Below are 55281 nucleotides of genomic sequence, written 5' to 3'. Positions count from 1 at the left end.
GTCCAGACCCCAGGCCAGCGACCGGCCCACACTCGCGCCCACCAGCAGGGCCCCGATCAGGCCGGGACCGGCGGTATAGGCCACCCCATCGATGCCGGCGCGATCCACGCCTGCCTCTTCAAGCACTTGATTCATAAGTGGAAGAATCCGGCGCACATGGTCGCGCGAGGCCAGCTCCGGCACCACCCCGCCGTAGTCGGCGTGCATGGCCACCTGCGAATGCAGGGCGTGCGCCAGCAGCCCGGCCTCGCTGTCGTACAGCGCCAGGCCGGTCTCGTCGCAGGAACTTTCGATACCGAGGACTCGCATCCCGTCTATTTTCCCATCCCGGGACCGCCCAGTGCCAGCAGGATTTTGATTTCTCTCGCCCGACGGATTAGAATGCCCGCCCTTCGCCCAGAGAAAGGGGCGAGACCAGTATTCAACTGTTCAACCGCAAGACAAGAGGATATCGACTGCATGCCGAACGTTCGTGTCAAGGAAAACGAACCCTTCGAAGTCGCCCTGCGCCGCTTCAAGCGTTCCTGTGAAAAGGCCGGCATCCTGTCCGAGGTGCGCCGCCGCGAGTTCTATGAAAAGCCCACCCAGGAACGCAAGCGCAAGCGCGCCGCGGCCGTCAAGCGCCACATGAAGAAGGTGTCGCGCGAAGTCGCCCGCCGTACCCGCCAGTACTGATACCCTCCACGCGGACAAGGAGTAGCCGCTCATGTCGCTCAAGGCCAGGATCCAGGAGGACATGAAGGCCGCCATGCGCGGTGGCGACAAGCCACGCCTGGCCGCCATCCGGCTGATCATGGCCGCGATCAAGCAACGGGAAGTCGACGAACGCATCGAACTCGACGACGCCCAGGTCACCGCCGTGCTGGACAAGATGCTCAAGCAGCGGCGCGAGTCCATCGAGCAATACCAGTCCGCCGGCCGCGATGAACTGGCTGCCAAAGAGCAGCAGGAAATCGAGGTTATCCAGGACTACCTCCCCGAACCCCTCTCCGAGGCCGAGATCGGTCAGCTGATCGATGAGGCCATTGCCGCCAGCGGCGCCTCCAGCATCAAGGACATGGGCAAGGTGATGGGCCAGCTCAAGCCCAAGCTGCAGGGACGCGCCGACATGGGCGCGGTCAGCGGGCAGGTGAAGGCGAAGCTGGGCGGCTGAGCGGTCGATCCTGCCTTTGCGGCTTTAACGCAGAGAACGCAAAGTATTTTCAGGATAAACACCGGAACAAAAGGTAGATCGGGTTAGCGCAGCGTAACCCGATATTGCCCGGAACGTTGGGTTACGGTGCCATGCACCCAACCCAAATCTACACCCATTAAGCATTCTCCGCGCCTCTGCGCCCTCTGCGTTCCCCTCACCCATCCCGACAATCGCTGATACCATAAACCCCATGGCCGGGCGGATCCCTCAGCAGTTCATCGATGACCTGATGCAGCGCGTCGACATTGTCGAGGTGATCGATTCGCGCGTGCCGCTGAAAAAGGCCGGGCGCGAGTACACCGCCTGCTGCCCCTTCCACAACGAGAAGACGCCCTCCTTCACCGTCAGCCCGAACAAGCAGTTCTTCCACTGCTTCGGCTGCGGCGCCCACGGCACCGCGCTGGGCTTTCTCATGGACTACGAGCATCTGGACTTCGTCGAGGCGGTGGAGGAACTGGCCCGCAGCGTCGGGCTGGAGGTGCCGCGCGAGGCCGGGCGCGGCGACGACGCCCAGCGCAGCCAGAACGCCCTGCTCTACGAACTGCACATGGAGGCGGCGCGCTATTTCCAGAAGATGCTGCGCGAGCATCCACGGGCACAGGCCGCCGTCGATTATCTCAAGAACCGCGGCCTGTCCGGCGAGATCGCCCGCGACTTCGGCCTGGGCTATGCCCCGCCGGGCTGGGACAACCTGCTGAATACCCTGGGCCGCGACCCGGCCCGGCGCCGGGCGCTGGCGGCCGGGGGGCTGGCCATTCAGAAGGACAACGGTGATCTCTACGACCGCTTCCGCGACCGGATCATGTTTCCCATCCACGACCGGCGCGGGCGCATCATCGGCTTCGGCGGGCGCGTCCTCGGGGATGACACGCCGAAGTACCTGAACTCGCCCGAGACCCCGATCTTCCACAAGGGCCGCGAACTCTACGGCCTGTTCGAGGCGCGCAAGCAGGTGCGCCAGCTGGACCGGCTGCTGGTGGTCGAGGGCTACATGGACGTGGTCGCCCTGGCCCAGTTCGGGGTGCGCAACGCCGTGGCCACCCTGGGCACGGCCACCACCGCCGATCACCTGGAGCAGCTGTTCCGGGTGGTCCCCGAAGTGGTGTTCTGCTTCGACGGCGACCGTGCCGGGCTGCAGGCCGCCTGGCGGGCGCTGGAGAATGCCCTGCCGGTGCTGCGCGAGGGGCGTGAGGCGCGTTTCCTGTTCCTGCCCGAGGGCGAAGACCCGGACAGCTTCATCCGCAAGGAAGGCGCGGAAATCTTTCGTGAGCGCGCTGCCAACGCCATCCCATTTTCCGACTTCTTCTTTGAACATATGGCCGAGGCGGTCGATATGGACAGTATCGACGGCCGGGCACGGCTGGTGGAAAAAGCCAAACCGCTGCTCACGCAACTCCAGCCCGGGATATTCCGGCGGATGATGGTGCACCAGCTGGAGCGCCTGGCGGCCCTGCCTGCGGGCGAGCTGTCCGGACTGAGCGGCGAGGAAGGCGCCGCGGCGCGGACCCCGCGCGCCATGCCGCCCGACCGGGCCGGTCGCGACGGCCTCAGCCCGGTCCGCCACCTGGTGGCCCTGCTGTTGCAGCACCCGGGGTTGGCGGCGCGACTGGACAACCCCGGCGTACTGCGCCGGGTACGCCGGCCGGGGATCGATCTGCTGGTTGAACTGATTGAATACCTGCAGGTCAATCCCCATGTAAGTACAGGCGGGGTTCTGGAGCACTGGCGCGGCTCGGAGGCCGGCCGTCACCTGGCCCGTCTGGCGGTTCAGCGACTGGACCTGGACGAGGACCGGATTGAGCACGAATTCGACGCCTATGCCGAACTGCTGCTGCAGGAGGCGCGGCGCGAGCAGGCCGCCGCCCGGCTGCGCTACCTGGAGAGCCGCCGGCCGAGCGAATGGAGCGAGGCCGAACGGCGGGAGCATATGGAATTGATTCAGGGGTTTAAACGTCCCCCTGGAAGCCGGGGAGAAGGCTGACCGCAGGGGCCGCCTATATTAGCGGCTGGTAAAGAAGGAACATGTTTACTATACTGATCGTTTGATTTTTTACCGTCGCCAAGCCCTCATCGGCTTGGCGACGGCATATTGTAACCCGGAGATATGCAATTGGCGACCATGGATCAAGAGCAGCAGTCCCAACTCAAGCTACTGATTGCTAAGGGCAAGGAGCAGGGTTTCCTGACCTATGCCGAAGTCAATGATCATCTGCCCAATGAAATCGTCGATCCCGAACAGATCGAGGATATCATCAATATGATCAATGACATGGGTATCACTGTCCATGAAGAGACCCCGGACGCCGACACCCTGCTCCTGAACACTGCGGCAGTGACTGACGAAGACGCCGCCGAGGAGGCCGCCGCGGCGCTGGCGACGGTCGACAGCGAGTTCGGTCGCACCACCGACCCGGTGCGCATGTACATGCGCGAGATGGGCACGGTCGAACTGCTGACCCGCGAGGGCGAGATCGAGATCGCCAAGCGCATCGAGGACGGCCTGCGCCAGGTGCTGACCTCGCTGTCCGAGTACCCGGGCTCGCTCACCACCCTGCTGGACGAGTACGCCAAGGTCGAACGCGAAGAGACCCGCCTGTCCGACATCATCAGCGGCTTCATCGATCCCGCCGATCTCGAGAACGACAACATTCCCGCGCCGGTCGCCCCCAGCGCCGTCGGCTCCGAACTGGCCGCCTCCGACCTGGAGGATGATGACGAGGACAATGACGACGGCGACGAAACCGTCATGGACACCGGCCCGGACCCGGAAGAGGCCCGCGCCCGCTTTGAGGAGATCGGTCAACTCTACACCAAGCTGCAGGCGGCCAAGTCCGAGAAGTCCATCACCAAGCTGCGCAGCCAGCTCTCCGACCGCTTCATGGAATTGAAGCTGGTGCCGCGGCTGGTCGATGAGCTGACCAATCAGCTGCGCGACATCGTCGACCGCATCCGCACCCACGAACGCGTGATCATGGACATCTGCGTCGACAAGGCGGAGATGCCGCGCAAGAGCTTCATCTCCAGCTTCCCGGACAACGAGACCAACCCGGCCTGGGTCGACGAACAGATGAAGACCAGCAAGGCGCTGGCCGGTCGGCTCGAACCCTATCGCGACGAGATCCGCCGCACCCAGAACAAGCTGGTGGCGATCCAGGACGAGGCCGGCATGGCCATCTCCGACATCAAGGACATCAACCGCCGCATGTCCATCGGCGAGGCCAAGGCCCGCCGCGCCAAGAAGGAGATGGTCGAGGCCAACCTGCGCCTGGTGATCTCCATCGCCAAGAAGTACACCAACCGCGGCCTGCAGTTCCTGGACCTGATCCAGGAGGGCAACATCGGCCTGATGAAGGCCGTGGACAAGTTCGAGTACCGCCGCGGCTACAAGTTCTCGACCTATGCCACCTGGTGGATCCGTCAGGCCATCACCCGCTCCATCGCGGACCAGGCCCGCACCATCCGCATCCCGGTGCACATGATCGAGACCATCAACAAGCTCAACCGCATCAGCCGCCAGATGCTGCAGGAGATGGGCCGCGAACCGACCCCCGAGGAACTGGCCGAACGCATGGTCATGCCCGAGGACAAGGTGCGCAAGGTGCTCAAGATCGCCAAGGAGCCGATCTCCATGGAGACCCCGATCGGCGACGACGAGGATTCGCATCTGGGCGATTTCATCGAGGACGCCAGCATCCCCTCCCCGGTGGATTCCGCCGCCAGCGAGGGCCTGCGCGAGGCCACCCAGTCGGTGCTGGCCGGCCTGACCCCGCGCGAGGCCAAGGTGCTGCGCATGCGCTTCGGCATCGACATGAACACCGATCACACCCTGGAAGAGGTCGGCAAGCAGTTCGACGTCACCCGCGAGCGCATCCGCCAGATCGAGGCCAAGGCCCTGCGCAAGCTGCGCCACCCGAGCCGCTCGGAGCAGCTGCGCTCCTTCCTCGAAATCGAAAACAACAGCTGAGGTCGGCGGCCCTCGGCCCGCACCTCAAGAGGCGCCACCGCAAGGTGGCGCCTTTTTTATTGCCCACCCGAAAACCTTCCCCGTCATTGCGATGCCCAGACCCGAAGGGTGAGGTAGCCATGATGAACCCCGAAGGGGTTCTATAGCCCGCAGGGCCGTGGCAATCCCCCAATGTATCCACCAGACCGATCAAAGCTGATAGAATCCATCGGGAACACGGGCCTGTAGCTCAGTTGGTCAGAGCAGGGGACTCATCACAAAGGTGCGTCTTCGCCGAAAGGCGGGGAATGAACGGGATGAATTCAGGGAACCCGCAGCGGCGCGGCCGGCGGCAACCCTGAGCCAAGCCGGGGGTACACCCCCGGAAGGTGCAGAGACTACCTGGGGGCTTGAGCGCCCTTAATCACAGGCAAGAGCGTCCCGCACCCTAACGACCCGGTCGAGGGTGGTGAGATAGTCCGCTCCTGGGGGAAACCTCAGGGTACAGTGAATCCCTTGGTCGTAGGTTCAAGTCCTACCGGGCCCACCAACCACTCAAAATACAATAAAGCAATAAAGGGGTCAGCACCCTTTGCTGCGACTCACCTGTTGCAGGAACCTCCCCCGTTTCTTCGGGTACCCTCTCAGGCATGGAAGTGAGCATTTCAGCCAGCGATCTTGCCGCCCTGTTCGCGGCCATGGCCATTCTTGCAGCGGTGCCGAGCGTAAGCGTGGCGGCGGTTTCCGCCCGGGCGGCGTCCGCCGGATTCACCCAGGGTGCCATAACCGCCATGGGCGTGGTGGCCGGGGATCTGGTGTTTATTCTGCTCGCCCTGTTCGGGTTGGCGCTGCTGGTCGAGGCGCTGGGGGAGATGTTCTTTCTGATCCGGTATCTCGCTGCCGGCTATCTGCTGTGGCTGGGGCTGTCCCTGTGGCGGTCGACCACGCGTGCCCGTGTGACCGACGCTGCGGGTGACGGCTCATCCTGGTCGAGCTTCATGACCGGTCTGATGATCACGCTCGGCGATCAGAAGGCGGTGTTGTTCTATCTGGGGTTCCTGCCCGCGTTCATTCAGATGGATTCGCTCACCTCTGTCGATGTGGCGGCGGTTGCGCTGACCGCGGTGCTGGCGGTGGGCGGGGTGAAGCTTGGTTATGCCTTCGTGGCCGGGCGTGTCGGCAGGCGATTGGATCAGCGGGCGGGTCGTCTGCTCAATCGGGTTGCGGCGGGGGTTATGGTGGTGGTTGCCATTGTTATGTTCATCTCCGCATCTTGATTCAGGGCCTGTTGGGCTTCGCTTTGCTCAGCCCAACCTACATGTTACAGCCTGAACAGCGTTTCCATTTCGTCCACATGCGTCACTCGTGCACCGTCCCAGTGGTAGGCGAGCAGTGGGCCGGTTTTGGGCAACGACACGCAGGGCGGGCGCAGGGCGGCCAGACAGTCGCCGCCGGGATGGCGCACGCTGCGGTAGACAATGCCCCAGGCATCCGGATCCTCGGCAAGCAACTGGCGGGTGAAGGCCTGGGCGGTCCCGTAACTGTTCACGTCCGGATCGTGCAGATGGTCATACTCTTTCCCGCGCACGTCGTAGCAGGACTTCTGCACCTGGCCGATCCAGGCGCGCATCTGGAACACGTCCGGGCCCAGCCCGGCATCCTTCGCATCCAGTTCGCGGTGGAACACGGTTTCGCGCACGGCGGTCTCCAACTCCCGGGCCGCGTAGTAGATACCGATACCGCCGTCGGTGAAACGGCTGGGGAAGCCGATATGGGTGAAGGCGGCCATGACGATGCCGGCGTTGGGACCGGTGACCACATCGCCCGCCCGCACGCGCTCGAGCCTGCCGGCCTGCTGCTGCAGGCGGGGATTGGTGAGTTCGGCCAGGGCCCAGACGCCGCGCAGCTCGTCCTCGGTCAAATCCAGCGACTCGAACAGGTCGATGGGCGGATGGCGGGTGGCGATGATGCGGGTCTGCTGCTGCCAACGCGGGCGGTAGCGCCGCGGCAGTCTGAAGCCGTTCATGCCGCGCCGCGCAGGCCGTCCAGGTAGCGGGCGACGTCGGCGATGTGCTCGTAGTGGCCGGTGAGCATGTAGTCCAGCGGCGCGCTGCCGCGCCAGGGGGTGTGCGAGTCCTGCGCCCGGATATGGGTGAGCCAGGCGACGGCGTTCCCGGACGAGTACAGGATGCGCAGGGCGGCGTGGATGTTGATCAGGTGGCTGAGCCGTCCCAGTTCGTCGTCGGACAGCTTCGGGCTCTCCTGCAGGGCCTTGAGCTTGTAGTAGCGGGTGCGACCGGGATTGCCCAGCAGGATGCGGCGGGCCTCGTCGTCCAGCCCCCATTCCGCGGTCATGGCGAAGAAGGCCTTGAGGCCGCCGCGGGCCATTTCGTCACGGCTGGCGCCGTGGGCGTGGTAGTGGGCCAGTGGATCCGGGGTTGCGGCTCTGGTGGTCATGACTGTTAGTCCGTAAACGGATTTATTGACTAATCTAGTTCAATTTCGTTCTTTTGGCAAATCGATGCCTCCTTCCCATCTTTTACTCTGCGGTCAGTATTTTCGCTACAATCGGCCCTGCGTCATTCCCACCTTCGCGGGAATGACGGTGTAGTTGAGCAAATCGTGCCACCCTGACCCGGGAAACTTACTCATGCTGGAAAGGCTCAACCGAATCGGCACCAGCGCCTTCTACTGGCTGGCACTGCTCGTTCTGGTGCTCCTGCTCGAGGGCGTGGCGCTGTTCTATCAGTACCGGCTCGATTACTGGCCCTGCGTGCTGTGCATCCATGTCCGCATCTGGCTGGCGGCGCTGGGACTGCTGGCGCTGCTCATGCTCGCACTGCGACGGCTGCGCGGGGGGGCGCTGCTCGGCCACCTGGCCACGGCGGGGATCGGCCTGGGACTGCTGGAACGTGCCTGGCTGCTGCTGGGTACGGAGCGGGGCTTCATCGAGGATGCCGGCTGCGGCATGGACCTGGGCCTGCCGGCCTGGCTGGCGCTGGACGACTGGCTGCCCTGGCTGTTCGAGGCGCAGACCTCCTGCGGCTACACACCGGAGTTGCCGCTCGGGATCACCATGGCCGAGGCGCTGCTGGCGTTCTCCGCCGCCCTGACCCTGCTCGGCCTGGGCCTCGCCCTCGCCACCCTGGCAGCGGGACGGCGTTGAGCCTGCTCCAGACCCAACTGTCGCCCGGCTTTACATTCGACCTGCGCTTACACTGCTGCACGACCCCGTTCTTCGCCGACGTTCCATTCTGGAACCCTGATCAAATAAGGGGTTAGCAATGTTTGCCAGCTGTCTGCCATGCATGTTATGCACAGGAATCTGTCGAGATTCCTGCTATACGCTCGGGCTGACATTTTTCCGACACAACACGAATCGAATTCAGCTAAGTTATTGATTAAATATTAACAAAACAGCTGGCTAAAAAACCACCAATTTAACAAAAGCGTCACAATCCCGGGCTCCGACCCTCTTCATTCCCAAACCATTCACAACTTTATCCACAGGAAATGTGGATAACAATACACTTCATTAGAGACAATTGCTTACAGTTACTTTGTATAAAAACTGACAGGAAGTCAGGCTAATTCACCTGTTTCCCCACCCGGCGGTTTCAGTGGTGATGATGCCTGGGTTCGAGTTCGTTCAGTGCCTCCAGTACCGGGAGGTTGATCTCCTCATACGCCATTACCTGACCACCGTGCGTGTCGGTATAGACTTCAGCGGCTTCGCGCCAGGCGAAGCTGGCCAGGGTCGGTCCCATGGCGCCGCTCTGGTCGCCGCCCACCACATACCAGGCGGTCTCGGCCGGAATCAGATGCTTCCGGGCGGGCGAGTCCCACGGTGCGCTGGTCATGTCGTGGACGAACACGGCCTCGACAATGGCGGCGGACTCGGGCTGGCGCAGCCACACGAACAGGTCACGGGTGGAACAGAACTTGAGCGGTGTCTCCCGGTGGCGGACAAAGGCCTCGCCCTTGGGGCCGGGGAAGCGGGTGATCAGCATGCCGCAGACATGGCACTCGTCACCGGCCTCGATGGCGACCGGCTCCAGGCTGCGCTCGGCCTCGGGCGCCTGCCCGCATCCGGCGAGCAGGAACTGCCCTGCGAGGAACAGAACCAAAAGATGCCTGAGCCTGCTGCCGGACCTGACATCCCGATCGCTGCCGGCAGCGATCGGGGCGCCGCGCCTGGATGCCGGCCTGCGTCGGCATGACGGATTGAACCGGAAACCTGTTAAGTGCGGAAACGGCATGACGACTCTCCAGAGGGATGCGGGATTCACAGCGCGCGGCGGGCAAAGCGCCACTGCGCCAGCAGCAGGGGAACGACGATCCAGACGAGCAGCAGACCGAGCAGCGCAGCCGGCTGGAACCAGGGACCGACCGCGATATGGGTCAGGCCGGTATAACTGCGGGCTGCCTCGAAGCCGACGAAGTTGACCAGGCGGAAGATATCGGTCGGGTTGAGCAGCAACAGTCCGGCCAGCCAGCCCCCCTCCTGCCCCCCGGCCATGACCAGCGCCCCCAGCAGCAGCAGGTCGAAAATCAGCACGAACCAGAACCAGACCAGCAGGGCCACGCCGGCGGCGACCGACTTCTCGCCGGCCCAGGCGCTGATCAGCTGCGCCAGCGCCAGGAACACGCAGCCCAGCAGCCAGGACGACAGAATGAACAGGCCGAAGGCCCGCCATACCCCGGCATCGCCGAGCTCCCCGGCGGCGCCGGCCACCAGCAGACCGGCGGCGCCGAAGCCGATGACTGTGGCGGTGGCGAGGATTGCGGCATGGCCGGCGAACTTGCCCAGCAGCAGCTGGCCACGGGTCAGGGGATAGGTCAGCAGCAGCAGCAGGGTCCCCTGCTCTTCCTCGCCCACCAGGGTGTCATAGGCCAGCATCAGCGCCACCAGCGGAATGATGAAGATGGCCAGGCTGGCCAGGCTGACGATGGTGGTGGACAGGCTGGTCACGCCCACCGCCCCCGAAGCGGCACCGCCGAAATACGACAGTCCCACGGCGAAGGCGGCCAGCAGCACGGTGATGGCCAGGATCCAGCGGTTGCGCAGGCCGTCGCGGTATTCCTTGATGGCGACCGTGATCAGGGCGTGCATGGCTGCGCCGCTCCACTGCGGTTGAAGTGGGCATAGAGGTCTTCCAGCGCGGGCTGGATGAGCTCGAAATCGGTCACACCGGGCAGCGCCAGCAGGGCGCGCACGGCCTCCAGCTTGCGCTCCGGATCGCCCTGCAGTTCCAGCACCGGCCCGGGCGGACAGGGCTCGAAGCCCAACGGCCGCAGCAACTCCACGGCCTGGTCGCGGTCCGGCTCACCCTGCACGCGGATACGCAGCGGCAGGCGCGCGCGGTCGCGCAACTCGGCCAGACTGCCCAGCGCCAGCAGGCGGCCGCGGCCGAGTATGGCGGCTCTGTCGATGTGCGCCTCCACGCCCGGCAGTACATGCGAAGAGATCAGGATGGATACACCCTGTCCGCGCAGATCGTCGATCATGCGGTAGAACTCACGCGTGACCTGCGGATCCAGTCCGGCGGTGGGCTCGTCCAGCAGCAGCAGCCGCGGCCGGCCGAGCAGGGCCTGCGCCAGACCGATGCGCTGGCGCATGCCCTTGGAATAGGTGCGGATACGCCGATCGGCGGCAGCGGACAGACCCACCCGTTCCAGCAGCTCATCGACCGCATGCAGCGCCGCCCCCTTGAGTCGGGCGAAATAACGCAGCACCTCGCGCCCGGTGAGCTGAGGATAGAAACTGACGTTCTCCGGCAGGTAGCCGAGCGCGCGACGCAGACGGTCGCTGGCATGCCCGGTCGAACTCTCGCCCAACACCCGGATGTCGCCCTGCGTCGGCGCGATCACGCCCAGCACCAGTTTCATACTGGTGGTCTTGCCGGCACCGTTGTGGCCGAGCAGGCCCAGTACCTCGCCGGGCTGCACCTTGAACGACAGGCCGTCCAACGCCTTGAAGCCGGCGTAGTCCTTGGTGACGTCGGTGAATTCCAGCGGCGCGGTCATATGCGCTTAACCAGGATCAAAACCCTCAACGCGGAGGCGCAGAGACGCCAGGGAAATTCATTTTCTATTTTCATGTCTCAGCGCCTTTGCGCCTCTGCGTTGAAAGCATTTCATGATCAGACACGCCCTCCGGCGGGCGCATCAACGGGTGGCTGTCGCGCACGCCCTGGGGCTTGAACACCGGGAACTGGCGCTGCACCCAGCGCAGGGTCTCGATGGCGGGGCTGCTCATGAGCACCCGTGCCATGGGATAGCGCCACAGTAGCTTGTCGACGGCGTCGTTGGGCTCGTAGGGACGATCGCCGATGCCGTCGGCATTCATGTCCCAGCCCAGGTAGTCGCTCCAGAAGTTGCCGCGGCCCTCATCGGACCATTCCTGTTCGCGGGTGGCGACGTATTTCACCTGCACCCGGTTGCGAACAAAGGCGTTGCTGTGAATGGCATTGTTCTCTGAGCCCGCCGTGAGATGAATGCCGATATCGGCGTCCTCGAGCACGTTGCCGGTGATCTCATTGTATTGGGCGTTGTAGATGAACAACGCCTTGCCGTCGGCCCCGGCGATATCGTCGCCCCCGGTGACGAAGGCCCGCCCGGTGCGGGTACCCTTGACATGATTGCCACTGATACGGCTGTCCACGATATAGTTCATCAGGATACCGTAATTGAGGTCGTTCTCCGAGACATTGCCCCTGACCTCCAGGTGCTTGGACTGCATCAGGGCATAGCCGGTGCGCGTGTTGCGGGTATGGTTGCCAATGACCTCGTTGTTGTAGGAGTACATGTAGTGAATGCCGTAGCGCAGGCCCTGCATGTAATTGCCTTCCAGCCGGTTGTACTGGCTGGTGTCGATGTAGATGCCGTCACGGGTGCCGCTGATTCGGTTGCCCCGGACCAGACCGTCATGAACGGCGAACAGGTGTATGCCGTTGCCGTTGTCCTGGGAACGCAGTTGCGGCGCGCCCTGGATGCGGTTGTCGATCACCTCGGGAGCGCGGCAGCCGTCCAGCCACAGACCGAAGGCGTTATTCTCTAACCGATTGCCAATGACACGCAGATTCCCGGCGCCCTTCTCGGCGAAGATGCCGGCATTCATGTCGGTCAGGTTCTTGCCGGAATTGCGGATAGTCAGCCCCCGGATCGTGACATCCGCCGTCTTGACGCGGATCACATCGCCGCTGCCATCGCCGTCCAGGATCGCCTCGCCCTTACCGTCCAGGGTCAGCGCCCCGGATATGACCAGATTGCCGGTATAGGTGCCGGCCGGGACCTCGATCACCGCACCCGGCCCGGCAGCATCCAGGCGCTGCTGCAGGGTCTGCATGGGCTGGGCGAACGCGGGCATCACGCTCAGCACAAGCGCGAGACACAAGGACCACGAATGAAGACAGGGAGAATCGATCAAGGAGCCACCTGGCACAATAACGTCATCCCGGCGTATGCCGGACAAAAGCGCGAAGCGCGTTGAACGCCTTTATGCCCTATGGGTACACAGGGCGGCCCGAAGGGCGAGCAACGCGAGCAATCCACAGACCGCTGCGGCCGATGGATTCCGGCTTTCACCGGAATGACGAAGGTAGAGAACTACGCGGGCATGTTCATGCCTCTCGAACCGGTCGTCACGCCGGCTCGACGAACATCCGCCCGCGCATCTCCATATGCAGGGCATGACAGAACCACTGGCAGTAGAACCAGTGCGTTCCGGCCTTGTCGGCAGTGAAGGTCACCGAGGAGGTCTGCTGCGGCCCGATCTCCATGGCAACGCCGTGGTTGATCACAGTGAAGCCGTGCGTGAGATCCTCGATCTTGTCCACATTGGTGATGGTCACGGTCACCTCGTCGCCCTGTTTGACAGTAAAACTCTCCAACCCGAAATTGGGCGCGGCCGATGTCATGTAGACCCGCACCTTGTTGCCGTCGCGGATCACCTTGTTGTCCTTCTCCAGGGTGATGCCGTCCTTCTTCGCCCGCTCCAGGCTGGGTGCGAACATAGGGTCGTCCCGGTCCCAGAGCTTCTTGGTGCGGATCTTGCTCCGGTGCACGATGATGCAGTCGTGCGGTTCGGCGAAGGCGGGGCCGTCATGCACCAGCTTCATCTCGTCGCCCGAGATGTCGATCAGCTGGTCGTTCTCGGCGCGCAGCGGCCCGACGGGCAGGAACCGGTCCTTGGAGAACTTGCACAGCGACATCAGCCATTTGCCGTCGGCCTCGTTGGTCTCGCCCATGCTGGTGTGGTTGTGGCCGGGCTGGTAATGCACGTCCAGCTTCTGGCGGATGTAATTGACCTCCTCGCCCTGGTAGGCACGGATGGCATCATCCACATTCCACTTGGCGATCTGGCTGTCAATGAACAGGGTGGTGTAGGCGTTGCCGCGGCCGTCGAATGCGGTGTGCAGCGGCCCCAGACCCAGTTCCGGTTCTGCCACCACCACGTCGCGCTCCTCATTGAGCTTGCCGGCGAACAGGTCATCCAGCTTGTCGATGCTGATCACGGTCACAGTGGGCGAGAGCTTGCCGTTGGCGACGAAGTACTTGCCGTCGGGCGAGGTGTTCAGGCCGTGCGGGCTCTTGGGGGTCGGGACATAGGCGGTCAGCTTCGAGCCGTGGCGGCCGTCGACCACCGGCACGTCCGAGTCGCCCAGGGTGATGAAATCGCCGTTCTTCACCGCCTCCTCGATGCGCGGGATATTGAATACCACCACCCAGTCGCGCTCGTTGCGCATGGTCTCTGGCAGGGTGAAGCCTTCCTCGGAGTTGTAGCAGGTGGAGGCCGCATAGGTGCCCTTGTAGTCGGCATCGGTATTGTCCAGGTTGCCATCGACGATAACCTGCCAGGCCACCTCCATGGTCTCGGCGTCCACGGCATTGAACATGGTGTAGTACTTGTCGTTGTCCAGCATGTTGCTCCCGTCATTGGGATGCGGCATGCGGAACTCGGCATTGCAGAACACATACTTGGTCTTGGGCGCCTTCTGCGGCCGCAGGCCATGGATGGCCTGAACATTGGGGATGGTGGTGATCTTGTCGGTCTTCATCACGTCGCAGCGGATGCGCGCCACGCGGGTGTTGGCCTTGTCGTTGATCCAGACGTACCTGCCGTCGTAGGTGCCGTTGGTGAAGCTCATGTGCGGATGGTGGGTGTCGCCGTTGAGCGGCGCGTTCTCACCCAGGATGGCCTTGGACTCGTTGGTCTGACCCCAGCCGGTGGCACCGCAGTAGTTGAACACCGGGATACGCATCAGTTCACGCATGGACGGGATACCGATGATACGCACCTCGCCCGACTGGCCGCCGCTCCAGAAGCCGTAGTACTCATCCAGCTCGCCCGGACCGACATGCGCCGGATTGGATTCGGCCGCCTCTGCCGGCCGGAAACTCAGCGAGCCCATGCTCATGCCGGCCGCGCCGGCGGCCGCCGCACCCAGGAAACCGCGTCGGGTAAGGCCAAAATGATCCGAATTGCTGCTCATCGTCGCACCTCCATCATGGTGTGTTTTTGTTGACTCACTGCGAGCCGGACGTGGACCCGGCCGGCTCGATCTCCAGGGGCAGCCCGCCCGGGCCGCTACCCTTCTGATTCTCTCCCTGCTGCTGACGCTGGCGCCGGGCGGCGCGTTCGCGCTTCTTGCGCTTCTCGATCAGCGGCGGGCACTTGTGGTTGTCCCAGTAGGTGATCTGGCAGTCCATGCAGAAATGGCACTCGTCCATGTTGATCTCGCCGGTATGGTGAATGGCCTGGATCTCGCATTCGTTGGCACAGATCTGACAGGGGTTGCCGCATTCCTTGCGCCGGCGCAGCCAGAAGGTGAGACGGAACTTCGCCGGCACGGCCAGGGCGGCGCCCAGCGGACACATGTACTTGCAGAAGAACTTGCAGTTGAAGGCCGAAATCACCACCAGCCCGAGGGCGTAAAGCACGAAGGGCAGGTCACGATCAAAGCGCAGCGTGATGGCGGTCTTGAACGGTTCGATCTCGGCATAGCGCTCGGCCTGGCCCAGCGACTGCAGCGAGACGCCGAACAGCACCAGCAGGATGATGTACTTGATGCCCCACAACCGGTCATGCACCACCTGCGGCAGCTGGTACTGGGGCACCTTCAGCTTGCGGGCGATTTCGTTGGTCAGTTTCTGCAGCGCGCCGAACGGGCACAGCCAGCCGCAGTAGACCCCGCGCCCCCACAACAGCAGCGCGGCCGCCACGAACACCCACAGGATGAACATGGTGGGGTCGATCAGGAAGGTGCTCCAGCTGAAGTCCTGGTGCAGGATGGCGCCGGTGAAGGTAAAGACATTCACCACCGACAGCTGACCCAGCAGGTACCAGCCGATGAAGAACAGGGTGTAGACCAGGAAGCCGTTGCGCAGATAGCGCATCAATTTCGGGTAACGCACCAGCCAGTCCTGCAGCGCCATGATCAGGGTCAGCAGCACCAGGCTGCCCACCAGCACACCGATGCGGAATTTGCGCTCCTGCCAGACCGTCATCCACATGGGGACGGGCTCCTCCGCCTCGACGATCTCCGGTTCAGGCCGCTCGATATAGGCCTCGGGTATCTCGTAGGTGGAGGCAAAGCTGGTGAACACACTGTCCAGCGGCCCGGTCTGACGCCGCACCAGGAGTTCCACCTCCCACATCGCCCCGGGGTTGAATTCGTGCTCGGCGCGGACAACGAAGATGGCCATCTCGTCCATCTCCGGCATGCCCGGCAGGAAGGTGTCGTTGAGGCGGTAATGATCCAGGTCACGGAAGGCGATTTCATGATCGCCCTGGCGCAGATGGATGCGGTCGAAGATACCGCCGCGCACATAACCAGAGCCCTTGAAGGAATAGATACCACGACCCATGACGGCAACGGCGTGTTCGCCCGGTTCGAGCTCCGCCATCAGCCAGTTGTACTGGCTCTCGCCAAGCAGGTTGCGGCCGATGGTGGGCGGATTGAGGTGGCCATAATAGAGATCGATGAAGACCTGGTCCTGCTCTCCCTGGCCGGCGGCATCCACGCCCTCCGCCTCGGTACCGGCGAAGGCCGCATCCACCTCGCCGCGGGTAATCAGCATGCGGCGGATGGCGCCGTTGCCGGTCAACTCCTTCCAGTCCGAGTCACGGTAATACTCACTGCGCACCCGTGCCGGCTTGCGCCGGGCCTCACGTACCGCCTCGATCAGACCGTACTCGGTCGCGACCTTGCGCGCGGCCTGGATGATGACCTCGTTCATCACCATCACCGTGACCGTGGCACCGGTGACGGCGTCGATGTTGACATAGCCTTCGCGCGAACCGGCGCCGACCTTGAGCCGGTCCTCTACCGACTTGCCGCGGTACTGGTCGGTGAAATCATCCAGGCTGGATTCGGGGATGCCCACCAGCAGAATCGGCTCGTGATGCTCGATCACCCGTACCCCGGTGATGTTGCCGTCCAGGTCCAGCCCCACCAGCATATCGATGGGCTTGCCGGAATAGGCCGGAATGGGCGCGATGGGCAGGGTGCGGAAGACATAGCCCAGTTGACGGTTGCCCTGGAACACCTTCGCCACCGGCGGCTCGCCCTCGTATTCGCCGAAGCCGTCGGATTCGGGAAAGAACTGCTTCACCAGGTCGGCATCAGGCAACGCCGCCTGTGCCGGCCGCATGCAGAGCAGCGCCAGCAAAAAAAAGACGAAAAGAGTGACGCCCCGGTCCCCGGGCATAGTGGCTGGAATCACGTCCCGCATTATTCCTGTTGGTTGCGATTGCGGCCGCAGTATGGCCCGCAGCCTCCCCACGGTGTATGACCTGAGTCAAATGCCGGAGGCAACGGTTCGTAATTGAGGCATATGACTTATATTAAACCTAGACTATACCTGGTAAATGTCGAGCCACAAACACCAACGCGGTCCTGGTGTCCGGCCGCGCCGAACGCCTCGTGGAACATTAAATACCTTGTTTCACGAAGGGGCACAGGGCTGGCCTTGCGGCGACCGTTGCAAGTTGGTTTTTATTCCACCGCTTCAGTCTGTTAGGGACCCTCAGGGTGGCTTGCAGGCGGGTTTCGATGTGACTCCATCCGCCCCGGATGTTAGAATTGTCGAAATTTTCCTTAAATTTCCCAATCATTTAGCAACCAAGAGACTGACGCATGAAGACATTCAAGGAAAGTCTCCAAGAGCGAATCCTTATCCTCGACGGTGCCATGGGCACCATGATCCAGAGCTACAAGCTCGAAGAGGCCGACTACCGCGGCGAGCGCTTCAAGGACTGGCCCTGTGACCTGAAGGGCAACAACGACGTCCTGCAGCTGACCCAGCCCCAGATCATCCGCGACATCCACACCGCCTACCTGGAGGCCGGCGCGGACATCATCGAGGCCAACACCTTCTCCTGCACCTCCATCGCCATGGCCGACTACCAGATGGAGGACCTGGCCTATGAGCTGAACAAGGCCGGCGCCGAGGTGGCGCGCGAAGCCGCCGACGCCATGACCGCGAAGACCCCGGACAAGCCGCGCTACGTCGCCGGCATCCTGGGGCCCACCAACCGCACCGCGAGCATCTCGCCGGACGTGAACAATCCGGGCTTCCGCAACGTCAACTTCGATCAGCTCAAGGACGCCTACTATGAGAACGTGCGCGGCCTAGTCGACGGTGGCGTCGATGCGCTGCTGATCGAGACCATCTTCGACACGCTGAACGCCAAGGCGGCTGTATTCGCGATCGAACAGTATTTCGAGGACACCGGCAGGGAGAAGCTGCCGGTCATCATCTCCGGCACCATCACCGACGCCTCCGGCCGCACCCTGTCGGGCCAGACCGCCGAGGCCTTCTTCAACTCGCTGCGCCACGCCAACCCGGTGTCGCTGGGCTTCAACTGCGCCCTGGGCGCGAAGGAGCTGCGCCAGCACATCGAGGAGCTCGCCGGCATCGCCGACTGCGGCGTGAACGCCCACCCCAATGCGGGCCTGCCCAACGAGTTCGGTGAATATGACGAGTCGCCCGAGGCCATGGCCGCGGAGATCCGCGAGTGGGCCGAGAGCGGCTTTCTCAACATCATCGGCGGCTGCTGCGGCACCACGCCGGCACACATCCAGGCCATCGCCGAGGCCGTGGCGGAATTCCAGCCGCGCCCGATCCCGCAGCATGACGTCGACACCATGCGCCTGTCCGGCCTGGAGCCCTGCAACATCACCGACGACTCGCTGTTCGTCAACGTCGGCGAACGTACCAACGTCACCGGCTCGGCCAAGTTCAAGCGCTTGATCCTGGACGAGAAATTCGACGAGGCCCTGGAGGTCGCCGCCGATCAGGTGGAGAACGGCGCCCAGGTCATCGACGTCAACATGGACGAGGGCATGCTGGACGGCGAGGAGGCGATGGTGAAATTCCTCAACCTGATCGCCTCCGAGCCCGACATCTCGCGCGTGCCGGTGATGATCGACTCCTCCAAGTGGCACATCATCGAGGCCGGCCTCAAGTGCATTCAGGGCAAGGGTATCGTCAACTCCATCTCCATGAAGGAGGGCGAGGAGGAATTCATCCGCCAGGCCAAGCTGTGCCGCAAGTACGGCGCGGCCGTCATCGTCATGGCCTTCGACGAGGTCGGCCAGGCGGACACCAGGGAACGCAAGGTCGAGATCTGCACCCGGGCCTACAAGCTGCTCACCGAGCAGATCGGCTTTCCGGAAGAGGACATCATCTTCGACCCCAACATCTTCGCCATCGCCACCGGCATCGAGGAGCACAACAACTACGGCGTGGACTTCATCGAGGCCACCCGCGAGATCAAGCAGGCCCTGCCCCACGCCAAGGTCAGTGGCGGCGTCAGTAACGTCTCCTTCTCCTTCCGCGGCAACAACCCGGTGCGCGAGGCCATCCATGCCGTGTTCCTGTATCACGCCATCAAGGCCGGCATGGACATGGGCATCGTCAACGCCGGCCAGCTGGCCATCTACGACGACCTGCCCGAGGAGCTGCGCGAGGCGGTCGAGGACGTGGTGCTCAACCGCCGCGACGATTCCACCGAGCGGCTGCTGGATCTGGCCGACAAGTACAAGGGCGAGGGCGGCACCGCCGAGAAGAAGGAAGACCTCGAGTGGCGCGAGTGGCCGGTGGAGAAGCGCCTGGAGCACGCCCTGGTCAAGGGCATCGACGCCTATGTCGAGGAGGACACCGAGGCCGCGCGCCAGAACGCCGAGCGCCCGATCCACGTGATCGAGGGTCCGCTGATGGACGGCATGAACGTGGTCGGCGATCTGTTCGGCGAGGGCAAGATGTTCCTGCCGCAGGTGGTCAAGTCCGCCCGCGTGATGAAGAAGGCCGTGGCACACCTCATCCCCTATATCGAGGCCGAGAAATCCGAGGGCCAGCAGGCCAAGGGCAAGATCCTGATGGCCACGGTGAAGGGCGACGTGCACGACATCGGCAAGAACATCGTCGGCGTGGTGCTGCAGTGCAACAACTTCGAGGTCATCGACATCGGCGTAATGGTGCCGGCACAGAAGATCCTCGACACCGCGCGCGAAGAGAAGGTCGACATCATCGGCCTGTCGGGCCTGATCACGCCGTCGCTGGACGAGATGGCACACATGGCCAAGGAGATGGAGCGCGAAGGCTTCGACATCCCGCTGCTGATCGGCGGGGCAACCACCTCGCGCGTGCACACGGCAGTGAAGATCGAGCCCAACTATACGAAGAACGCGACCGTCTACGTCAAGGACGCCTCACGCGCCGTGGGCGTGGCCCAGAACCTGGTCTCCGAGGCCAACAGGGACAATTACGTCGCCGAGATCAAGGCCGAATACGAGAAGGTCCGCGAGATGCACGCCGGCAAGAAGGCCAAGACCAACTGGGTCAGCCTGGAGGCCGCGCGCACCAACAAGACGAAGGTCGACTGGGAGAACTACACCCCGCCGAAGCCCGCCGTGCTGGAGCAGGGCGCGGATGCGTCGGCCGCGGACAAACCGAAGCCGGAAGTCGTGCACGGCGACGGCTACAGCGTGCTGCGCTTCGACAACTATCCGCTGGAGAGAATCGCCGAGTACATCGACTGGACGCCCTTCTTCAAGACCTGGGAACTGGCCGGCAGCTACCCGAAGATCCTGGACGATGAGGTCGTGGGCGAGCATGCCCGCTCCCTGTTCGATGATGCGCAGCAGATGCTGAAGCAGATCATGGACGAGAAGTGGCTCGAGGCACGCGGCGTGTTCGGCCTGTTCCCGGCCAACCAGGTGGGCGACGACGACATCGAGTTGTACACCGACGACTCACGCGGCCAGTCACTGCTCACCCTGCATCACCTGCGTCAGCAGAACCAGAAGCCGCCGGGGCGGCCCAACCAGTGCCTGGCCGACTATGTGGCGCCGAAGGACAGCGGCCTGAAGGACTATCTCGGCGCCTTCGCCGTGACCGCCGGCATCGGTATCGATGAACATGTGGAACGCTTCGAACGCGAACACGACGACTACCGTTCCATCATGCTCAAGGCCCTGGCCGACCGTCTGGCCGAGGCCTTCGCCGAGTTGCTGCATGAACGGGTGCGCAAGGAGTTCTGGGGCTATGCCGCGGACGAGTCGCTGGACAATGACGCCCTGGTCAAGGAGCAGTATCAGGGTATCCGTCCCGCCCCCGGCTATCCGGCCTGCCCGGAACACACCGAGAAGGCGCTGCTGTGGAAGCTGATCGACCCGGTCAACAACGCCGGCCTGGCGCTGACCGAGTCCTTCGCCATGGTGCCGACCGCTGCGGTCAGCGGTTTCTACTTCAGCCACCCCGAGGCGCGTTACTTCGGCGTCGGCAAAATCAACCGCGACCAGGTCGAGGACTACGCCAGACGCAAGGGCATGAGCCTGGAGGAGGCCGAACGCTGGCTGGCGCCGAATCTGGGCTACGACCCGGACGAAGCCCCGACCGAGCAGAAGAAGGCCGCCGGCTGAGGCCGCGGCCGCGGCCCAATGCGAAGCCCGCCCTTCCGGCGGGCTTTTTTATGGTTCTTCGCAGATTTGCGGGGTTGCTCAAGAGTCGCTGCAGCCCCCACAGGTAAACCAAGCCAGCATCCGTCATTGCGGCGCAGGCCGCAATCCAGAGGCCGCCGAGGTATCTGGATCCCGGCCTTCGCCGGGATGACGGCTCTGGGTTACCGACCTGCCGGCTGGGCTGGTTCGCTTGCCTTGCCCGGAAATGCGCGATGAACCTTTTTTATGCCTGCGACAGGCCCGTCCGGACATAAAAAAACCCCGTTCTGACGAACGGGGTTTTGTGGCTGCATCCGGTGCTCAGCGGCTGGCGGCCTTCCTGCCGGCTGCGCCCATGCCCAGCAGCCCGACCGCGATAAGTGCCAGCGTGGTCGGTTCGGGGATGGTCCCGGTCTGGCATTCAGGGGCATCGGGGGTCTGCGAGCAGTCCGTTGAACGGATCGCGCTGTAGAGCACCTGCGCCTGCGAGTAGTTGTAGAACCCGAAGCTGCCATCGGAGAAGCTGGACACGCCGGCCACATCCGCCGGAGTGATGCTGATCTCGGTGGTGCCGTTGACGCTCACCTCGATCAGGTTACTGGTGAAGATGATGTTGAAGGCATAATCGATCAGGTCGGTGTAGCCGGTGTTGCCCAGGCTGTTCGCCCGGGTGATCAGGTCCACTTCACCGGCCGTGTGCTGCCAGTAGGAGCCGCCCGTGCCCGTGGTATTGCCGTTGGAGCCGTTGGTGACATGGGAGATAGCCAGGCCCTGGCCCCAACCGGCCTGGTCGCCCTGCTTCCAGTCGATGAGGTAGAAATCGGCACTGGAGGAAAAGATCTCGCCGCTGTTGTAGCCGAGCACGAAGCCGATGAAATCGTCATCGCCTTCGGCGCCGACCCGGATATTGCCGCTCAGGGCCGTGCCCTGGCTACTGGTGGCGCTGGGATCGAAAAAGACCGTGGGCGCACCGTTGACGGTCTGCAGCACCGAATCATTGCCGGCCTGAACATTCCAGGAGGAACTGCCGCCTTCGGCCGTCCAGCCAGTGAGGTCCACGGCGACGGCATGGGCCTGGACGGAAGCCAGCGCCCCGGTTGCCGCCAGGGCCAGTGTTGTTATCAGTTTCATTTCGGTTTCTCCTTGCTGGCACCAGGGCTGCGGCCCGGGTGAAATACTAGTGAACTGCTCACCATGCATGAATCATGCAGAAACCTCAGAATACTGATATTCAAGATAAAATTTCATTCGACCGAACAGGACTGTAAAAATTACTGACATTGATTCCACTCCACCGGAGCCGGGTCCGCCCCGGCGGCTTGAATTTCACCCCACCTCGACCGATTCTCTGTCTGGATAACCCTGTCGGGATTACAACTGAATATCACAGACGGCGAGGTCAGCATGGACGAGCAAGAGGATGGGCCTGACATCGACGCCCTGCCCTTCGCCGCCCCGGCGCGCAGACTGGAACCCACCGCCCCGCTGTGCTGGCTGCGCGCCGGACTGGAAGACATGCGTCGCGCCCCGGTACTGAGCCTGGGCTACGGGGCGGTCATGGCTCTGCTCAGCGCCCTGATCGCGCTGTTGAGCTGGCGTTTCGGCGCCCTCGGCCTGTACCTGGGACTGGCCACCGGCTTCCTGTTCGTCGGCCCGGTACTGGCGCTGGGGCTGTACTCGTTCAGCTGCCAGATCGAGGCCGGCCGGCGCCCCGTACCCGGCTACTGCCTGCGCGAGGGCGGGCGGCACCTCAAGGATCTGCTGATCTTTTCCACGGTGCTGCTGGTGATCTTTCTGATCTGGGCCCGGGCGGCCACCATGGTGCATGTATTCTTTCCGGTGCAGGGGGATTACAGTCTGCGCGATCTGGCCGGCTTTCTGGCCATCGGCAGCGCCGTCGGCGCGGTATTCGCCGCCGTGGTGTTCACGGCCAGCGCCTTCTCCCTGCCGATGATCATGGACCGCAGGGTGGATGCGATCACCGCCGTGATCACCAGCGCCAACGCGGTGCTGCGCAACAAGGCCGCGCTGCTGGTCTGGGCGCTGATCATCTTCTTCTGCGTGCTGCTGGGCTTCGCCACCGCCCTGTTCGGCTTCGTGTTCCTGCTGCCGCTGCTGGGGCATGCCACCTGGCACGCCTACCGCGATACCATCGACGCCAGCGCCTGGCCGGCACATGAGCCCCTGGCCGGCATGCCCGCTGCCGATCACCAGTAACCGCGGCGACGGCGGTACTACATGCCGACCAGTTCCGCATGCACGCCCTGACCGGTGACCAGCTGCAGGATCTCCCGGGCGGAGACGCACCTGGCGTTGTAGGTCACCAGCATCATGTGCGGCCGGTTCTCGGGCACATCGGCACTGGTGACGCAGCCGTTTTCCCTGACCGCCGCCTCCAGCCGCTTGAGGGCATCCCGGTCCAGGGTCTCGTCCACATGTATCATTACATCAGCGATTGCATCAGCCATGGCCGTATCTCCCGGGTTATGGGGTACTTACAACCATAGGCCCCGTGCCGGGATTATCCCAATAAATATCACTGATCCTGCGGTCGATGCACGGCACAACCCCCGGCTGCAGCGGGTCGAAATTTTTACTTGCATTTTTTGATAATCGTGTATACTTCAGGGCGTGGTCGCCCGGGGGCACCGCCATCCTGCGGCCACGAAAAGAATTGGTTGCACGTTCGTTAGGTCATCCAGAAGCACCCTCTTGGTTACTCCTGCACCTTGCCTTTCTCGACCTGCAATTAGATTCACAATTTTGAAACATGATTTACTGAGGTAATTTACATGAGTACTGGTACTGTTAAGTGGTTCAACGAGTCCAAGGGTTACGGCTTCATCTCGCCGGCAGACGGCAGCGATGACGTGTTCGTGCACTTCTCCGCGATTCAGGGCAGTGGCTTCAAGACCCTGGCCGAAGGCCAGGCCGTCAGCTTCGACGTGGAGCAGGGGCCGAAGGGCCTGCAGGCTGCCAACGTGGTGGCCCAGGGCTGAATCCCGGACCATTGCGGCGCATGCCAAACCCCGCCAACCGGCGGGGTTTTTTATTGCCCGGCCGTTACGGCGGACTATGCTTGCCGGTACAGCCCCATTGCCCCGGGAGCCCATCATGAACCTGCCGCGCACCTTCGTCGCTCTCACCCTGCTGCTCTGGCTGTCGCCGGCGGCAGCGGAGTCAAGCCCCGCCGGCGCTCGTTTCGAGCAGACGCCTTACGGCGAACAGAAGGTAATGTTCGATTTCTACTTCGACGAACCGGCCAAGATCAACAGCGCCCTGTACTGGCTGCGCTCCTTCATGAACCCCCTGACCGAGGCGCCCTATGGCCAGGCCCCGGAATTCATGAACATCAAGGTGATCATCCACGGCACCGAGATTGTCACCGTGGCCCGGCACAATGAGGAGAAATACCGGGATGCCGTCGCCCGCATGCGCTACTACGCCCAGCTGGGCGTGGAGTTCCGGGTGTGCGGCCTGGCGGCCGAGGATTACGGCTACCAGCGGGAGGACTTCCAGGATTTCATCGTGATCACACCATCGGCGATCACGGAACTGGCCCACTGGCAGCAGCAGGGCTATGCCCTGATCACGCCCCAGGTGCTGGAGCGGCGTCACAGCATCGAGTCGATTCGGTAGTTCTTTGGCAGTGGCGATGTCAACGCAGAGAACGCGGAGACGCAAAGGCGCAGAGAAATTCGATTTCATTGCCTTTGCGTCTCCGCGTCTCTGCGCACTCTGCGTTATTGCCGCCATGGCAGTGGGCCTGGCGGGCTGCGCCACGCAGGCGTCGCGCGGCACCGCCAGCCCCTGGTATCCCCCGCCGTTGGGCACCCGGGTGATCCTGCCCGAGGCGATCACCATTCCGGCGCGCTCGGCACGGGTGTATTTACAGGACGGCTGGATCACCGGGCGCGGCGTGAATCATTTCGCCCCGCACTGCCAGCTGGAGGTCAACCGGGTCAGCGATGCCCCGCAGACGGTCCCGGCCGGTGAGTTCACTGTCACGGATGTGCAGCGGCGCATCAGCGAGGTCGTGGACAGCCGGGCCGTCCAGGTCGCCGGACGAATCGGCATCGGTATCGGTATCGGCCTGTTCGGCTCGGACGTGGGCGATATCATGCAGGCCTGGCACATGCGGCTGCATGCGGATGGCCGGGCGGACGTGCGCGCCCTGATCTGCGGCGGGGCCTTCGATCATCCGTCCCAGGCGCAGACGCCCAGCATCGACCAGATGCGCCGCGCACTGGGCCGGCACGTCATACTGGAACTGCCCCGGCAGGACAACCCGCAGGCGGATGGAGCGAACCGGTAGGATGGGTGCAGGCGCCTGCGCCGCAACCCATCATGCTTCCGCCCGGCCACAAAGGATTGCGATGGGTTGCGCTGCGCTTTACCCATCCTACACCACCAAACCTCCTCACTCCTGACTCAGAACAGCCCCACGTCCAGATAGGACCGCGCGATCTTGCGGATGGACACGGCATAGGCGGCCGTGCGCAGGTCGTTGATGGTCTCGCCCTCACGCAGGGCCTCGCTGATCTCCTGATAGCCCATACGCATGCTGTCATCCAGGCCGGAGCGCACCAGGTCCACCTCGTCGGCGCCATGGGCGATCCGGTTGCGCATCTCGTCGGTGATACTGGCTCCGGTCATTTCCTCCAGGAAAGCGGCCATCTGGTGGCCGCGCACCTCGTCATGGCGGCGCTGCATGCGCCCGAAGCGGATATGGGAGATATTCCGGATCCATTCGAAATAGGACACGATCACACCACCGGCGTTGGCGAAGGCATCGGGAATGATGACCACACCGCGCTTGTTCAGCACCTCGTCGGCGCCGTAGGTCACCGGCCCGTTGGCCGCCTCCACGATCATCCGCGCCTGGATGCGCTCGGCATTCTCCAGGGTGATCTGCCCCTCCATCGCCGCCGGGATCAGGATATCGCATTCCTTCTCCAGCACCGCCGCGCCGTTCTCCTCGAATGTTCCACCGGGGAAGTTGCGCACCGTGTGGTGCTGGATGATGTGATGGTAGACCTCTTCCACATTGAGGCCGGCATCATTGATCAGGGCACCATCGCGTTCGATGATGGCGGTGATCAGGGCCCCGTCCTCCTCGGACAGAAACTTGGCGGCATGATAGCCGACGTTGCCCAGCCCCTGGATGACGATGCGCTTGCCGTCCAGGCCGCCGTCCAGTCCGGCACGCCGGACGTCCTTGGAATGACGGAAGAATTCGCGCAATGCGTACTGCACACCGCGACCGGTGGCCTCGACCCGGCCGCGGATGCCGCCGTGATGCACCGGCTTGCCGGTCACGCAGGCGGTGTAATTGATGTCCTCGGGATGCAGCTGCTTGTAGGTGTCGGCCATCCAGGCCATTTCGCGCTGACCGGTGCCGATGTCGGGTGCGGGGACGTTGGTGGAGGGATTGAGAAAGCCCTTGCGCACCAGCTCCAGGGCGAAGCGGCGGGTGATCAGTTCCAGCTCATCGCGCTCGTACAGAGTGGGGTCGATATTGAGCGCCCCCTTGGAGCCGCCGAAGGGCACATCCACGATGGCGCACTTGTAGGTCATCAGTGCCGCCAGCGCCTCGACTTCGTCCTGGTCGGCATAGGAGGCGTAGCGGATCCCGCCCTTGGCCGGCAGGCGATGGGTGCTGTGAGTGGCGCGCCAGCCGGTGAAGACCTCGATCTTGCCGCGAATCTTGACCGGGAACTGCACCTGCAGCACTTCGTTGCAGGCCTTGATGGCGTTGGCCGTGCCCGCATCCAGACCGACCGCGCTGATCGCGCGATCGACCATCAGGTTCACACTCTCGCGAAAGGTAGGCTCCTGTTGCATGTTGTTATTCCTTTTCCGCCCGGTTTGCCGACACATTAATTCAAGCCGGGGTCGGAAGAAAGCGCCGAGGCGGCGCCGGAACAAAAAACGCCGCCCGTTTCGTGAACGGGCGGCGTCATGCGTAACCCGCGCCCGATGGCGCGGATGACAGCCGGCCTAACGCTCCGGCTCGACGACCTCAAAGGCGGAGAACTCGATCTCGGTGCGCCGGTTCGGCCCCAGGCAGTCGATCAGCGCCTGCCCGCGCATGCCCGCGCACTCCTTCACCGGGCTGGACTCGCCCATGGCGCTGACCTGCAGGGCCTGAGCGGGCACCCCCTGCTGCACCAGGTACTGCTCAACCGCGTGGGCGCGGTCGCGCGAGAGCTTGAGGTTATAGTCCTCGGCGCCGATACGGTCGGCATGCCCCACGATATGGATACTGGGGTCGCGGGCCTGCTTGAGCGTCCGGGCAATTTCATTGAGCTTGTCCATCCCCTCACGGGTCAGGACCGCCCGGTCGAACTCGAAGTAGGTATCCGAGCTCAGATTGATGCGCCGCAGCACCGGTTCCGGTGCGGGCTCCATTGCCGCCACCTCGGTTTCCGCCGGCTGCTCTGCTGCGGCCAGCCCGGGCTCGCACTCCATGATCGCCAGGCTTTCCGACCAGCCCGAGGTATGCACGCATTCGCCATAGTCGCTGCGGACGATACCGCCGGCGCTTTCCGAGACATAACCGACGGGCTCGGCCTGCGCCACGGGGACGGCCAGCAGGACCAGTCCCGCACTCAGCACGACGCCGATCCAGGACCTTGAAAGACGACTACACTGGGTTGTATCAAACATGCCTGCATCTCCTTGTGCCTGACCCGTCATCATCCAGTGCCGGCACGTTCCCCGGCATCGGCACAACGACAGGCCATGTTCAGACTGCATGAAAAAAGCCATCTCTCCATTATCAAAACTAGTTCCTGCCGCCCTGCTGTCAATCTGCAGGCCTTGCGCCAGATCAAGCCGGAATGTGATATTTTCGCAACCTGCCGCCGGTTGGTTTCAGGCTGCCATGGAAGTAGTATGTCGGAATGATGGCGCTCACGGACACATCCTGGCAGGTCTACATCATTCGCTGCGCGGGCGGCAGCCTGTACACCGGGATCACCACGGACGTGGAGCGCCGCTTCCGTCAGCACGCTGACAGGCGCGGGGCGCGCTACTTCCGCGGTCGCACCCCCGAAGCCGTCGTCTATCTCGAGGCCGGGCACAGTCGCGCCTCGGCCAGCCGCCGCGAAGCCGCCATCAAGCGGCTGCCGCGCCATGCCAAGCTGCAGCTGCTGACCTCCGCGCACAACCAGCTTACTAATGAGAACGTAAGTTAGATGACACTCAGCCGTTGTGTGCTCACACAGGCCAAGGCAGCGAAGCGCCGCTGCAGCACTCCTGCAGCAAGCTTCGATAACGGAGGCCGTTCCATGACACCCTTCCGCTCCCTTGCCCTGCTTGCGGCACTGCTGTTGCCGGGTGGCCACAGCCTGGCCGCCGAACCCCGGCCGATGGCGGACATACACATCCACTACAAGTGGAATCAGAAGGACACCACTCCGGCCCGAACGGCCGCGGACATCCTTGCCAAGCACCATATCGAACTGGCGGTGGTGATCGGCACCCCGCCGGCGCTGGCACTGGAACTGGCGCAACTCGCCCCGCAGCGCATCATTCCCATCTGGAGTCCCTATCGCGACAGCGGCGAGTGGTCGCGCTGGGCCTTCGACAAGGAGGTGCCGCAGCGGGCCCGCGAGGCCCTGGCCGGCGGCCGCTACCACGGCATCGGAGAGCTGCACCTGATCGGCGGCTTCACCCCCGATTGGGACACCCCGGTCATCCGCACCCTGCTGGAACTGGGTGCCGAGTTCGAGGTGCCGGTGATGCTGCACACCGAGTTCAGCCGCAACGACTACCTGCTGGGGCTGTGCCAGGCCCATCCGCAGACCCGCATCCTGTGGGCGCACGCCGGTGCCATCCTCGAACCCGCAGCGGTCGACGCCGTGCTCGCCGCCTGCCCCAATGTCTGGGCGGAACTCTCGGCCCGCGACCCCTGGCGCTATGTACGCCATCCCATCACCGCCGCCGACGGCGCCCTGCTGCCGGAATGGGAGGCCCTGATCCGCCGCTATCCCGACCGCTTCATGGTCGGCTCGGACCCGGTCTGGCCGGTCGAGCAGCTGGACGGCTGGGACCGGGACGACACCGGCTGGGAGGAATACGGCCGCTTCATCGACTTTCATCGCGGCTGGATCGGCCGACTGGATCCCGCACTGGGGCAGAAGCTGCGGCTGGACAACGCCCGCCGATTATTTGACATGCATAGCACTGGCGACGACTGATGCGGCCGCAGCTATGGCCAAGCCGCCGCTACGGGCAGATAATGGCAGCATTCCACCAATAACAAGCACTGTGCCGTTACCGGCAAGACCTTAATGCCCCGATGCCCACGCCCGTCCTGATCTGCGATGACTCCAGCTTCGCCCGCAAGCAGATGGCGCGCGCCCTGCCGGCAGGCTGGGATGTGGAGATCAGCTTCGCCGCCAACGGCGAGGAGGCGTTGCAAGCCATTGCCGCCGGCAGGGGCGACGTGCTGTTCCTCGATCTCAACATGCCGGTGCTCGACGGCTACGAGACCCTGGCCGAGATCCGTCGCCGCGATCTGCCGGCCATGGTGATCGTGGTCTCCGGCGATATCCAGCCCGAGGCACGCGAGCGGGTGCTGGGACTGGGCGCGATGGACTACATCAGGAAGCCCATCGACGCCCCCAAGGTCGAGACCATCCTGAACAAGTTCGGTATCCGTTTCGATGGCAGCGCTGATGCGCCGCGCGAGGTGGACATCGAAATCGGGGCGCTGGACGTGCACCAGGAGATCGTCAACATCGCCATGGGCCGGGCCGCCGACCTGCTTGCCCGCAACCTGGGGGTGTTCGTGAAGCTGCCGGTCCCCCGGCTCAGACTGACCGAGCGCAGCGCCCTGCAGCAGGCCCTCGAACACGCCCCCCACAGCGAGGCCATTTTCGTGGTCAGCCAGGGCTTCATCGGCGCCGGCATCGGCGGTGAGGCGTTGCTCAGCTTCACCGAGTCCAGCTTCAGCCATCTGGCCGAACTCATGCACTACGAGGGCGAACTGGACGCGGCCGCCGAGGTCGAGCTGATCATGGATACCGCCGGCATCCTGATCGGTGCCTGCCTGAACGGCATTGCCGAGCAGTTGGACATCGATTTCAGCCAGAGTCATCCCACCGTCCTCGGACGCCACACCTCCTGGCAGGAACTGCTGCATCCCCGCGCGGACTGCAACGAGCAGATCCTGGTCATAGAGTTGGACTACGCCATCGAGGACCGCGACATCCACTGCGACCTGACCCTGTTCATCAGCGGAGATTCGCTGCAGCTGCTCAATGAGCGCATCGACTACCTGAAGTACACCTGAGCATGGAAAACAAGATCGACATCAAGGAAATCCACTGGCTGATGGACATGCTGCAGACCATCGACGTCGGCCTGGTGGTTCTCGATCGCGATTACCGCGTGCAGATGTGGAACAGCTTCATGGAGAACCACAGCGGCCTGACCCCGGCGCACGTGATGGGCAACAACCTGTTCAACCTGTTCGGCGAGATCCCCGAGGCCTGGTTCAAACGCAAACTGGACATGGTGTTCGAGCTCAACACCCGCGCCTTCACCACCTGGGAACAACGCCCCTATCTGCTGAAATTCCGTACCTACCGGCCCATCAGCTCACCGGCCGAGCACATGTACCAGAACGTCACCCTGATACCGGTAGGCTCGGCCGACGGCCGCATCCGCCACGTGGGCATCATCATCTACGATGTCACCGACACCGCCCTGGGCAAGCGGGAACTGGAACAGGCCAATGCGCAGCTGGCACAACTCTCACGCACCGACCGGCTCACCGGACTGAACAACCGCGGCTACTGGGAGGAATGCCTGCATCAGGAGTTCGCCCGCTTCCAGCGCAGTAAAACGCCCTGTTCCCTGATCATGTTCGACATCGACCATTTCAAGGCGGTCAACGACACCCACGGCCACCAGGCCGGCGACGAGGTCATCCGCGTGACCGCCGCCACCCTGCGCGAGACCATCCGCACCACGGACATCGCCGGGCGCTACGGCGGCGAGGAATTCGCCATCATCCTCACCGACACCGATGCCGCCTGCGCCCGCTATGTGGCCGAGCGCCTGCGCCGGAAGATCGAAGCGCTGACGGTAAAATACGAAGACAAGGTGATCGACCACACCATCAGCCTGGGGGTGGCCGAACTCGGCCCTGAACTCAGCACACCCCAGCAGTGGCTGGAGCAGGCCGACCAGGCGCTGTACCGGGCCAAGGAAGGCGGCCGCAACCGCAGCGAACTCCACTCCGACCCGGGCTGAGGCTCCGCGGGACCCGTATCGAGCCGCTGCAAGCTGCGTTATCATTTCTCCCATGCGCGAAGACATCGACATCGACGCCCTGCGGCAGCGGCTGCTGATGCGCGCCCACGAACTGGAGACGATGGCCGCTATCCGGCGCGAGGCCGGCGCGACGGTGGAACTGGACCAGACCCGCACCGGCAGGTTGTCGCGCATGGACGCCATGCAGGCCCAGGCCATGGCCCGTGCCGGCGATGCGCGGGCACAGGACGAATACCGGCGCATCCAGGCCGCACTCGCACGCATCGAGTCAGGCGAGTACGGCTATTGCCTAGACTGCGATGGACCGATCGGCGCCGGCCGCCTGAACGCCGACCCGGCCAACGCCCTGTGCCTGGCCTGTGCCGAACGGCGTGAACAGTGATCCTCCGATGAACCCGCATTCCCCCCGCCACACCGTCGAATCCCTCAATCGGGAGACCGCCCGCATCCGCTGGGCGGAACTGGAGCGCCACTTCGCCCGCGGCGTGGTCATCCATGTCGCCGCCGAGCTGGACCTGGTGGCGGTGGCGGTCGCCTTCGCCAACGACGACCGGACCGCCGTCGAGGCCTGGCTGGCCGACGACCGGGTCCGTCACCTGGACACCGACACCGCCCGCGACTGGCGCGCGCGCGACCCGGAACTGTGGGCAGTGGTCATCGCACCCTGGGTTCTGGTGCAGGAACCAGCGCTCAAGCCCTGACGCCGGCTGTCGATCTGATCTGACAGCTTCCCTACTACTGGCGCCATTGCTATGCTCACGCGCTATCAACTGGCCGGGCCGCCATGCTGAGAACCTTCTATTCCATCTACTCGCTGCTGACCGCGGTTGCCCTGCTACTGCTCGGCTCCGGCCTGCTCGGCACCGTGGTGGCATTGCGCGCCAGCGCCGAGTTCCTGTCCAACGATCTCACCGGACTGATCATGTCCGGCTTCTTCCTGGGCTACGTGGTCGGCTCCTATGTCTGCCCGCGCATCCAGCACAATGTCGGCCACATCCGCAGCTTCTCCGCCTTCGCGGCCATCGGCTGCGCCTCGGTCATTCTGCATGCCTTGTGGGTGGACCCGCTGGCCTGGTGGCTGCTGCGCGTACTCACCGGTATCAGCATGCTGGGCATGTATCTCGCCATCGAGTCCTGGCTCAACAACCTGGCCACCAACGAAAACCGCGGCCGGCTGTTCGCCGTCTACATGACCATCAATCTGCTGGCCCTGGGTTCGGGCCAGTACATGCTGCTGATCTATGGCTTCGACGGTACCGAACCCCTGGTGCTGAGCGCCCTGTTCTTCTCGCTGGCTTTGGTACCGATCGCGCTGACCCGCATGCTGCAGCCCACGCCCGTGAGCGTGCCGCATCTGGGGCTGCGCCAGCTCTACCGTACCTCGCCGCTGGGCGTGATCGGCGCGCTCATCTCCGGCCTGGTCAGCGGCGCCTTCTGGGGTCTGGGACCGATCTATGCCACCGGCGTGGGTCTGACCGAGTTCGGCATCGCCCTGTTCATGAGTGCGGTGATCTTCGGCGGCGCCCTGCTGCAGTTCCCCATCGGCCACCTGTCCGACAATCACGACCGCCGGCTGGTGCTGCAGAATGTCAGTCTGCTCGGCGCGGTCGCCGCGCTGGCGGTCTTCTTTCTCTCCGTCACCCACCTCCAGTATGCCCTGATCCTGTCGGTGGCCCTCGGCGGCTGCGCCTTTTCCGTCTACTCACTGTCAGTCGCCCACACCAACGACCACCTGGATTCCAATCACATGCTCGAGTCCAGCCAGAGCCTGCTGCTGCTGAGCGGTATCGGCTCCGCCATCGGACCGATCCTGGCCGGCCTGGCCATCGAATGGTCGGGCAGCCACGGACTGATGCTGTATTTCTCCATCCTGCTGATGCTGCTGGCCTTATACTCGGCCCGCCGGCGCCGTGTGGGTGCGGTCATCCCGACCGAAGAGCAGGGCGAATTCGTCGCCATGGCCCGCACCTCGCCGGCCGTGCTGGAGCTCGACCCCCGGGTGGAGGCCGAGGATGGAGAGGCCGCCGACAACCCGTCGGCCCCGCCACCCGCCTGAAGCGGGAGAATCTGCTATCCTGCTGGTGACGTGATGACTCGACTCGATCTCAGTATCCCGCCTCTGATCCACCAGCCCGGTCCGGACGATACCGTCACGGCCATCCAGAGCTGGCTGGACAGCCTGCCCAAGCTCAACCAGGCTGAATTCGCCGACGCCCTGGTCACCAGGCTCAAACGCATCAATCAGACGGTAATCGAACCCGGCATCCGCCATGCCCTCATGAGCGCCTTCGCTGCCGAATCGGCACACCTGATCGAGCGTTTCTGCACCCAGTGCGGACAGGTCAACTTCCCCCTCAAGCGGGAAAAACTTGTGCTCTACGATCAGGCCCAGGCGCTGCTGGAGGCAATGGCCAACGGCTACAAACTGCTGGCCATGCAGCTGGCCCGGGCGCCGGATGAACTCGACGGGCAATCACGGACCATCCTGCACGAAAGCCTGCTCCAGGCCACCGAACAACTCTCCCGTCGGGTCCTGATCGCCTACGCCATCTATCGCAATGCGCCGGAAGGCGTGTGGGGGGAGATCCATCAACTCTACCGCTTCGCCGAGGGCCATGATCTGGCCACCGCGCGGGTCGAGCACATGTCCGACTGGTCGCTGGGCATTGCCTATACCCAGATCGTGATCGCGGCCCTGTGCAATCCCTTTCATCTGTTCCAGAACGAGATCCACGAAGTCTATGCACGGCTGCGCAAATGGGCCGGGGCGGTGCGTCTGCGTCACGCGGAGGAATACGACGAGCCGCTGGAATCGCTCACCGCCGAGCGCTACTTCATCGATCTCGACAGCGACGCCCCGCCGCGCCACGGCGTGGCCGCCCGTCCGGGTGAGCCCGCTGCGACCCGCCTGCTGGACATCCGCGAACTGGAACGCATCACCGCCGACCAGGTCATGACGCTGACCCAACGTAAGGAACTGAGCTACCGCGAGCATCAGGAACGCGACCTGCTGCGCCGGCTGCGCAATGCCTGGAGCCGGCGTCCAACGCGCGTCGAACAGCGCGCCGAGCGCTGCACCCAGGCAATGGTGGTAGCCGGGCTGACCCCGGCGCACTACTACCTTTCGGGCCGCAGCGAATTCGATCCGGAGGCGTTCGAGATCCACATGCATGGCGACCGCATGCAGGGCGGCAGCGACCTGTCGCTGGTGCCCATGGAACAGGAGAGCTGGCGCGAGAACGAGATGCGCCGCAAGCTGGAGGAAGGGGTGATCAAGCCGCGCAGCTACGGCTTCGACTACACCGCCCGTGACGACGACGTGTGGAAGCGCGCCAACGTCGCCTCCAACCGCAGCAAGACCGAGATCGAGACCGCTCTGGAACAGCGCATCTCAGCCAGCGCAGCGCAGCTGGCAACCCTGGACGAGAGCGACAGCGGCTTCGGCTTCACCTGCCCGGCCGACGCACATATCAACATCAATGTTGGTTCGCTGCTGGCGGTGCAGGAGTGCAAGGATACCGACCGCTGGTGCCTGGCAGTGATCCGCTGGATGCGCACCGATCCGGACCTGTCACTGAAACTCGGTGCACGCCTGATCCCCGGCACCACCCGTGCCGTGGCGGTGCGGGGCATCGAGGGTCACGGGGCCCACACCCAGTACCAGCGCTGCATCGTGCTCACTGCGGAGGACGCGGCACACAGCTACATCGTTCCCGCCGGCCTGTTCCACGCCGGGAGCCTGCTGCTGCTCAACGACGGCGAACAACTGCGGCTGCTGCGCTTCACCCGGTTGACGGAAATGACCAAGAGCTACACCCGGTATCTGGCCGAGGACGTGGAACTGAACGAGACGCGCCACGAGCAGGTGGTACAGTCACTGTACCGGCTGCTCTACAGTTCGGAGGAATAACGCCTGCCACGTGTGGAAGCGGCCGTCAGGCCGCCAGCGGCGCGTCCGGGTCGCTGTCGGCAGGCCCACCGGCCCGCCGCAGGTAGTCTTCGATCAGCGGCGCAATGCGTATGCCCTGCCGGTTGAGCGCCTCCAGCCCGAACAGCGGATTGAACTCCAGAATGTAGAACCACCCCTGAACCTCGGCCACATCGAAGCCGGCATGGTCGATCCCGAGCCGACGCGCGACCTGTTCGACCAGCGCAATGGCCGCCGCCGGTATGTCATCGAAATGCACCCTGCCGCCACGGGCGACATTGGTATGGAAGACGCCCGGCGCGGCCTGCCGCCAGTAGGCGCTGACCACCCGGTCGCCGACGTATACGATGCGCAGATCACGCGTAATGGGCAGATACTCCTGCAGGTACAGCACCTCGCTGTGTCGGGCATAGGCCAGCAGGTCCGCCCGGCTTTCGATCAGATGCACACCCTCGCCGCGGGCCGAGCGCGGCACCTTGGCCACCAGCGGCAGACTCAGGGTCTCCAGCGCCTCCTCGAGCTGGGCCGGGGTGGCCGCGCCGATCCAGGTCTCGGGCACATTGTGCGGACACACGGCCAGCAGGGCCCGGGTCATCTCGACCTTGCTGTGGCCCAGGTGGTAGGTCGCCGGGCTGGGAAAGATACGCCTACCCAGGCCGTAGTGCAGGGCATTCACCTGCCAGGCGGCGGGAAACAGCAACCAGTCCGCCACCCGGATCTGCTCCAGATGCCGGTACATATGCTCGGGCTTGACATGGACGAGCCGCGGCATGCCCAGGGTGCGCAGCGGGTCGAATCTGATCCGGTTCACGGGGACGGGTTCAAGACACAAAGGGCGCAGTAAAACCGCTTTGCACGGCCGGCACAACGAAATATATTTATGGTGACAATCGAATTCTTCGAAGCAGCGCCTGTCTGCGGCGGCTAAAGAATCCCCGCCGGCGTGCGATAGATCTGATCAAACCCTCAACCGAAGCCCGCAAGCATGCCAGAACACAACACAGCGCCGAAATGGGATGTCGCCCTCGCCGCCCTGGCCGAGGACGAGTATGGAAAGAAACAGGTCCCGCTCAAGCTCAATGATTTCCGTCGTCTGGCCACCGAATACCGGATCCGCTTCGACGACATCATGGTGACCCTGTTCGAACTGGTCCGCCACGGCCACTGGCGTTACCTGGACCGCGACGGCAACCCGGTCGATCTGCCCGCAGACACCCTGGACAAGCTCTACGTCAATCGCCGCCTGCAGGAAGTGGATCTGCAGGATTTCGACGGCGGCTGGGAACCGCTCACTCGCGCAGCCGCGGGATGAGTTGAGCCAGGTTGCAGGGACGGGTGCGGATGTCCAGCTGCTGCTGGATCAGCTTGTCCCAGCCGGTGCGGCAGGCGCCGCTGGAGCCGGGCAGACAGAACACATAGGTGGCGTTGGCCACCCCGGCCAGCGCCCGCGACTGCAGGGTGGAGGTGCCGATCTCCTCATAGGAGAGCATGCGGAAGACCTCGCCGAAGCCCTCGATCTCCTTGTCCAGCAGTACCTGAATCGCCTCCGGCGTGCCGTCGCGCCCGGTCACCCCGGTGCCGCCGGTGGTGATCACGACATGCACGTCGGGGTCGGCGATCCAGCCTGAAACGCGGGCGCGGATGCGGTAGATGTCGTCGGGCTCGATGGCCTTCGCGGCCAGCCGGTGGCCGGCGGCCTCCAGGCGCTCGACCAGAGCGCGGCCCGAGGTGTCGTCGGCCTCGCTGCGCGTGTCGGAGACGGTGAGTACGGCGATATTGAGGGGAATGAAATCGGGCATGAATACAGGCTCTGGGGACTGATTACACTGGAGAGTAGGATGGGTGAAGGCGCTGTGCGCCGCAACCCATCGATGCGGACCGACGATGGGTTGCGCTTCGCTCCACCCATCCTACCCGGAGTTGTTTATTATCCCAGATCCCGCACCCGGAACCCAGCACCCGGCCCCTTTCAGGGCAGATAGAGGGTAAAGCGCCCGCCGCCGTCGATGCCGGTATTGGCCAGTTCGATATAGCCTTCCCGGTCCTTGTGCTGGTGCATGCGGGCGATGGTGGCGGTGAAATACAGCCCCAGGCCGGTTGAGCCGCTCTTGAAGTCGATCGCCTGACCCAGATCGGGGGCGGAATTGACCTGCATGGCATCGGGATAGCCCGGCCCGTTGTCCTCCACGAACAGGGCCAGCCGGCCGTCGACGGTTCCGGCGCCGATGCGGATGCGATCGCGGGTATAGCGGTAGGCGTTGTTGATCACGCTGTTGAGCACACTGCTGACCAGTTCGCGGTCGAAGAACCAGACCAGTTCGGGATCGCAGTCCATTTCGAACACCACGCCCTGCAGTTCCATGAAGGCCTCCTGCTCGAGAAAGCACTCCTCGATCACCTCCTCGACGTCGTTCTCGACGATGTTCAGGGCATAACCGAGTTCATTGATCTTGTACAGGGCCAGCAGCTGGATCAGGTTGGCATTGAGCCGCTTGGCCTCGTAGCGCAGCTTGCTCATGTCGCGCAGGGCGGGATCATCGATCGCGGCTTCGCCGCCGCCGAGTTCGTCCAGCGCCCCGATCAGCATGCCGACCGAGTTCTTCATGTCGTGCACGGAGTTGGCCAGGATCAGGGAGAAGTCATAGGGCTCCGGTTCGGTGGACATACAGGTTCCTCGTATCAGCCGTTCTGAATGGCGCCCGCCATGCTGCGGCAGGCGCGCATGAGGTTGTTGCGCCAGTCGCGATGGATTTCATCACCCTCGGCGGCCCGGATGTAATCCAGTGCGCGGGTGAGATGCTCCCGGCTGGGCCCGCTGTGCTTCATGAACAGAATCAGGGAGTGCGCGGCATTGAGGTTGAACACGGCATTGTTGGGCATGACCTTGACGGCGTTGGAGAAGAAGTCGATGGACTCCTCGATCCTGCCGGCGTTGACCAGCGCAACGCCTTCATTGTTGAGTTCGACCACCTCCTCGCGCGTGCTGCGGATGAGGTCGTCGCCGGCCTCGGCCAGGCCGGCCTCGCGATAGATCATGGACAGGCGATTGAGCACATCCTCATCGTCGTGATTGTTCTTGACCAGGCTGCGCGCCACCTCGTGGGCCTGCTCGGTGCGCCCCTGCTCGAGACAGGTCTGAACCAGCTCGTTGCCGACCGCGTCGGTGAGCAGTTCGGGCTGCCCGGCGGCCAGTTCCAGCGCCGATTCCAGCGCGGCGGCGGCCTGCGCTGCGTTGCCCAGCGCCTGCTGCACGCCGCTCTCGGCCACGGCCGCGACCAGCCCGGTGCGGGGATCCTCCCGGCATTCGTGACGCAGCTGGTCCAGCACCTTGAGCCCTTCCTTCGCGCTGCCCTGCTTGACCAGGGCCCGGGCCAGGCCGCTGTAATCCGTGGGCTGACGCAGCACCGACCCGCGTCCGACCCGCAGCGCCTGGCGGCGGGCCTTCTCGGTGGTGGCGTAGTCCTGATTGGAATCGGCAATGTCGGCCAGCGCGCGCTGGCGCTGCAGCGACTTGGGCGAGACACTGACTGCCTGCTGCAGGCTTTCCTGCGCCGCGGCCACATCGCCCTTGCGCTCCAGCGCCCGCGCCCGCCAGTCATAGGCCGCGACGAAATTGCGCTGCTGTTCGATCACCGCGTCGAAGGTGGCGATCGCCTCTTCGTAATCCTGGCGATGAAACCGGACCCTGCCCAGCCCCATGCGCGCCCAGGGCAGTTCGCGGTCGTCGAGCACCCGGGTGACCAGCGCCTCGGCCTGATCGAACTCGCCGATGTTGAGCAGCATGTCGGTCTTGAGCTTGAGCAGTTCGTAGCGGAACTTGGTCCCCTGCTCGATGAAGCGATCACACAGGGCGATGACCTGGTTGTAATCGTGACGCGCCAGCGCCTTTGCCACCGGCGCCATCTGCGCCTTCTTGTCCAGCAGCTTCTTCAGCCGCGCCTGCAGCACCGTCTTGGTGACCGGCTTGGACAGATAGGCGTCGGGCTGGTATTCCAGCGCCCCCATGACCATCTCGGAGGTGTTCTCGGCGGTCACCATCACGAAGGTGCTGTCATAGGGCAGCAGGTCCCGGTGCTTGGCCTCCTCCAGCACCTGCTGGCCGTCTTTGCCCTCGCCCAGGTTGTAGTCGCACAGCACGATCTCGAAGGGTCGGGCCTGCATCTTCTCGATGGCCTCTTCCCCGTTGCGGGCCTGCTCAATCGCATCGGCACCGTACATCGCGAGCATGCTGCGCAGCATCGAGCGCATCTCGGGAAAGTCGTCCACCACCAGGATGGTTCTGCCTTTGAGGCTCCACAACGCCATGGAAAATCCGTTGTTACGTGACTCCAGGAGTTGTGTCGGCGAGGCGGGGAAAAACTCAACCCGCCATGGCGCATGGGCCGATGGCGGGTTGGGGAAGAAACGCGCAGAATCTTATTAACTAATTGATATATCTCATGAATAAATCAGAGGTTCGTGAATTTAATACAACGGTCAGACGTAACGCGCCTCGCGCACCAGGGGGCGGCTGTCCTTCTCCCACTGCTCGATGCCGCCGGCCAGGCTGTAGACCTCCTGAAAGCCCATCTGCTGCAGGGTGTCGGCGGCCATGGCCGAGCGCCCGCCGGAGGCGCAGTACACCACCACCGGCTGGCTGCGGGCATTGACCAGGACTTCGGAATGCTTGGGATAGCGGGTATCGGCCGCGGCCTCCAGGATGCCGCGCGGGATCAGCATGGCCCCCTCGATGTGGGCCGATTCGTGCTCGCTGGACTCGCGCACGTCAAGGATCATCAGGTCTGGGCGCTCCTGCTTCATCGATTCGAGCTGGTCGCCGTCGACCTCCTTGATGCGGGACTTGGCGTCCTTGACGAATTCCATCAGGCCTTTCGGGGCGTCGGACATGGTTTTCTCCTGTGCTGGAAGTGGGTGTTGGTCATTGAAAAAAACCTCAACGCAGAGGCGCCAAGGCGCAGAGAAAACAGAAAAACATCCTGGAAATTCTGATCAATCCGTCATGCCGGCGAAGGCCGGCACCCATCTGCCTGTTTCCCTATGGATCCCGGCCTTCGCCGGGATGACGAAAGAAATCAGCCAGAGTTTCTATTTAAATTACTTTGCGTTCTCTGCGCCTTCGCGCCTCTGCGTTGAAATGGGGATTGAACGGCGAGACTCAACCCGCGGCATCCCGCAGTTGCCAGGTGGGATTTGCGTGCGCGTCCACCAGCCGCTCGCGCTGCAGCCAGGCCAGGGCATCTTCGGCATCGGTCTCGAACCAGCGCCGGGCCGAACCCAGCCGGAAGCTGTAGCCCCAGGCATCCATGTCGGCCAGCAGACGGTCACGGCCGACACCGGGCAGCCGAACGGCGAGCAGTACCTGGAGATAGCACACGGCATCCTCCTCGGCGTAGTCACCGCCGGCGTCCGTGTGCAGGCCGCTGCGCCGGTCGCTGTCCATGCAGATGTAGTGACAGGCCTCGTGCAGGGCCGAATGCACCGGGGTATCGGAGCGGATATACAGCCGATTGCCGATCAGGCCGGCCTCGGATTCGCCCCAGAAACTGCCCGGGATCTCATCTCCCGCCGCCACCGGGACCGGCGCCAGGCCATAGCGTTGCAGCAGCCCGGCCAGGGCGGTGGCCCCGAGCTCGGCCACGGTCATTACGGCGGACTGGACGGCGGCGGTACTGGTCGACATGCGGTGGTGCCTGCGGCAAACTGAACAGTTGAATCCTGGAGATCGACCCGATGGCAAGGCTGACAGTATACAGCACCGGGCACTGCCCGATCTGCGATAAATCCAAGGCGCTGCTCGCAAAATGGGGCATCGCCTATGACGAGATCCGCATCGACGGCGATCCCGCCGCGCTGCGCGAGTTCAGCCGCATCACCCAGGGGGCCCGCATGGTACCCCAGTTCACCGTCGACGGGGAATGGATCGGCGGTTTCGCCGACCTCACCGAACTGCACATGGAGGGCCGGCTCGACGAGTTGATGGAGAGGGGTTCCTGACCCTCGCCGGATCCGCTCCAGCGCAGTCGAATTCACGCCGTGCGCGGCAGCACCAGCACCAGCCGGGCCCCGCCCAGTTCCGCACTGGCGTCGATTTCCAGCCGGCCGCCATAGGCCTGAACGATATCCCGCACCATGGCCAGGCCGATGCCATGCCCGGGAGTGGCCTCGTCTGCCCGCACCCCGCGCTGCAGGATGCGGTCGCGGTCGGCCGCGTCGATACCCGGTCCGTCGTCCTCGACACTCAGCCGCAGTTCGGCAGCGTCGATCCCGGCACTCACCCGCACCCGGGCGACGGCCCATTTGCAGGCGTTGTCCAGCAGGTTGCCGAGCAGTTCCATCAGGTCACCGGCCTCGATCGCCAGTTCCTGTGCCGGATCGACCCGGAGTTCGAATTCAAGCTGCTTGTCAGCGTAGACCTTGCTCAGCGAATCCCTGATCCGCTGCAGCGTGGTGTACAGGTTCACCCGTTTACGCAGACCGCCGCGTCCGGCCAGGGCGGCACGCTGCAGCTGATAATCGACGATCTCCTGCATGCGCGCGGTCTGCTCACCGATCACCTGGTTCAGCTCCGCTTCCCGGGACTGGCCCACCGCGCCGCGGATCACGGCCAGCGGGGTCTTGAGACTGTGGGCAAGATCGGCCATGGCGTCGCGGTAGCGCTGCCCGCGGGTACGTTCGGCGCGGATGAATTCGTTGAGGTTCTCGGTCAACGGGCGCAGTTCGTGGGGATAGTGCCCCCCCAGGGCCTCGGCCTCACCGGCGTGGATGCGCTGCAGATCGGCCGGGATGCGCCGCAGCGGACGCAGCCCCCACTGCAGCACCAGCACCTGCATCAGCAGCAGGATGGCGCCGGCAACGCCCAGCCACAGCACCAGACTGCGCCGGAACTGCCACAGCTGGCCGCGGTATGCCGCATCCGACTCCAGCACCCGCAGTACCAGTTCGCGGCTCCTGGCCGGGGCGTATTCCCACACCACGCCGAAACGCAGCTCGAACAGACCGTCCCGGCCGAGGGCGGTACGCTCGAAATGGATCTGGCCGGAATCCAGCGGGACATGGTGATAGCCCAGTTCGCGGCCCAACAGGGAACGCGAGGACCAGACCGGTGCGGCGGACTGACCGGGGCCGGCGGCGATCACCTGGGCATAGCTGCCGGAGCCGGGCTGCTGCAGACGCTGGTCGGGATACTGGTCGGGCATCTGCACCCGGCCGCCGGCATCCAGTTCCAGCGCCCCGAGCAGGCCGTAGACCTGGGCCTGCAGCTTGGCCCGCACCCCTTCCCGGGCGCTGGCCTGGAAGGCCTGGTCCAGGGCCAGGCCGGTCAGGCCGAGAAAGGCGGCAAGGATCATCACCCCGGCCAGGACCAGCCGGGCCTTGAGCGAATTCATGCCTCGCGCGCCAGCGCCAGCCGGTAACCGCGCCCGCGCACCGTCTCGATGGGCTGCAGGGTGCCGTCCGGATCCAGCTTGCGCCGCAGCCGGCCGATGAAGACCTCGATGGTGTTGCTGTCGCGGTCGAAGTCCTGCTCGTAGATGTGCTCGGTCAACTCGGTCTTGGACATCACCTTGCCGGCGTGCAGCATCAGATAGTGCAGCAGACGGTACTCATAGGCGGTCAGCTCAACCGGACGGTCGTCGACCGCTACCTGCTGGGCGGCCGGGTCCAGCGTCACCGCCCCGCAGCGCAGCTGCGCCTGGCTCCAGCCGCCGCTGCGCCGCAGCAGGGCACGCAGCCGGGCCAGCAGCTCCTCGGTCTCGAAGGGTTTGACCAGGTAGTCGTCGGCACCGGCCTCCAGACCCTCGACCTTGTCCTGCCAGCGCCCGCGCGCGGTCAGAATCAGGATGGGCAGACCCGCGCCCTCGGCCCGCAGGCGGCGGATTACCTCGACTCCGGCTACGCCCGGCAGGCCCAGGTCGATGATGGCGATGTCGGGGGAATACTCACGCGCCAGGTACAGGCCCTCCTCGCCGTCACCGGCGGCATCGACGGCATAGCCCTGCTCGCGCAGACTGGCGCCGAGCTGTTCGCGCAGGGCGGCCTCGTCCTCGATCACCAGCGCCTTCATCGACCGGCGGCGTCCTGCCAGATCACCCGCACGTGGCCGTCGCGGGTGAGCAGCTTGATACGGTAGGCGGAGCGGCCGTCGCGCTCGACCCGCCGGGCCGACAGCACCCGGCCGCCGGTGCGCCGCTCGACCTCGGCCACGGCCCGATCCAGCCCGGCGTCGCCACTGCCCTGGCGGACCGTTTCGTCACCGTCGTGCGGCGGCTGCGCCGGGACCGGAACGCTGTGAGCCATCAGCAGCAGGCCCAGCAGCGCGGGCGCGAGGAATTGGCTGATTTTCATGAAATGAGAAACCTGTTCGTCTCGGTATTGTCGTCCGTTCGGGCCGCCGACATGGGACCAATCTAGCCCGGACTGTCTGAATCCCGCCTGAATCCCGCCGCGAGCGCCCGGTTTGTGGCCCTGTCCCGCCCTCGGGTTGTAAACTCTCACGTTTTCCGGCCGGCAACAACATCTGTCATGACCCAGGCACTGACCATCCGACAGCTGAGGAAAACCTATCCCAACGGCCCGATCGCCCTCAAGGGCATTGATCTGGATGTCGCCGAGGGTGATTTCTTCGCCCTGCTCGGACCCAACGGGGCCGGCAAATCCACCGCCATCGGCATCATCGCTTCGCTGACCAACAAGACCAGCGGGTCGGTACGGGTATTCGGCCACGACCTGGATACCGACCAGGCCGCGGCCAAGAGCTGCCTCGGCCTGGTGCCGCAGGAATTCAATTTCAACATGTTCGAGCCGGTGGTCGAGGTGGTGGTCAATCAGGCCGGCTATTACGGCATCCCGCGCACGCTGGCCTTCGAGCGGGCCGAGCAGTACTTGAAGGAACTGGGTCTGTGGGACAAGCGCCGGGTCATGGCGCGCAACCTCTCCGGCGGCATGAAGCGCCGGCTGATGATCGCCCGCGCCCTGGTCCACCGGCCGCGGCTGCTGATCCTGGATGAGCCCACCGCGGGAGTGGACATCGAAATCCGCCGCTCCATGTGGGAGTATCTGCGGCGCATCAACGAGCAGGGCACCACCATCATCCTCACTACCCACTATCTGGAAGAGGCCGAGAGCCTGTGCCGCAACATCGCCATCATCGACGACGGCGAGATCATCGAGAACACCAACATGAAGGTGCTGCTGAACAAGCTGCACACCGAAACCTTTGTACTGGACCTGCGTGAGCCCATCGACGCAGTGCCGCCGCTGGCGGGCTACAGGGTGCGCCAGGTCGACCCCAGTACACTGGAAGCGGACATCTCGCGCGAGTGCAGCCTCAACGGCCTGTTCACGGAACTCAGCAGGTACGGTATCGAGGTGCTCAGCATGCGCAACAAGAGCAACCGGCTGGAACAGCTGTTCCTGGACCTAGTGGACGACAAGAGCAACCATCGCCACAAGGGAGCCGCCGGATGACGCCGGGCGAGAAGTACACGGCCTTCAAGACGATCCTGATCAAGGAATTCCTGCGCTTCATCCGCATCTGGATCCAGACGGTACTGCCGCCGGTGATCACCACGGCGCTGTACTTCGTCATCTTCGGCAACCTGATCGGTTCCCAGATCGGCGACATGGAAGGCTATCGCTACATGGACTACATCGTGCCGGGGCTGATCATGATGGCGGTGATCACCAACTCCTACGCCAACGTGGTCTCGTCCTTCTATGGCTCCAAGTTCCAGCGCCACATCGAGGAAATGCTGGTCTCGCCCATCCCCAACCATCTGATCCTGAGCGGTTTCGTGGCCGGCGGCGTGGCCCGCGGCCTGGTGGTGGGCAGTGCGGTGACAGCCACCGCCTTCTTCTTCAGCGACGTTCAGGTGCACAATCTGTTCGTGAGCGTCACGGTCGTGGTACTGACCTCGATCCTGTTCGCCCTCGCCGGGCTGATCAACGGAGTCTTCGCCAAGAGCTTCGACGACATCTCCATCATCCCGACCTTCGTGCTCACGCCCCTGACCTACCTGGGCGGGATCTTCTACACCATCGAGATGCTGCCCGAATTCTGGCAGGGGGTGTCGCTGGTCAACCCGATCCTGTACATGATCAACGCCTTTCGCTACGGCCTGCTGGGCGTGAGCGACATCAACATCTATGTTTCCTACGCCATCATCCTCGGCTTCATCGCGGGGCTGTACGGATTTGCGCTCATGCTGCTCAACCGCGGAGTGGGCATCCGCAGCTGAACTCTAGAGCGCGCTGCTCAAACCATCGTCGTGCCCGCCCCGGGTGCGGCGGCGATTCTCATCGCAGGGCTGACTGAAATAGCAGGTCAGCCCGCTGGTCAGCGTCGTCAGCCCCCAGAACAGGAAGAATCCGAGCGTATAGGCACCCATCCGACTCAGCTCCGCCAACGCCGTCCCCGCCAGCAGATACAGGGGATCGAAGGCGGTGAAGAACAGGATCGTGGCCAGGGAGGACGTCAGGAACGACGGCCACAGAATGGAGATAACGCGTTGAACCAGAGGTATCTCGTTCGACATACCACACCTCCTACGGCTTTTTTATATCGTTATGCGCGGTGCGCGCGGCCTTCCCGGATACGGGCTCGCCGCGATCAACCGCACTAACATGGTGGCCCGTGGTGCGTTGTTTCAGACGCCCGGGGTCAGCCTCGCCTGACCACCTTGCGGCAGGACCATCCGGCCCGTCAAGCGCCAGCTTCCATCCGGCGGCGACACAATCAGATGCCAGTTGCCGGGAGACAGTTCCGGCATGGCCGCCAGATACCGGCCGCGCACCGCTGCTTCGAGCCTAAGCGACTGATCCTTATCGGCCAGAGTGGGATGCACCAGCAGCAGTTCGAGATACTCGGGCACGGCATCGGCGTTCGGCGACATCAATTCCAGCCGGACATCGTCGGCTCCGGGCGCATACCGCAGCAGGCCGGACAACCCCAGTTCAGCCGCCGCCCGCTCCTGCGCCAGGATCTCGTTGATGGCCAGCCCCTCCTTGTAATAGTCGTCCACCACCATGGCATTGGGGCTGTGCATGGCGATGATCAGGGTGGCAATGCCGCCGATCACGGCCGACAGCGGCAGGGAGATCAGGAACCAGGGCCAGAATTGCTTGTACCAGGGCGTGTTCATATCGAGTTTCCGCTAGGGACCGAGGAAGCGTCCGGACTGACGGATGCGGATGTCCGGGTTTTCCAGTGACTCCAGGACGAAGAATATCTCGTTGCTGGGCCGGTCTAGATGCACCGGATCGATCCGGACCTGCACCAGCAGTTCGGCCACCGCGCCCGCGGGCACCTTGAGCGCATCCTCCCGGTAGACCAGTTCCGCCTGCTCCAGACCTTCGATCGTCAGTTGATAGCTGTGCGCATGCTCGTCCATATTGATCAGCTTGAGCGTATAGATGTTCTCCACCAGCCCCATGGGCGTCTCGCGATACAGCGCATTGCGGTCGCGGATGATGTTCAGATCCACCGGCACCCGGTTGGCGATGGCATATATCAGACCTGCCAGCAGGGCAAGCAGAATGAACCCATAGACCAGGGTGCGCGGGCGCAGCACGTGAGTAGGCCTGCCTTCGAGCCGGTTCTCGGTGGTATAGCGAATCAGACCGCGCGGATAATCCATCTTGTCCATCACGTCGTTGCAGGCATCGATGCAGGCCGCGCAGCCGATGCACTGGTACTGCAGGCCGTTGCGGATGTCGATGCCGGTGGGACAGACCTGCACGCACATCGTGCAGTCGATGCAGTCGCCCAGCCCCTTCCCGGCCCGATCCTCGCTGCGCTTGCGTGATCCGCGCGGCTCGCCCCGGCTTTCGTCATAGGAGATGATCAGGGTGTCCTTGTCGAACATCGCGCTCTGAAAGCGCGCATATGGGCACATGTAGATACAGACCTGCTCGCGCAGCCAGCCGGCATTGCCGTAGGTGGCGAAGCTGTAGAACAGGATCCAGAAGGTCTCCCAGGGACCGAGGGAGAAATTCATCAGCGAGGCACCCAGTTCGCGGATGGGGGTGAAGAAGCCGACGAAGGTGAAACCGGTCCAGGCGGCGAAGGCGATCCAGGCGGCGTGCTTGGTGGCCTTGATGCGGAATTTTCTGAAGTTGAGCGGCGATTTGTCCAGCTTCATCTGCCGGGGCCGATCGCCCTCGATCTTGCGCTCCATCCACAGGAAGACCTCGGTCCACACCGTCTGCGGGCAGGCGTAGCCGCACCAGAGCCGGCCCGCCAGCGCGGTGAAGAAGAACAGCGACAGGGCGGCGATGACCAGCAGCATGGCCAGGTAGAAGAAATCCTGCGGCCAGAACACCAGTCCGAAGATATGGAATTTGCGCGCCGGCAGGTCGAACAACACGGCCTGATGGCCATCGTATGTGAGCCAGGGAACGAAATAGTACAGGCCGAGCAGCACCAGCACGCCGGCCACCCGCAGGCGGGCGAACAGGCCGTGCACCTCGCGCGGATAGACCTTCTGGCGTTTCTGATAGAGGACGTTTTCGACCTCGCGGTCGTTCGGTGTCGGCGCGCTCTGGTTCATCGGTTCAATCCGTGTGGTGCATTCCAGAATAACGACTACTATAGCGCCCGGCGTATGACAGGACCCTGATCTGGGGCAAAAACGGCCGCGCCGGCGGACTTAAATCCCTGCGCTGAATCCGGGTTTTCCCGGCCGCAAACGCCAGCGGCGGGCCGCCCGGGGCCCGCCGCTGACAGTTCTGGCGCTACTCAGTTCGACAGGCTGTAGACGTAGGCCGCCAGCAGATGCACCTTGTCCTCTCCGAGGAAGTCCTTGTGGGCCGGCATCCTGCCATTGCGCCCCTTGGCGATGCTCTCGCGGATGGTGCCCGGCGAACCGCCATAGAGCCAGGCGGCATCGGTCAGGTCCGGCGCACCCAGCGCCTGGTTGCCCTTGCCTTCGATGCCATGGCAGGACACGCACATCTGCTGGTAATGCTGCTGGCCTTTCCGGGCCAGCTCCGTGTTCACCTCGCGGCCGTTGATCTGCAGGACGTACTCGGTCACTTCATCGACGCCCTGCTCGCCCAGCTGCCCCTCCCAGGCCATCATCAGACCCTGGCCACCGCGGCCGTTCAGGATACTGGTCTTGATGCTGGCCGGGTCACCGCCGAAGAGCCAGGCGTCGTCGGTCAGGTTGGGAAACCCGGGAAAGCCGCGGGCATCCGAGCCGTGACAGGTGGCACAGTAATTCAGGAACAGCCGCCGGCCGGTGCGCACCGCCTCCTCGTCGGCCGCCAGTGCCGGGATCTCCTGCTCGGCGTAATTGGCGAAGATGGGACCGTATTTGGCCTCGGCCTGCGCCATTTCCTTCTCGTAGCGCACCTCGCCGGTCCAGCCCAGTACGCCGCGGAATTTGCCCAGCCCGGGGTACAGCACCAGGTAGATGACGGCGAACACCAGGGTGATGTAGAACAGCCACAGCCACCAGCGCGGCAGCGGATTGTTGTACTCCTGCAGTGTCTCGTCCCAGGTGTGGTGGGTCACATCGCCGCTGGCGGCCTCGCCGGCGCGTTTCTTCATGGTCCAGACGATCAGCCACCAGCAGCCCAGGATGTTGCCGACGGTGAGCACGATCACCCACCAACTCCAGAAATCGCTCGAGAATGTGAAGTCACCCATGGGTCGATTCCTTCTTATTGCCTGCACGCACAGGGTTATCGTCCTCGGCGAAGGGCAGATTGGCCGCCTCGTCGAAATCGGGTTTGCGCTTGCTGCTCCAGGCCCAGATCCAGACGCCGATGAAGGCGACGAAGACCAGGACAGTGAAGATCGATCGTACTGTGTTGATATCGAATTCCATCGTGCTCACCTCCGGGTCTTGAGCGCGGTACCGAGGTTCTGCAGGTAGGCGATCAGGGCCTCCATCTCGGTCCTGCCCTTGACCGCGGCCTCGGCACCGGCGATCTGCTCGTCGGTATAGGGCGTGCCCAGGGTCCGCAGCACCTCCATCTTCCTGGCGGTGTGGGCGCCGTCGAGGACGTTCTCCTCCAGCCAGGGGAAGCCCGGCATGTTGGACTCCGGTACCACGTCGCGCGGATTGATCAGATGCACCCGGTGCCAGTCATCGGAGTAGCGGCCGCCGACACGGGCCAGGTCCGGGCCGGTGCGCTTGGAGCCCCACTGGAAGGGACGGTCGTAGACGAACTCCCCGGCCACCGAGTAGTGGCCGTAGCGTTCGGTCTCGGCGCGGAAGGGGCGGATCATCTGCGAATGGCAGACGTAGCAGCCCTCGCGCACATAGATGTCACGGCCTTCCAGCTGCAGCGGCGTGTAGGGCTCGAGCCCCTCCACCGGTTCGGTGGTGCTCTTGAGGAAGAACAGGGGCACGATTTCCACCAGGCCGCCGACGCTGATCACCAGCAGCACCAGGATCGCCATCAGGCCGACATTCTTTTCAACGACTTCATGACTCATGACGTATCCTCCTCAGGCGGTCTGCGGAATGGCGGCTTCGACCGGCTTATTGCCCTGGATGGTCCTGATCACGTTGTAGGCCATGATCAGCATGCCGGACAGGAACACCACCCCACCGAGCAGACGCACGAAGTAGTAGGGATACATGGCCTCCAGCGACTCGACGAAGCTGTAGGTCAGGGTGCCGTCTGCATTCACCGCACGCCACATCAGGCCCTGCATGATGCCGGCGATCCACATGGCGACGATGTAGAGCACCACGCCGATAGTGGCCACCCAGAAGTGCACATCAATCAACTTGATCGAATGCATCTGCTCACGCCCGAACAGGCGCGGAATGAGGAAGTACAGCGAGCCGATCGACACCATGGCCACCCAGCCCAACGCACCCGAATGCACGTGGCCGATGGTCCAGTCGGTGTAGTGGGACAGGGCGTTGACCGTCTTGATCGACATCATCGGCCCTTCGAAGGTCGACATGCCGTAGAAGGACAGGGAGACGATCAGGAATTTCAGGATGGGGTCGGTGCGCAGTTTGTGCCAGGCGCCGGACAGGGTCATGATGCCGTTGATCATGCCGCCCCAGCTGGGCGCAAGCAGGATCAGCGAGAACACCATGCCCAGCGACTGGGCCCAGTCCGGCAGCGCCGTGTAGTGCAGGTGGTGCGGACCGGCCCACATGTAGGTCGAGATCAGCGCCCAGAAGTGGACCACCGACAGGCGATAGGAATAGACCGGGCGGTTGGCCTGCTTGGGCACGAAGTAGTACATCATGCCGAGAAAGCCGGCGGTGAGGAAGAAACCCACCGCATTGTGGCCGTACCACCACTGCACCATGGCGTCGATCGCGCCCGGATAGACCGAGTAGGATTTGGTCGCCGTCACGGGCAGCGCGGCACTGTTGACCACGTGCAACACCGCAATCGTCAGGATGAAGGCGCCGTAAAACCAGTTGGCCACATAGATGTGCTTGACCCGGCGCTTGACGATGGTGCCGAAGAAGACCACGGCATAGGCAACCCATACCAGCGTGATCAACAGATCGATGGGCCACTCCAGTTCGGCGTACTCCTTACTGGCGGTAATGCCCAGCGGCAGGGTGATGGCGGCGGCGACGATCACGACCTGCCAGCCCCAGAAGGTGAAGGCCGCCAGGCCGTTGGAGAACAGCCGCGCCTGGCAGGTGCGCTGCACCACATAGTATGAGGTCGCAAACAGGGCCGAGCCGCCGAAGGCGAAGATCACCGCATTGGTATGCAGCGGCCGCAAGCGGCTGTAGGTCAGCCAGGGGATGTCGAAATTGAGCTGCGGCCAGACCAGCTGCGCGGCAATCACCACGCCGACCAGCATGCCGACGATGCCCCAGACGACCGTCATGATGGCGAACTGGCGTACGACCTTATAGTTGTAGGTGGTCGAAGTATCCATGAGTCAACCTCTGCTTTACCGTCACGAATTGGGAAGCTGAACGGCGCCTGGACGCCGTTCATTCCTGGCACTGCAGGCTGTGTTCACTCCGTTCCAGCGGCGGCACGCCGCCGCGGGGTGCGGGATATGACACAGTCGCTACTGTGCTGTGAGCGGGCAGCAGGGACAATGACCCATGTCAACAATCAGGCAGAACCGACTGCTCGGGCGGTCGGCGGAAAGGCGAGGTAAAGACTCAGGTATTCAGTTGTGGTGGTCGGCGCCCGCCATGCGCTCCAGGGCGCCCATGTCCTTGATCAGGACATGCTTGCGGTCGACTTCCAGCAGGCCCTCGCTCTGAAAGCGCGAGAACAGGCGGCTGACCGTTTCCACCGCCAGGCCGAGGTAGTTGGCGATGTCGGTGCGGGACATGCTCAGGTTGAAATCGGAGGCGGAGAACTTGCGCGCCTTGAAGCGGCTGGACAACCGCAGCAGCAGCGCGGCCAGGCGCGCCTCGGCGGATTTCTTGCCCAGCCAGATCATGGTGTCCTGCTCGGTCAGGATCTCGTGGCTCATGATGCGCAGCAACTGACGCTGCAGACCGGGGATGCGGCTGCCCAGTTCCTCCAGGCGATCGAAGGGGATCTCGCACACGCTGGTGGTCTCCAACGCGCGGGCCGAGCAGGGATGGTTGCCGGTGGTGATGGCGTCCAGCCCCACCAGTTCGCTGGGCAGGTGAAAACCGGTAACCTGCTCCTCGCCGCCGTCAGTAGTGGTGAAGGTCTTGATCGAGCCGGAACGGATGGCATAGACGGCGCGGAACTCGTTGCCCATCTGGAACAGGTACTCGCCGCGCTGCAGCGGCCGGCGCTGCTTGATGATGTGATCGAGTTCCTCCAGGTCAGCGTGCGCCAGTTCCAGCGGCAGGCACAACTGGAACAGGCTGCAGGATTCACACGCCGTCTGCAGGCGCTTCAGGCTGATCACTCCGGATTCCGGTACGCTCATAACTGGTTTGCCCCTACACTCTGTCCATCCGCCGATCCTTCGCAACACCTGTTCGGCCGCACGTAAAAACCCTTTTAAAACAAGCTATTACTGGCATACTATTGCGTGGCTCGCAGCGCCTGTGCGCACAACGGATTTGCCGATGGCACATATCGATAGGATTTGACCAGATCGCTTGATGCAAATCAATAAACTGATGCGTGATTTAACAAACGTGTAGTATATATCGGTGGTCTGCGCCAGCCCGCAGCGGCGAAAGGTGCCGGCAACAGGCATGGTCCTGCGGGAGAAGTCCTGCTAGGATGCAGGCTTACACATCTTTTTCTGTTATGGATTGCCCAGTTAGAGAACCCGCATGGCGAGGCAGAGCGAACTCAGACGCGACACCCTGGAAACCCGCATTCAGGTCAGGGTCAACCTGGACGGCACCGGCGAAAGCCGGCTGGAGACCGGCATCCCCTTCCTGGAGCACATGCTGGATCAGGTGGCCCGGCACGGACTGATCGACCTCGACATCCGGGCCGAGGGCGACCTGCACATCGACGCCCACCACACGGTCGAGGACATCGGCATCACCCTGGGCCAGGCCTTCTGCCAGGCGCTGGGCGACAAGCGCGGCATCCGCCGCTACGGCCACGCCTACGTGCCGCTGGATGAAGCGCTCTCGCGCGTGGTGATCGACTTCTCCGGCCGCCCGGGGCTGGAATACCAGGTCGAGTTCCCCCGCAGCCATATCGGCGACTTCGATGCCGACCTGTTCCACGAGTTCTTCCAGGGTTTCGTCAATCATGTGCCGGCCACCCTGCACATCGACTGTCTGCGCGGCAGGAACGCCCACCACATCGCCGAGACGGTGTTCAAGGCCTTCGGCCGGGCACTGCGCATGGCGCTGGAGGCCGATCCGCGCATGGCGGACCAGATCCCATCCACCAAGGGCAGCCTCTGAGCCTGAGATACAGCCTGTCCGGGCGCAGCATCCCGACCCCGAGCCGACCATGAACAGCCTCGCCATCATCGATTACGGAATGGGCAACCTGCATTCCATCGCCAAGGCGGTGGAGCATGTGGGCGCCGACACCCGCATCCGGATCAGCGCCGACCCGGCGCATATCCTCGACGCCGACCGGGTCATCTTCCCCGGCGTGGGCGCCATCGGCCACTGCATGGAGGAACTGCGACGTACCGGCCTGGACGACGTCATCCGCGAGGTGGCGGTCAGCCGGCCGCTGCTCGGCGTCTGTCTCGGCATGCAGGCCCTGATGGAGCATTCCGCGGAGAACGGCGGCACCGACTGCCTGGGCCTGATCCCGGGCCGCGTCACCCGCTTCCCCGCTGACATGCCCGACCCGCTGACCGGCGCCGCGCTCAAGGTCCCCCACATGGGCTGGAACGCCGTCCACCACAGCGATCACCCCCTGTGGCAGGGCATCGACCAGGACGAGCGCTTCTATTTCGTGCACAGCTACTACGTCACTCCGGCACGCGCGGAAGATCGGGCCGGAGTCTGCACCTACGGCATCGACTTCACATCCGCCGTGGCCCATGCCAATCTGTTTGCCGTGCAATTCCACCCGGAAAAGAGCCAGCACGCCGGGCTGCAGCTGCTGGCCAATTTTCTGCGCTGGGATGGAAACTGAAGGAACGACTGTGCCTTTACACCGCGGTCTGAAAATCCGGCTGCAACACCGAAAACATCGTCATCCCCGCGCAGGCGGGGATCCAGTGGCCACATCGGTTTATGGATTCCCACCGGAGCCTGTCGGCGCAGGCCGGCACGGAAATGACGTCGTCCAATTTCAAACACAACAACACCGCATAATCAGGGGAAGCTTACCATGTTGTTGATACCCGCCATCGATCTCAAGGACGGCCAGTGCGTGCGCCTGCGTCAGGGCCGGATGGAGGACGCCACGGTATTTTCCGAGGATCCGGTCGAGGTCGCCCAGCGCTGGGTGGACGCCGGCGCCCGGCGCCTGCACCTGGTGGATCTCAACGGCGCCTTTGCCGGTCAGCCGGTCAACGCCGGCGTGATCCAGCGCATTGCCGAGCGCTTCCCCGAACTGCCGATCCAGGTCGGCGGCGGCATCCGCGACGAGGACACCGTGCAGACCTATCTCGACGCCGGCGTGCAGTACGTGATCATCGGCACCAAGGCGGTCAGCACCCCGCACTTCATCAACGACCTGTGCATGGAATTCCCCGGTCACATCATCGTCGGCCTGGATGCGCGCGACGGCAAGGTGGCCATCGACGGCTGGTCCAAGCTGTCCCACCATGATGTGATCGACATGGCACAGCGCTTCGAGCGCGACGGCGTCGAGGCCATCGTCTATACCGACATCAGCCGCGACGGCATGATGGAGGGTGTCAACGTCGACGCCACCGTCAAGCTCGCCCAGTCCATCACCATCCCGGTCATCGCCTCCGGCGGCGTGACCAACATCGACGACATCAAACGCCTGTGCGAGGTGGCCGACGAGGGCATCACGGGCGCAATCATCGGCCGCGCCCTGTACGAGGGCACCCTCGACCTGGCCGAGGCGCAGAAGTACGTGCAGGACAACGACTGCGACGGTGAGTAGCCCGGCAAAACCCATGATTAACGCAAAGACGCCGAGACGCAGAGGCCGCAAAGTCATTATGAATTTCTGTTATGAGTCCGAACGGGATCCGGGTCTGCGAATCGACGGCCTGCATATTCTTGGTTTTCTCTGCGCCTCCGCGCCTTTGCGTTGAATGTTTTCATTTTCAAGAGCCAACCCGCAATGACCCTGGCCAAACGCATCATCCCCTGTCTCGACGTCGACGCCGGCCGCGTGGTCAAGGGCGTGAAGTTCGTCGATATCCGCGACGCCGGCGACCCGGTCGAGGTGGCACGCCGCTACGACGAACAGGGCGCCGACGAGATCACCTTCCTCGATATCACTGCCAGTTCCGACGACCGCGAGACCCTGGTGCACGTCGTCGAGCAGGTGGCCGGGCAGGTCTTCATTCCCCTCACCGTGGGCGGCGGCATCCGCGAGCTGACCGACATCCGCAGGATGCTCAACGCCGGCGCCGACAAGGTGGCGATCAACACCGCGGCAGTGTTCCGGCCCGAGTTCGTGCGCGAGGCGGCCGAACGCT

At 63.8% G+C, this 55281-nt stretch carries 57 protein-coding genes (2 of these 57 cut by a window edge); 27 read left to right on the top strand and 30 right to left on the bottom strand.

Features of this window, described 5'->3' with window-relative positions; genetic code table 11:
• A protein-coding gene (gene tsaD, locus CFK21_RS02130) for a tRNA (adenosine(37)-N6)-threonylcarbamoyltransferase complex transferase subunit TsaD (RefSeq protein ID WP_096364285.1) crosses the window boundary here: on the bottom strand, positions 1 to 309 show its beginning. Its footprint begins 705 nt before the window's first position; only the first 309 of its 1014 coding nucleotides appear in the window; its start codon is at positions 307 to 309; the stop codon falls past the left edge of the window.
• Positions 310 to 459: 150 nt separating this feature from the next.
• Between tsaD and rpsU the strand changes: the two genes are divergently transcribed.
• The 5 genes from rpsU (at position 460) to CFK21_RS02105 (ending at position 6415) form a co-directional block, all read left to right on the top strand.
• Positions 460 to 675, top strand: coding sequence for a 30S ribosomal protein S21 (gene rpsU / locus CFK21_RS02125; RefSeq protein WP_096364283.1), 216 nt, complete (start codon positions 460 to 462; stop codon positions 673 to 675).
• Positions 676 to 706: 31 nt separating this feature from the next.
• Positions 707 to 1153: a GatB/YqeY domain-containing protein gene (locus CFK21_RS02120; RefSeq protein ID WP_096364281.1), complete on the top strand. Its 447-nt coding sequence runs from the start codon at positions 707 to 709 to the stop codon at positions 1151 to 1153.
• A gap of 232 nt (positions 1154 to 1385) precedes the next feature.
• Positions 1386 to 3176 carry a DNA primase gene (dnaG, locus tag CFK21_RS02115; RefSeq protein ID WP_096364279.1) on the top strand — a complete coding sequence of 597 codons (1791 nt, stop codon included), beginning with the start codon at positions 1386 to 1388 and terminating at the stop codon, positions 3174 to 3176.
• Between the two features lie 138 nt (positions 3177 to 3314).
• Positions 3315 to 5159, top strand: coding sequence for an RNA polymerase sigma factor RpoD (gene rpoD, locus CFK21_RS02110; protein ID WP_096364277.1), 1845 nt, complete (start codon positions 3315 to 3317; stop codon positions 5157 to 5159).
• Positions 5160 to 5788: 629 nt separating this feature from the next.
• On the top strand, positions 5789 to 6415 hold the full coding sequence (locus CFK21_RS02105) for a LysE family translocator (protein ID WP_096364275.1): 627 nt from the start codon (positions 5789 to 5791) through the stop codon (positions 6413 to 6415).
• Positions 6416 to 6459: 44 nt separating this feature from the next.
• On the opposite strand, the gene CFK21_RS02100 is transcribed toward CFK21_RS02105, so the two are convergent.
• Positions 6460 to 7164, bottom strand: coding sequence for an RES family NAD+ phosphorylase (locus CFK21_RS02100; RefSeq protein ID WP_096364273.1), 705 nt, complete (start codon positions 7162 to 7164; stop codon positions 6460 to 6462).
• Positions 7161 to 7595 carry an antitoxin Xre-like helix-turn-helix domain-containing protein gene (locus tag CFK21_RS02095; protein ID WP_096364271.1) on the bottom strand — a complete coding sequence of 145 codons (435 nt, stop codon included), beginning with the start codon at positions 7593 to 7595 and terminating at the stop codon, positions 7161 to 7163. Before CFK21_RS02095 ends, CFK21_RS02100 begins: the two co-directional genes overlap by 4 nt.
• Positions 7596 to 7788: 193 nt before the next feature.
• Here CFK21_RS02095 and CFK21_RS02090 point away from each other — a divergent pair, with 193 nt between their 5' ends.
• Positions 7789 to 8304, top strand: a complete 516-nt coding sequence (locus CFK21_RS02090) for a disulfide bond formation protein B (RefSeq protein ID WP_096364269.1) — start codon at positions 7789 to 7791, stop codon at positions 8302 to 8304.
• 451 nt (positions 8305 to 8755) lie between these two features.
• Here the strand turns inward: CFK21_RS02090 and CFK21_RS02085 are convergent, their stop codons facing one another.
• The 6 genes from CFK21_RS02085 to nosR all read right to left on the bottom strand — a co-directional run bounded on the left by CFK21_RS02085 (position 8756) and on the right by nosR (position 16793).
• The gene (locus tag CFK21_RS02085; RefSeq protein ID WP_197702976.1) at positions 8756 to 9265 is read right to left on the bottom strand and encodes a nitrous oxide reductase accessory protein NosL; all 510 of its coding nucleotides are present in this window, start codon (positions 9263 to 9265) and stop codon (positions 8756 to 8758) included.
• Positions 9266 to 9423: 158 nt separating this feature from the next.
• On the bottom strand, positions 9424 to 10251 hold the full coding sequence (locus CFK21_RS02080; RefSeq protein WP_096364265.1) for an ABC transporter permease: 828 nt from the start codon (positions 10249 to 10251) through the stop codon (positions 9424 to 9426).
• A complete protein-coding gene (locus CFK21_RS02075) occupies positions 10239 to 11165 on the bottom strand; it encodes an ABC transporter ATP-binding protein (protein ID WP_096364263.1) in 927 nt (308 codons plus the stop codon). The genes CFK21_RS02080 and CFK21_RS02075 overlap by 13 nt, the downstream gene beginning before the upstream one ends.
• Positions 11166 to 11235: 70 nt before the next feature.
• Positions 11236 to 12507 (bottom strand): nitrous oxide reductase family maturation protein NosD, encoded by a 1272-nt coding sequence (locus CFK21_RS02070; protein WP_096364261.1) that lies wholly within the window; start codon positions 12505 to 12507, stop codon positions 11236 to 11238.
• A 274-nt stretch (positions 12508 to 12781) separates the two neighbouring features.
• Complete coding sequence (nosZ, locus tag CFK21_RS02065; protein ID WP_096364259.1) at positions 12782 to 14632, bottom strand: TAT-dependent nitrous-oxide reductase; 1851 nt, start codon at positions 14630 to 14632, stop codon at positions 12782 to 12784.
• 34 nt (positions 14633 to 14666) lie between these two features.
• Positions 14667 to 16793 (bottom strand): transcriptional regulator NosR, encoded by a 2127-nt coding sequence (nosR, locus tag CFK21_RS02060; protein ID WP_231971547.1) that lies wholly within the window; start codon positions 16791 to 16793, stop codon positions 14667 to 14669.
• 485 nt (positions 16794 to 17278) lie between these two features.
• Here nosR and metH point away from each other — a divergent pair, with 485 nt between their 5' ends.
• On the top strand, positions 17279 to 21067 hold the full coding sequence (gene metH, locus CFK21_RS02055; RefSeq protein ID WP_096364255.1) for a methionine synthase: 3789 nt from the start codon (positions 17279 to 17281) through the stop codon (positions 21065 to 21067).
• Positions 21068 to 21406: 339 nt separating this feature from the next.
• Here the strand turns inward: metH and CFK21_RS02050 are convergent, their stop codons facing one another.
• Positions 21407 to 22216, bottom strand: coding sequence for a PEP-CTERM sorting domain-containing protein (locus tag CFK21_RS02050; protein ID WP_157745245.1), 810 nt, complete (start codon positions 22214 to 22216; stop codon positions 21407 to 21409).
• A 273-nt stretch (positions 22217 to 22489) separates the two neighbouring features.
• On the opposite strand from CFK21_RS02050, the gene CFK21_RS02045 reads away from it, so the two are divergent.
• Entirely contained in the window at positions 22490 to 23302 is an 813-nt protein-coding gene (locus CFK21_RS02045; RefSeq protein WP_096364251.1) for a DUF2189 domain-containing protein, read from the top strand.
• Positions 23303 to 23319: 17 nt separating this feature from the next.
• On the opposite strand, the gene CFK21_RS02040 is transcribed toward CFK21_RS02045, so the two are convergent.
• Entirely contained in the window at positions 23320 to 23553 is a 234-nt protein-coding gene (locus CFK21_RS02040) for an ATP-binding protein (protein WP_157745243.1), read from the bottom strand.
• Positions 23554 to 23877: 324 nt separating this feature from the next.
• On the opposite strand from CFK21_RS02040, the gene cspE reads away from it, so the two are divergent.
• The 3 genes from cspE to CFK21_RS02025 all read left to right on the top strand — a co-directional run bounded on the left by cspE (position 23878) and on the right by CFK21_RS02025 (position 25400).
• A complete protein-coding gene (gene cspE, locus CFK21_RS02035) occupies positions 23878 to 24084 on the top strand; it encodes a transcription antiterminator/RNA stability regulator CspE (RefSeq protein WP_096364248.1) in 207 nt (68 codons plus the stop codon).
• 115 nt (positions 24085 to 24199) lie between these two features.
• On the top strand, positions 24200 to 24724 hold the full coding sequence (locus CFK21_RS02030; RefSeq protein ID WP_096364246.1) for a DsrE family protein: 525 nt from the start codon (positions 24200 to 24202) through the stop codon (positions 24722 to 24724).
• A gap of 115 nt (positions 24725 to 24839) precedes the next feature.
• A complete protein-coding gene (locus tag CFK21_RS02025) occupies positions 24840 to 25400 on the top strand; it encodes a hypothetical protein (RefSeq protein ID WP_096364244.1) in 561 nt (186 codons plus the stop codon).
• A gap of 116 nt (positions 25401 to 25516) precedes the next feature.
• On the opposite strand, the gene CFK21_RS02020 is transcribed toward CFK21_RS02025, so the two are convergent.
• Together CFK21_RS02020 and CFK21_RS02015 are read right to left on the bottom strand one after the other, a co-directional pair.
• Positions 25517 to 26929, bottom strand: a complete 1413-nt coding sequence (locus tag CFK21_RS02020) for a Glu/Leu/Phe/Val family dehydrogenase (protein ID WP_197702973.1) — start codon at positions 26927 to 26929, stop codon at positions 25517 to 25519.
• Positions 26930 to 27085: 156 nt separating this feature from the next.
• A complete protein-coding gene (locus CFK21_RS02015) occupies positions 27086 to 27754 on the bottom strand; it encodes an OmpA family protein (protein ID WP_157745241.1) in 669 nt (222 codons plus the stop codon).
• 236 nt (positions 27755 to 27990) lie between these two features.
• On the opposite strand from CFK21_RS02015, the gene CFK21_RS02010 reads away from it, so the two are divergent.
• The 8 genes from CFK21_RS02010 to CFK21_RS01975 all read left to right on the top strand — a co-directional run bounded on the left by CFK21_RS02010 (position 27991) and on the right by CFK21_RS01975 (position 35282).
• Positions 27991 to 28284 carry a GIY-YIG nuclease family protein gene (locus CFK21_RS02010; RefSeq protein WP_231971546.1) on the top strand — a complete coding sequence of 98 codons (294 nt, stop codon included), beginning with the start codon at positions 27991 to 27993 and terminating at the stop codon, positions 28282 to 28284.
• Positions 28285 to 28377: 93 nt separating this feature from the next.
• Entirely contained in the window at positions 28378 to 29289 is a 912-nt protein-coding gene (locus CFK21_RS02005; protein WP_096364240.1) for a hypothetical protein, read from the top strand.
• Between the two features lie 101 nt (positions 29290 to 29390).
• Positions 29391 to 30386 (top strand): response regulator, encoded by a 996-nt coding sequence (locus tag CFK21_RS02000; RefSeq protein ID WP_096364237.1) that lies wholly within the window; start codon positions 29391 to 29393, stop codon positions 30384 to 30386.
• 2 nt (positions 30387 to 30388) lie between these two features.
• Positions 30389 to 31351: a sensor domain-containing diguanylate cyclase gene (locus CFK21_RS01995; RefSeq protein WP_096364235.1), complete on the top strand. Its 963-nt coding sequence runs from the start codon at positions 30389 to 30391 to the stop codon at positions 31349 to 31351.
• A 52-nt stretch (positions 31352 to 31403) separates the two neighbouring features.
• Entirely contained in the window at positions 31404 to 31754 is a 351-nt protein-coding gene (locus tag CFK21_RS01990) for a TraR/DksA family transcriptional regulator (RefSeq protein ID WP_096364233.1), read from the top strand.
• Positions 31755 to 31761: 7 nt separating this feature from the next.
• The gene (locus CFK21_RS01985) at positions 31762 to 32073 is read left to right on the top strand and encodes a DUF2288 domain-containing protein (RefSeq protein ID WP_096364231.1); all 312 of its coding nucleotides are present in this window, start codon (positions 31762 to 31764) and stop codon (positions 32071 to 32073) included.
• 83 nt (positions 32074 to 32156) lie between these two features.
• Positions 32157 to 33428: an MFS transporter gene (locus CFK21_RS01980; RefSeq protein ID WP_096364229.1), complete on the top strand. Its 1272-nt coding sequence runs from the start codon at positions 32157 to 32159 to the stop codon at positions 33426 to 33428.
• A gap of 33 nt (positions 33429 to 33461) precedes the next feature.
• Positions 33462 to 35282 carry a hypothetical protein gene (locus CFK21_RS01975; RefSeq protein WP_096364227.1) on the top strand — a complete coding sequence of 607 codons (1821 nt, stop codon included), beginning with the start codon at positions 33462 to 33464 and terminating at the stop codon, positions 35280 to 35282.
• Positions 35283 to 35307: 25 nt separating this feature from the next.
• Here the strand turns inward: CFK21_RS01975 and CFK21_RS01970 are convergent, their stop codons facing one another.
• Entirely contained in the window at positions 35308 to 36111 is an 804-nt protein-coding gene (locus CFK21_RS01970; RefSeq protein WP_096364225.1) for an ATP-grasp domain-containing protein, read from the bottom strand.
• Between the two features lie 174 nt (positions 36112 to 36285).
• Between CFK21_RS01970 and CFK21_RS01965 the strand changes: the two genes are divergently transcribed.
• A complete protein-coding gene (locus tag CFK21_RS01965; RefSeq protein WP_096364223.1) occupies positions 36286 to 36612 on the top strand; it encodes a hypothetical protein in 327 nt (108 codons plus the stop codon).
• On the opposite strand, the gene moaB is transcribed toward CFK21_RS01965, so the two are convergent.
• The 5 genes from moaB to CFK21_RS01940 form a co-directional block, all read right to left on the bottom strand.
• Positions 36590 to 37099, bottom strand: a complete 510-nt coding sequence (moaB, locus tag CFK21_RS01960; protein WP_096364221.1) for a molybdenum cofactor biosynthesis protein B — start codon at positions 37097 to 37099, stop codon at positions 36590 to 36592. The genes CFK21_RS01965 and moaB overlap by 23 nt on opposite strands.
• 170 nt (positions 37100 to 37269) lie before the next feature.
• The gene (locus CFK21_RS01955; RefSeq protein ID WP_096364219.1) at positions 37270 to 37965 is read right to left on the bottom strand and encodes a sensor histidine kinase; all 696 of its coding nucleotides are present in this window, start codon (positions 37963 to 37965) and stop codon (positions 37270 to 37272) included.
• A gap of 14 nt (positions 37966 to 37979) precedes the next feature.
• Positions 37980 to 39605 (bottom strand): response regulator, encoded by a 1626-nt coding sequence (locus CFK21_RS01950; protein WP_096364217.1) that lies wholly within the window; start codon positions 39603 to 39605, stop codon positions 37980 to 37982.
• A gap of 171 nt (positions 39606 to 39776) precedes the next feature.
• Positions 39777 to 40187, bottom strand: a complete 411-nt coding sequence (locus CFK21_RS01945) for a rhodanese-like domain-containing protein (RefSeq protein WP_096364215.1) — start codon at positions 40185 to 40187, stop codon at positions 39777 to 39779.
• A gap of 268 nt (positions 40188 to 40455) precedes the next feature.
• Complete coding sequence (locus tag CFK21_RS01940) at positions 40456 to 40980, bottom strand: hypothetical protein (protein WP_096364213.1); 525 nt, start codon at positions 40978 to 40980, stop codon at positions 40456 to 40458.
• A gap of 50 nt (positions 40981 to 41030) precedes the next feature.
• On the opposite strand from CFK21_RS01940, the gene CFK21_RS01935 reads away from it, so the two are divergent.
• Positions 41031 to 41294 (top strand): glutaredoxin domain-containing protein, encoded by a 264-nt coding sequence (locus CFK21_RS01935; protein ID WP_096364211.1) that lies wholly within the window; start codon positions 41031 to 41033, stop codon positions 41292 to 41294.
• A 32-nt stretch (positions 41295 to 41326) separates the two neighbouring features.
• Here the strand turns inward: CFK21_RS01935 and CFK21_RS01930 are convergent, their stop codons facing one another.
• Genes CFK21_RS01930 through CFK21_RS01920 form a run of 3 tightly spaced genes read right to left on the bottom strand, consistent with a single transcriptional unit; the run spans position 41327 to position 43643 of the window.
• Positions 41327 to 42685 (bottom strand): ATP-binding protein, encoded by a 1359-nt coding sequence (locus CFK21_RS01930; RefSeq protein ID WP_096364209.1) that lies wholly within the window; start codon positions 42683 to 42685, stop codon positions 41327 to 41329.
• Positions 42682 to 43362, bottom strand: coding sequence for a response regulator transcription factor (locus tag CFK21_RS01925; RefSeq protein WP_096364207.1), 681 nt, complete (start codon positions 43360 to 43362; stop codon positions 42682 to 42684). Before CFK21_RS01925 ends, CFK21_RS01930 begins: the two co-directional genes overlap by 4 nt.
• Positions 43359 to 43643, bottom strand: coding sequence for a PepSY domain-containing protein (locus tag CFK21_RS01920; protein ID WP_096364205.1), 285 nt, complete (start codon positions 43641 to 43643; stop codon positions 43359 to 43361). Before CFK21_RS01920 ends, CFK21_RS01925 begins: the two co-directional genes overlap by 4 nt.
• A 177-nt stretch (positions 43644 to 43820) precedes the next feature.
• Between CFK21_RS01920 and CFK21_RS01915 the strand changes: the two genes are divergently transcribed.
• Together CFK21_RS01915 and CFK21_RS01910 are read left to right on the top strand one after the other, a co-directional pair.
• Complete coding sequence (locus CFK21_RS01915; protein ID WP_096364203.1) at positions 43821 to 44765, top strand: ABC transporter ATP-binding protein; 945 nt, start codon at positions 43821 to 43823, stop codon at positions 44763 to 44765.
• Positions 44762 to 45535, top strand: a complete 774-nt coding sequence (locus CFK21_RS01910; protein ID WP_096364201.1) for an ABC transporter permease — start codon at positions 44762 to 44764, stop codon at positions 45533 to 45535. Before CFK21_RS01915 ends, CFK21_RS01910 begins: the two co-directional genes overlap by 4 nt.
• 3 nt (positions 45536 to 45538) lie before the next feature.
• Here CFK21_RS01910 and CFK21_RS01905 read toward each other — a convergent pair whose 3' ends face one another.
• The 8 genes from CFK21_RS01905 to fnr form a co-directional block, all read right to left on the bottom strand.
• A complete protein-coding gene (locus CFK21_RS01905) occupies positions 45539 to 45832 on the bottom strand; it encodes a hypothetical protein (RefSeq protein WP_178110273.1) in 294 nt (97 codons plus the stop codon).
• Positions 45833 to 45943: 111 nt separating this feature from the next.
• Entirely contained in the window at positions 45944 to 46438 is a 495-nt protein-coding gene (locus tag CFK21_RS01900) for a FixH family protein (protein WP_096364199.1), read from the bottom strand.
• A 12-nt stretch (positions 46439 to 46450) separates the two neighbouring features.
• On the bottom strand, positions 46451 to 47845 hold the full coding sequence (gene ccoG / locus CFK21_RS01895) for a cytochrome c oxidase accessory protein CcoG (protein ID WP_096364197.1): 1395 nt from the start codon (positions 47843 to 47845) through the stop codon (positions 46451 to 46453).
• Positions 47846 to 48033: 188 nt separating this feature from the next.
• Positions 48034 to 48945, bottom strand: a complete 912-nt coding sequence (ccoP, locus tag CFK21_RS01890) for a cytochrome-c oxidase, cbb3-type subunit III (RefSeq protein ID WP_096364195.1) — start codon at positions 48943 to 48945, stop codon at positions 48034 to 48036.
• Positions 48938 to 49126: a cbb3-type cytochrome oxidase subunit 3 gene (locus tag CFK21_RS01885; protein ID WP_096364193.1), complete on the bottom strand. Its 189-nt coding sequence runs from the start codon at positions 49124 to 49126 to the stop codon at positions 48938 to 48940. Before CFK21_RS01885 ends, ccoP begins: the two co-directional genes overlap by 8 nt.
• Before the next feature lie 5 nt (positions 49127 to 49131).
• Positions 49132 to 49740: a cytochrome-c oxidase, cbb3-type subunit II gene (gene ccoO / locus CFK21_RS01880; RefSeq protein ID WP_096364191.1), complete on the bottom strand. Its 609-nt coding sequence runs from the start codon at positions 49738 to 49740 to the stop codon at positions 49132 to 49134.
• A gap of 12 nt (positions 49741 to 49752) precedes the next feature.
• Positions 49753 to 51168 (bottom strand): cytochrome-c oxidase, cbb3-type subunit I, encoded by a 1416-nt coding sequence (gene ccoN / locus CFK21_RS01875; protein ID WP_096364189.1) that lies wholly within the window; start codon positions 51166 to 51168, stop codon positions 49753 to 49755.
• A 243-nt stretch (positions 51169 to 51411) separates the two neighbouring features.
• Positions 51412 to 52155 (bottom strand): fumarate/nitrate reduction transcriptional regulator Fnr, encoded by a 744-nt coding sequence (fnr, locus tag CFK21_RS01870; RefSeq protein ID WP_096364187.1) that lies wholly within the window; start codon positions 52153 to 52155, stop codon positions 51412 to 51414.
• Between the two features lie 355 nt (positions 52156 to 52510).
• Here fnr and hisB point away from each other — a divergent pair, with 355 nt between their 5' ends.
• From hisB to hisF, 4 genes are all read left to right on the top strand, one after another.
• A complete protein-coding gene (gene hisB, locus CFK21_RS01865; protein WP_096364185.1) occupies positions 52511 to 53101 on the top strand; it encodes an imidazoleglycerol-phosphate dehydratase HisB in 591 nt (196 codons plus the stop codon).
• Between the two features lie 49 nt (positions 53102 to 53150).
• Positions 53151 to 53792, top strand: a complete 642-nt coding sequence (gene hisH / locus CFK21_RS01860) for an imidazole glycerol phosphate synthase subunit HisH (RefSeq protein WP_096364183.1) — start codon at positions 53151 to 53153, stop codon at positions 53790 to 53792.
• Positions 53793 to 53990: 198 nt separating this feature from the next.
• Positions 53991 to 54737 carry a 1-(5-phosphoribosyl)-5-[(5-phosphoribosylamino)methylideneamino]imidazole-4-carboxamide isomerase gene (gene hisA, locus CFK21_RS01855; protein WP_096364181.1) on the top strand — a complete coding sequence of 249 codons (747 nt, stop codon included), beginning with the start codon at positions 53991 to 53993 and terminating at the stop codon, positions 54735 to 54737.
• 183 nt (positions 54738 to 54920) lie between these two features.
• A protein-coding gene (gene hisF / locus CFK21_RS01850) for an imidazole glycerol phosphate synthase subunit HisF (RefSeq protein WP_096364179.1) crosses the window boundary here: on the top strand, positions 54921 to 55281 show its start. It continues 413 nt past the right edge of the window; the window shows 361 of its 774 coding nt (coding positions 1-361); the start codon lies at positions 54921 to 54923; its stop codon lies beyond the right edge, outside the window.

The sequence above is a fragment of the Thiohalobacter thiocyanaticus genome (assembly GCF_002356355.1).
GTDB lineage: Bacteria > Pseudomonadota > Gammaproteobacteria > Thiohalobacterales > Thiohalobacteraceae > Thiohalobacter > Thiohalobacter thiocyanaticus_A.
Note: the sequence above shows the minus strand (reverse complement) of the source record. Positions and strands in the feature narration are given on the sequence as shown.

Bases quoted from the DNA above. Each gene is read 5' to 3' on its own strand.
- rpsU (WP_096364283.1), top strand. From the start codon at position 460: ATGCCGAACGTTCGTGTCAAGGAAAACGAACCCTTCGAAGTCGCCCTG.
- CFK21_RS02120 (WP_096364281.1), top strand. From the start codon at position 707: ATGTCGCTCAAGGCCAGGATCCAGGAGGACATGAAGGCCGCCATGCGC.
- dnaG (WP_096364279.1), top strand. From the start codon at position 1,386: ATGGCCGGGCGGATCCCTCAGCAGTTCATCGATGACCTGATGCAGCGC.
- rpoD (WP_096364277.1), top strand. From the start codon at position 3,315: ATGGATCAAGAGCAGCAGTCCCAACTCAAGCTACTGATTGCTAAGGGC.
- CFK21_RS02105 (WP_096364275.1), top strand. From the start codon at position 5,789: ATGGAAGTGAGCATTTCAGCCAGCGATCTTGCCGCCCTGTTCGCGGCC.
- CFK21_RS02100 (WP_096364273.1), bottom strand. From the start codon at position 7,164: ATGAACGGCTTCAGACTGCCGCGGCGCTACCGCCCGCGTTGGCAGCAG.
- CFK21_RS02095 (WP_096364271.1), bottom strand. From the start codon at position 7,595: ATGACCACCAGAGCCGCAACCCCGGATCCACTGGCCCACTACCACGCC.
- CFK21_RS02090 (WP_096364269.1), top strand. From the start codon at position 7,789: ATGCTGGAAAGGCTCAACCGAATCGGCACCAGCGCCTTCTACTGGCTG.
- CFK21_RS02080 (WP_096364265.1), bottom strand. From the start codon at position 10,251: ATGCACGCCCTGATCACGGTCGCCATCAAGGAATACCGCGACGGCCTG.
- CFK21_RS02075 (WP_096364263.1), bottom strand. From the start codon at position 11,165: ATGACCGCGCCGCTGGAATTCACCGACGTCACCAAGGACTACGCCGGC.
- CFK21_RS02070 (WP_096364261.1), bottom strand. From the start codon at position 12,507: ATGCCCGCGTTCGCCCAGCCCATGCAGACCCTGCAGCAGCGCCTGGAT.
- nosZ (WP_096364259.1), bottom strand. From the start codon at position 14,632: ATGAGCAGCAATTCGGATCATTTTGGCCTTACCCGACGCGGTTTCCTG.
- nosR (WP_231971547.1), bottom strand. From the start codon at position 16,793: ATGCGGCCGGCACAGGCGGCGTTGCCTGATGCCGACCTGGTGAAGCAG.
- metH (WP_096364255.1), top strand. From the start codon at position 17,279: ATGAAGACATTCAAGGAAAGTCTCCAAGAGCGAATCCTTATCCTCGAC.
- CFK21_RS02050 (WP_157745245.1), bottom strand. From the start codon at position 22,216: ATGAAACTGATAACAACACTGGCCCTGGCGGCAACCGGGGCGCTGGCT.
- CFK21_RS02045 (WP_096364251.1), top strand. From the start codon at position 22,490: ATGGACGAGCAAGAGGATGGGCCTGACATCGACGCCCTGCCCTTCGCC.
- CFK21_RS02040 (WP_157745243.1), bottom strand. From the start codon at position 23,553: ATGGCTGATGCAATCGCTGATGTAATGATACATGTGGACGAGACCCTG.
- cspE (WP_096364248.1), top strand. From the start codon at position 23,878: ATGAGTACTGGTACTGTTAAGTGGTTCAACGAGTCCAAGGGTTACGGC.
- CFK21_RS02030 (WP_096364246.1), top strand. From the start codon at position 24,200: ATGAACCTGCCGCGCACCTTCGTCGCTCTCACCCTGCTGCTCTGGCTG.
- CFK21_RS02025 (WP_096364244.1), top strand. From the start codon at position 24,840: ATGGCAGTGGGCCTGGCGGGCTGCGCCACGCAGGCGTCGCGCGGCACC.
- CFK21_RS02020 (WP_197702973.1), bottom strand. From the start codon at position 26,929: ATGCAACAGGAGCCTACCTTTCGCGAGAGTGTGAACCTGATGGTCGAT.
- CFK21_RS02015 (WP_157745241.1), bottom strand. From the start codon at position 27,754: ATGTTTGATACAACCCAGTGTAGTCGTCTTTCAAGGTCCTGGATCGGC.
- CFK21_RS02010 (WP_231971546.1), top strand. From the start codon at position 27,991: ATGATGGCGCTCACGGACACATCCTGGCAGGTCTACATCATTCGCTGC.
- CFK21_RS02005 (WP_096364240.1), top strand. From the start codon at position 28,378: ATGACACCCTTCCGCTCCCTTGCCCTGCTTGCGGCACTGCTGTTGCCG.
- CFK21_RS02000 (WP_096364237.1), top strand. From the start codon at position 29,391: ATGCCCACGCCCGTCCTGATCTGCGATGACTCCAGCTTCGCCCGCAAG.
- CFK21_RS01995 (WP_096364235.1), top strand. From the start codon at position 30,389: ATGGAAAACAAGATCGACATCAAGGAAATCCACTGGCTGATGGACATG.
- CFK21_RS01990 (WP_096364233.1), top strand. From the start codon at position 31,404: ATGCGCGAAGACATCGACATCGACGCCCTGCGGCAGCGGCTGCTGATG.
- CFK21_RS01985 (WP_096364231.1), top strand. From the start codon at position 31,762: ATGAACCCGCATTCCCCCCGCCACACCGTCGAATCCCTCAATCGGGAG.
- CFK21_RS01980 (WP_096364229.1), top strand. From the start codon at position 32,157: ATGCTGAGAACCTTCTATTCCATCTACTCGCTGCTGACCGCGGTTGCC.
- CFK21_RS01975 (WP_096364227.1), top strand. From the start codon at position 33,462: ATGACTCGACTCGATCTCAGTATCCCGCCTCTGATCCACCAGCCCGGT.
- CFK21_RS01965 (WP_096364223.1), top strand. From the start codon at position 36,286: ATGCCAGAACACAACACAGCGCCGAAATGGGATGTCGCCCTCGCCGCC.
- moaB (WP_096364221.1), bottom strand. From the start codon at position 37,099: ATGCCCGATTTCATTCCCCTCAATATCGCCGTACTCACCGTCTCCGAC.
- CFK21_RS01955 (WP_096364219.1), bottom strand. From the start codon at position 37,965: ATGTCCACCGAACCGGAGCCCTATGACTTCTCCCTGATCCTGGCCAAC.
- CFK21_RS01950 (WP_096364217.1), bottom strand. From the start codon at position 39,605: ATGGCGTTGTGGAGCCTCAAAGGCAGAACCATCCTGGTGGTGGACGAC.
- CFK21_RS01945 (WP_096364215.1), bottom strand. From the start codon at position 40,187: ATGTCCGACGCCCCGAAAGGCCTGATGGAATTCGTCAAGGACGCCAAG.
- CFK21_RS01940 (WP_096364213.1), bottom strand. From the start codon at position 40,980: ATGTCGACCAGTACCGCCGCCGTCCAGTCCGCCGTAATGACCGTGGCC.
- CFK21_RS01935 (WP_096364211.1), top strand. From the start codon at position 41,031: ATGGCAAGGCTGACAGTATACAGCACCGGGCACTGCCCGATCTGCGAT.
- CFK21_RS01930 (WP_096364209.1), bottom strand. From the start codon at position 42,685: ATGAATTCGCTCAAGGCCCGGCTGGTCCTGGCCGGGGTGATGATCCTT.
- CFK21_RS01925 (WP_096364207.1), bottom strand. From the start codon at position 43,362: ATGAAGGCGCTGGTGATCGAGGACGAGGCCGCCCTGCGCGAACAGCTC.
- CFK21_RS01920 (WP_096364205.1), bottom strand. From the start codon at position 43,643: ATGAAAATCAGCCAATTCCTCGCGCCCGCGCTGCTGGGCCTGCTGCTG.
- CFK21_RS01915 (WP_096364203.1), top strand. From the start codon at position 43,821: ATGACCCAGGCACTGACCATCCGACAGCTGAGGAAAACCTATCCCAAC.
- CFK21_RS01910 (WP_096364201.1), top strand. From the start codon at position 44,762: ATGACGCCGGGCGAGAAGTACACGGCCTTCAAGACGATCCTGATCAAG.
- CFK21_RS01905 (WP_178110273.1), bottom strand. From the start codon at position 45,832: ATGTCGAACGAGATACCTCTGGTTCAACGCGTTATCTCCATTCTGTGG.
- CFK21_RS01900 (WP_096364199.1), bottom strand. From the start codon at position 46,438: ATGAACACGCCCTGGTACAAGCAATTCTGGCCCTGGTTCCTGATCTCC.
- ccoG (WP_096364197.1), bottom strand. From the start codon at position 47,845: ATGAACCAGAGCGCGCCGACACCGAACGACCGCGAGGTCGAAAACGTC.
- ccoP (WP_096364195.1), bottom strand. From the start codon at position 48,945: ATGGGTGACTTCACATTCTCGAGCGATTTCTGGAGTTGGTGGGTGATC.
- CFK21_RS01885 (WP_096364193.1), bottom strand. From the start codon at position 49,126: ATGGAATTCGATATCAACACAGTACGATCGATCTTCACTGTCCTGGTC.
- ccoO (WP_096364191.1), bottom strand. From the start codon at position 49,740: ATGAGTCATGAAGTCGTTGAAAAGAATGTCGGCCTGATGGCGATCCTG.
- ccoN (WP_096364189.1), bottom strand. From the start codon at position 51,168: ATGGATACTTCGACCACCTACAACTATAAGGTCGTACGCCAGTTCGCC.
- fnr (WP_096364187.1), bottom strand. From the start codon at position 52,155: ATGAGCGTACCGGAATCCGGAGTGATCAGCCTGAAGCGCCTGCAGACG.
- hisB (WP_096364185.1), top strand. From the start codon at position 52,511: ATGGCGAGGCAGAGCGAACTCAGACGCGACACCCTGGAAACCCGCATT.
- hisH (WP_096364183.1), top strand. From the start codon at position 53,151: ATGAACAGCCTCGCCATCATCGATTACGGAATGGGCAACCTGCATTCC.
- hisA (WP_096364181.1), top strand. From the start codon at position 53,991: ATGTTGTTGATACCCGCCATCGATCTCAAGGACGGCCAGTGCGTGCGC.